A 56,590-nucleotide genomic window follows, 5' to 3' on the forward strand; every position below is an offset into this window, starting at 1 on the left:
TCGTTAACGCCGCACATATCGCGCTCGGTCTGAAACCGCTTTTCGTGGCGGTGCAGTTCGGTGAGGCGACGGCCTATCCGCATGGCGTGCCCTATGCGCAGACGCTTGATGACGGCGATATGGTGCTGGTCGATCTCGGCGGCATTCTCTATGGCTACCGTTCGGATATCACCCGCACCTATGTCTTCGGCCAGCCTACGGAACGGCAGCGTTTTCTCTGGACCGCCGAACGCGACGCACAGGCAGCGGCCTTTGCCGCAGCCCGGATCGGCGCTGCCTGCTCGGATGTGGACAAGGCCGCGCGCGACAGCCTGAAGGCGGCCGGTTTCGGGCCGGATTATCAGGTTCCGGGCCTGCCGCATCGCACCGGTCATGGCCTCGGGCTGGATATTCACGAAGAACCCTATATCGTTGCAGGAAATGCGACGAGGCTTGAGCCGGGAATGTGCTTTTCCATAGAGCCGATGCTGTGCGTCTATGGAGAATGCGGCGTTCGTCTGGAGGATATTGCTTATATGACGGAGGCGGGACCGCGCTGGTTCTGCCCGCCGGAAAAGAACCTCGACCGGCTGTTCCAGCCGGTCGCCAGGTAATTGGTCGGGAGGCAAAGGACCGAACGGCGGCACAGTCTCTGTGTCGCTGCTGACCAGAACAGGTAGGCCCCTTAGGGCCGCATAAACTCAGAAAAAGAGGGAAAGGACCACCAGATGAAAATGCTGACCCGCAGTTTGCTTATAGCCTCTGCGCTTGCGATGGCTTCCGCCGTGCCTGCCATGGCGAAGACCTTCGTTTATTGCTCCGAGGCATCTCCGGAAGGCTTCGATCCTTCGCCTTACACCGCTGGCGGCACCTTCGATGCCTCCGCGCATCCGGTCTACAACCGTCTGACCGAGTTCAAGAAGGGCACGACCGAAGTTGAGCCGGGCCTTGCCGAAAAATGGGAAGTTTCGAGCGATGGCCTCGAATACACGTTCCACCTGCGCAAGGGCGTGAAGTGGCATTCCAACGAGAAGTTCACCCCGAGCCGCGATTTCAACGCCGATGACGTGATCTTCAGCTACAACCGCCAGGGTGACGCGAAGAACCCGTGGAACCAGTATATCGCAGGCATCACCTACGAATATTACAACTCCATGGAAATGCCGTCGCTGATCAAGGAAATCGTCAAGGTCGACGATTATACCGTCAAGTTCGTGCTGACGCGCCCTGAAGCGCCGTTCCTCGCCAATATCGCCATGCCTTTCGCTTCGATCGTGTCGAAGGAATATGCCGATACGCTGGACAAGGCAGGCACCAAGGAAGACTTCAACAACCTGCCGATCGGCACCGGTCCGTTCAAGTTCGTCGCCTATCAGAAGGACGCGGTCATCCGCTACCAGAAGAACGCCGACTACTGGGGCGACGCGCCGAAGATCGACGATCTGATCTTCGCGATCACGCCGGACGCTGCCGTTCGCCTGCAGAAGCTGAAGGCGGGCGAATGCCACCTGATGCCTTACCCGGCACCGGCAGACCTTGCCACCATCCGCGCCGATTCCAACCTCAAGCTCGATGAACAGCCGGGCTTGAACGTTGCCTACTTCGCCTACAACACCACTGTTGCGCCTTTCGACAAGCCGGAAGTCCGCAAGGCGCTGAACATGGCGATGAACAAGCAGGCAATCATCGACGCCGTGTTCCAGGGTGCCGGCACTGTTGCCAAGAACCCGATCCCGCCGACGATGTGGTCCTACAACGACAGCATCAAGGACGATGCTTATGATCCGGAAGCTGCCAAGAAGGCTCTCGAAGCCGCTGGCGTCAAGGATCTGTCGATGAAGATCTGGGCGATGCCGGTTCAGCGTCCTTACATGCCGAATGCCCGCCGCACCGCCGAGCTGATCCAGTCGGATTTCGCGAAAGTTGGCGTCAAGGCCGAGATCGTCTCCTTCGAGTGGGGTGAATACCTCAAGAAGTCGACCGAAGTGAACCGCGACGGCGCCGTCATCCTCGGCTGGACCGGCGACAACGGTGACCCTGATAACTTCATGGGCGTTCTGCTTTCCTGCGCTTCCGCAGGCGAAGGCGGCACGAACCGTGCGCAATGGTGCAACAAGGAGTTCTCCGACCTGATTTCCAAGGCGAAGCAGGCCACGGACGTCGCCGAGCGCACCAAGCTTTATGAGCAGGCGCAGGTGATCTTCAAGGAACAGGCTCCGTGGGCGACGCTTGCGCATTCCACGCAGTTCGTTCCGATGTCCACCAAGGTTTCCGGCTTCACCATGAGCCCGCTTGGCGACTTCACCTTCGAATCCGTCGATATCGCGGAGTAATCCCAAACAACAGGACGCGCGGAAGAACCCTGTTCTTCCGCGCGTCTTTTCAGGAAAAAACCATGATTCGGTTCATTCTCGGCAAACTTCTCTATCTCGTTCCGACATTCCTCGGGATTACCATCGTCGCCTTCGCCTTCGTGCGCGTCCTGCCGGGCGATCCCGTGCTGTTGATGGCCGGCGAGCGTGGCATTTCGCCCGAACGGCATGCACAACTTGCCGAACAGCTCGGCTTCAGCCAGCCAATCTGGCAGCAATATCTCCATTTTCTCGGACGGCTCCTTCAGGGCGATCTCGGCAATTCCCTCGTCACCAAGAAGCCGGTCTTCACCGAGTTCCTCGCGCTCTTCCCAGCGACAGTCGAGCTTGGCCTTGTCGCCATCATCATCGCAACGCTGATCGGCGTGCCGGTCGGCGTCATCGCCGCTATCCGCCGTGGCTCGTGGTTCGACCAGATTTCCATGACGACGGCGCTGATCGGTTTTTCGATGCCGATCTTCTGGTGGGGCCTGCTGCTTATCATCATGTTCTCCGGCATCCTGCAATGGACGCCGGTTTCGGGCCGCATCTCGCTGATGTATTTCTTCCCCTCCGTCACCGGTTTCATGCTGATCGACAGCCTGATTTCGGGGCAGAAGGGCGCTTTCGTCTCGGCTTTGTCCCATCTCATCCTGCCCTCGGTGGTGCTTGCCACCATTCCGCTTGCGGTCATTGCGCGCCAGACGCGTTCGGCCATGCTGGAAGTCCTGGGTGAGGACTACGTGCGGACAGCGCGTGCGAAAGGCATGTCGCGGTCCCGCGTCGTCGGCGTTCACGCATTGCGCAACGCCATGATCCCGGTCATCACCACCATCGGCCTGCAGATCGGCGTGCTGATGGCGGGCGCAATCCTGACCGAAACCATCTTTTCCTGGCCGGGCATCGGCAAGTGGATGATCGATTCCATCTCGCGCCGCGACTATCCGGTCGTGCAGAGCGGCCTGCTTCTGATTGCGGGTCTGGTGATGGTCGTCAACCTGCTTGTCGATCTGACCTATGGCCTCATCAATCCGAGGATCCGTCACAAATGAGCGATGTGACCACAGCTCCCGTCGTCAGGCTTTCTGACGCCGCCATCCGCCGCCGGATGATCGCCGATTTCTGGTTCTATTTCCGCCAGAATCGCGGCGCCGTCATCGGCCTTGCCGTCTTCCTTCTTCTGGTTCTGATCGCGGTTTTCGCAGCCGTGATTGCGCCGCATGATCCGACCCAGCAATATAGAGATGCGTTGCTCGTCCCGCCGGTCTGGCAGGATGGAGGCCGCGCCGCATTCCTGCTCGGCACTGATGCTGTCGGCCGCGACATGCTGTCCCGGCTTATCTACGGCGCGCAATATTCGCTGTTCATCGGTGTCGTCGTCGTCTCCATCGCCCTTGTCGGCGGCATTGTCATCGGTCTCGTCGCCGGTTTCTTCGGCGGCTGGGTCGATACCGTCATCATGCGCGTGATGGACGTGATCCTGGCGTTTCCGTCGTTGCTTCTGGCACTGGTGCTGGTTGCGATCCTCGGGCCGGGGCTCACCAATGCCATGATCGCCATCGCCATCGTCTATCAGCCGCATTTCGCCCGTCTGACGCGCGCGGCTGTCATGAGCGAGCTCCGGCGCGAATATGTCACCGCCGCCCGTGTGGCGGGTGCCGGCAATTTCCGGCTGATGTTCAAGACCATCCTGCCGAACTGCCTTGCGCCGCTGATTGTGCAGGCGACGCTCTCCTTCTCGTCTGCGGTTCTCGATGCGGCGGCTCTCGGCTTCCTCGGCATGGGCGCGCAGCCGCCCGCCTCCGAATGGGGCACGATGCTGGCCGAAGCCCGCGAGTTCATTCTGCGCGCCTGGTGGGTCGTTACCCTTCCGGGCCTCACGATCCTCGTTTCGGTGCTTGCCATCAACCTGATGGGTGACGGGCTGCGCGATGCGCTCGATCCCAAACTGAAGCGGAGCTGAGCGATGAGCCTGCTGAAAATCAAGAACCTCACCGTCAAGTTCGCCACCGCTACCGGCGCTTTCACGGCTGTCAACGGCGTCGACGTTTCCGTGGACAAGCATGAAGTGCTGGCCATCGTCGGCGAGTCCGGTTCCGGCAAGTCGGTATCCATGCTCGCCGTGATGGGGCTTTTGCCCGATACGGCGACGATTACCGCCGACGAGATGATCTTCGACGGCATAAACCTGCTGGCCATGTCGCCGCAGGAGCGCCGCAAGCTGATCGGCCGTGAGATCACCATGATCTTCCAGGAACCGGTCGCCTCGCTCAACCCGTCGTTTACGGTCGGTTTCCAGATCGAGGAGGTGCTGCGCCTCAATCTCGGCATGGGACGGTCCGCTGCGCGTGCGCGTGCGCTGGAACTGTTCCGTTCCGTCGGTATTCCCGACCCGGAAACCAAGCTCAACGCCTATCCGCACCAGATGTCCGGCGGCCAGTGCCAGCGCGTTATGATCGCCATCGCGATCGCCTCCAAGCCGCGCCTGCTGATCGCCGACGAGCCGACCACCGCACTCGACGTGACGATCCAGAAGCAGATTCTCGATCTGCTGATGAAACTGCAGGAAGAATACGGCATGGCGCTGATCCTCATCACGCATGACATGGGTGTGGTGGCTGAAACCGCAGACCGTGTCGTGGTGCAATATAAGGGCCGCAAGATCGAGGAGGCGGATGTGCTGAGCCTGTTCGAGGCGCCGCAGCATCCCTACACCAAGGCATTGCTTTCGGCCCTGCCGGAAAATGCGATCGGCGACCGTCTGCCCACGGTTTCCGATTTCCTCGGCAAGGAGGGCGTTCAATGAGCATCGTTGTCGAAGGCAAGGGTATCACCCGCCATTATCACGTTCCGGGCGGCCTGTTTGGCGGCGCAAGGACGGTTCAGGCGCTGCAGGGCATCGATTTTGCGGTCGAACGTGGCAAGACGCTGGCCATCGTCGGCGAATCCGGTTCGGGCAAGTCGACACTTGCGCGCATCATCGCGCTGATCGACCCGGCATCCGGCGGTGAGTTGAAGATCGACGGTCAGCCCGTCGATATCGCCAAGCGCCGTCCCGGCCCTGACATGCGCTCCAAGGTGCAGATGGTGTTCCAGAACCCCTATGGCAGCCTCAATCCGCGCCAGAAGGTTGGCGATGTGCTGATGGAGCCGCTCGTCATCAACACCAGGATGCCGGCTTCCGAGCGTCGCGAGCGGGCCGAAGCCATGCTGGTGAAGGTCGGGCTGGGTCCGGAACACTTCAACCGTTATCCGCATATGTTTTCAGGCGGCCAACGGCAGCGCATCGCGATTGCGCGGGCGCTGATGCTCAACCCGGCACTGCTGGTGCTGGACGAGCCGGTCTCTGCGCTCGATCTTTCGGTGCAGGCGCAGGTGCTGAACCTGCTGGCGGATTTGCAGGAAGAGTTCCAGCTGACCTATGTGTTCGTCAGCCACGATCTTTCCGTGGTCCGTTATATCGCCGATGACGTGATGGTCATCTCGAAGGGCGTGGCCGTGGAGCAGGGGACGCGCGAGGAACTGTTTGCCGATCCGAAACACGCCTATACGCGCCAGCTTTTTGCCGCCACGCCGATAACGGACGTGGATGCCATCCGCGCCCGCGTGGAGCGCCGCAAGGCGGCACGACAGGCTGCGACGGCTTGAGAGTGGATTGACCCACAAATAAGTGAAACAGGCCGGATTTCCGGCCTGTTCTTTTTCAAGACTTCAAAAATCACTGACGCCGAGCGTTTGAACGGATCAGGCTCCTGCGTCTCTGAGCAGGCGAACCTGCCGCAGTGTATTCTGCCGGCTGCGCTCCAGATGCCGCCCCAGGGCATCGACAATCTGACCCTTGCTGCGGGCGGCGATAGCATCGGCAATATTCTGGTGTTCCTCAACAGAACGGGCGTAGTCACCGAGGATCGATACGAAAACCGTGTGGGTCTGGTCGAGAATGCGCTCATGCGTGCCGGAGATGACCGGAATGCGTGCGGCCGACACAAGGGTGGTGTGAAAGCTGCGATCGTGAAAAAGCGCCTTCGACAGCTCGTCCAGTGTGGGTCCTTTGGCAAATTCGCGGTGTTTCGCAAGGCTCTCCAGAAGCTGCGTATGCAGCGCCTCGTCCAGTTGCCCGGCGTCGAAAGCCACTTCCACAGCACCTTTTTCCAGCAGCATTCTGGCGGCGTAAAGTTCTTCCACGTCCTCCACGGTAAAATCGCGCACCACCATGCCGCGCCGGGAGGAATTGACCACCAACCCATCCGCCTCGAGTTTCACACAGGCTTCCTTGACCGGCGTCGGGCTGATGCCGAGATCGGCGGCAAGCTCGTTGGGCAGCAGGCGTTCGCCGCCGCGTAATCTGCCGCTGACGATGCGCGCCCGCAGTTCCCGATGCGCCTGTTCGGCGAGTGTGATTTTGACCAGCGTGTTCATGAGCCATCATCGCGCAACTCCGAAAGGCTGGCAATGTTTGAATATTAAAAATAAAAAATTTTTTATTTTACAAAGGCCGTTTTTCCGTTAGCTGTATCTGTCATCGGAAGCCGGGCTGCTGGAGGAGGGCGGTCGGGCAAGCCCTCTGAGTTTTCATCTCTTGCCGCCAATGGTCGAGGGGTGGTGGCGAGATACTGTCCGTTCATCGGCGGAGCATCGATCAGGCAGGGCCTTCCGTTTGTTCCTCCCGAAAAGCCGCTCAAGCGTCGAGGAATTGACCGATCATGAAGATAACCGCTATCGAACCTTTCATCCTGCATCTGCCGCTGACATCGGCGTCCATCTCCGATTCCACCCACAGCATCACCCATTGGGGCGTCGTCGGTGCAAAAATCACGACGGATGACGGCCTTGAAGGCTATGGTTTTACTGGCACCCACGCGCATTTGCCGTCCGACAGGCTTATCACATCCTGCATCAGCGATTGTTATGCGCCCTTGCTGGTGGGTGAGGATGCGTCCGAACATTCTAGGCTCTGGACGAAGCTTGCCCGTTACCCTTCACTGCAATGGGTCGGCCGGGCCGGCATTACGCATCTGGCGCTGGCGGCGATCGACGTGGCGCTCTGGGATCTGAAGGCGAAAAAGGCCGGCGTGCCGCTCTGGCATTACCTCGGCGGCGCACACACGGCAGGGGTGGAAGCCTACAATACCGATATAGGCTGGCTTTCCATCAATCTCGAAAATCTGCTGGCGGGTAGCGCCAAGGCAGTGGAAGAGGATGGCTTTACCCGCCTGAAGATCAAGGTCGGACACGATGATCCGAATATCGACATCGGGCGCCTTGCCGCCGTCCGCAAACGCGTCGGTTCTTCCGTCCGCATCGCCATTGACGGCAACGGTAAATGGGACCTGCCGACATGCCAGCGCTTCTGCGCATCAGCGAAGGATCTGGATATCTACTGGTTCGAGGAACCACTCTGGTATGACGATGTGACGAGCCATGCGCGGCTGGCGCGTAACACATCCATTCCCATTGCGCTCGGCGAGCAGCTTTATACGGTGGATGCCTTCCGGTCATTCATCGATGCGGGAGCGGTCGCCTATGTCCAGCCGGATGTCACCCGGCTCGGCGGCATAACCGAATATATCCAGGTCGCCGATCTCGCGCTTGCCCATCGCCTGCCGGTCGTGCCGCATGCGGGCGAAATGAGCCAGGTGCATGTGCATCTGAGCTACTGGCACCCGGCCTCGACCATTCTCGAATATATTCCGTGGATCAAGGATCATTTCGAAGAGCCGATCCACGTTCGCGACGGCGTTTACAAACGCCCGGAGCAGCCGGGCGCCAGCACTACGCCTCTGGCCGAAAGCATTGTCCGTTATGGCAAATCGGTGAAGTGAACAGAGGCGGCGCATGAGAATGCGCCGCCTTTTTATTTTATCGACCTAGCGCCAGCCGAGCGCGGGCGCCACCTGCTTGAGGATCGTCTCGATCACATGGGCGTTGTAGTCGACGCCCAGCTGGTTCGGCACGGTCAAAAGCAGCGTGTCGGCCTCGGCGATGGCTTCGTCGGCTTTCAGCTGTTCGATCAGCGCTTCAGGTTCGGCGGCATAGCTGCGCCCGAAGATCGCGCGCGTCTTGTCGTCGATATAGCCGATCTTGTCGTCCCCCTCGTTGCCGTAACCGAAATAGGACCGGTCGCGGTCGTTGACGAGGGCGAAGATGCTGCGGCTGACCGAAACGCGTGGTTCGCGTGCGTGTCCGGCCTCTTTCCAGGCGGCGCGGAAGGTGCGGATCTGTTCGGCCTGCTGGACGTGGAACGGTTCACCCGTTTCATCCGTCTTCAGGGTGGAGCTTTGCAGGTTCATGCCAAGCTTTGCCGCCCACACCGCCGTCGCATTGGAACTGGAACCCCACCAGATGCGCTCGCGCAGCCCTTCGGAGTGCGGCTCAAGGCGCAGCAGGCCGGGCGGGTTGGGGAACATCGGTCGCGGGTTCGGTTCGGCGAAACCTTCGCCCTTCAGAAGTTCAAGGAAGACCTCGGTATGTTGCCGCGCCATGTCCTCTTCGGTCTGACCCTCGGCAGGGCGGAAGCCGAAATAACGCCAGCCGTCGATCACCTGTTCCGGAGAGCCACGGCTGATGCCGAGTTGCAGACGCCCACCGGCGATGAGATCGGCTGAACTCGCATCCTCCACCATGTAGAACGGGTTTTCATAACGCATGTCGATGACGCCGGTGCCGATCTCGATGCTCTTCGTTCTGGCGCCGACGGCTGCCAGCAGCGGAAAGGGCGATGCCAGCTGGCGGGCGAAATGGTGCACACGGAAATAGGCGCCGTCGGCTCCGAGTTCTTCCGCAGCGACGGCAAGGTCGATCGATTGCAGCAGCGTGTCCGCAGCCGAGCGGGTCTGCGACTGGGGCGAGGGCGTCCAGTGGCCGAAGGATAAAAATCCGATCTTTTTCATGATGACCTTCCAAATGTTGGAGAATACCGGCTGTTTCAGCCCGCATCGTTGTTGTCAGTCATATAGGCAACGGCGCGGATTCTCCAATCCGCCACCCGTAGACACGGTGTCGCCGAAATGTGAACGACGGTCGTTTCAGCCGATCGTCTTGCGGTCGAGGATGAAGAGATTTTCGTGGGCGCGCGCTGTCGTCAGAATGAAATCCATCAGCGAGCGCACGCGCGGCACGTTGGCAAGGTCCTGATGGCTTGTCAGCCAGTATCCCCGCCGCAGTTCCACTTCCCCGGCAAGCACCATCTGCAAATCCGGAAAGCGCGCGGCGATGAAATTCGGCAATATGCAAAGGCCACGGCCGCTGAGGGTTGCGGTCAGCTGCGCAAAGATGCTCGATGACTGGAAGTTGGGCCTGAGGCCGGGCATCACGTCGCGCATATAATCGAGGCCCGGCGAGAAGATCAGGTCCTGCACGTAACCGATGAAAAAATGATCGGGCAAATCCTCGCGCCGGGTGATTTTCGGGTGGCTGGCGAGATAGGAGCGCGAGGCATAGATATGCAACGTGTAATCGATGATCTGTTCGTTGATGTAGGGACCGGCTTTCGGTGGATCGAGCGTGACCGCCACATCCGCCTCTTTCCTGGACAATGCCATGATCTGCTGGATCGTCACCATCTCCACCATGATGTGCGGATGGGTGATGGCGAAGTCTTTCAGCCTTTCCACGAAGAAAAAGTTGGAAAAACCTTCCGGGGCGCTGAGCCTTACCACGCCGCGCAGCAGGCTGCCGCTTTCGGAAATATCCGATTGCAGTCTTTCCGCTTCCGCCTCGATGCGCTCGACGGTATCGACCAGCCGCCGCCCGACCGTTGTCAGTTCGTAACCGCGCGGGTTTCGCTCGAACAGCTTGGTTTTAAGCGAGAATTCCAGCCGGTCGATGTGGCGGGAGACGGTGGCGTGGCTGGTGCGCAGGCTTCTGGCCGCCGACGAGAGTTGCCCGGTGCGGGCCACCGCCAGAAAATATTGCAGGTCGTCCCAGGTAAAAGGGGTGGCCAATTTTGTCTCCATTGCGAGTTCTGTTCAAAAATGAACAGTTCCTGTTCGCAATTTGATGATGCTCCGCTCTTGTGTCAACGGACGAATTCGAGAACTCTAGGCTGAGGATGCGCCGCTTTGAGGAGGGCGGTGTGACCGTTCGGGTGCAATGCTGAAAAAGTCCGCCACGCGGCTTCGTTCACCGTTGCACAGACCCATCTGAGGCTCGCAATCATCTCTGGGAGGAGAAGTCATGCGCAAGAGTATCGTTTTATCCACGGCCATGGCACTGGCCGCGGGCACCGCCGCCTATGCTGCCGATATTTCGGACGGCAAGGTCAAGATCGGCATTCTGAACGACCAGTCGGGCGTCTACGCCAATTTTGGCGGTAAATACTCTTATGAGGCCGCGAAGATGGCGGTCGAGGATTTTGGCGGCAAGGTGCTGGATGCACCGGTTGAGGTGGTGACCGCCGACCACCAGAACAAGGCGGATGTCGCCTCCAACATTGCCCGGCAATGGTACGATACAGAGCAGGTCGATTCGATCATGGAATTGACCTCGTCTTCTGTCGGACTTGCCGTGCAGGCACTCTCCAAGGACAAGAAGAAGATCACCATCAATACGGGTGCGGCAACAACCGAGCTGACTGGCAAACAATGCAGCCCCTATGGTTTCCACTGGGCCTACGACACCTATTCGCTGGCGGTCGGCACTGGCGGCGCGCTGGTGAAGCAGGGTGGCGACAGCTGGTTCTTCCTGACCGCCGATTACGCCTTCGGTTATTCGCTCGAAGAAAACACCGCCAATTTCGTCAAGGCCAATGGCGGCAAGGTGCTGGGCTCCGTGCGCCATCCGCTGGCGACGACGGATTATTCCTCCTTCCTGTTGCAGGCGCAGTCATCGGGCGCGAAGGTCATCGGCCTTGCCAATGCCGGTCTCGACACGTCCAACGCCATCAAGCAGGCGGCCGAATTCGGTATCGTGGCGGGCGGCCAGCGGCTTGCAGCCCTCCTCTTCACGCTTGCCGAAGTGCATGGTCTCGGACTTGAGGCGGCGCAGGGGCTGACGCTGACGGAAGGGTTCTATTGGGATCGCGACGATGAATCGCGCAAGTTCGGCGAACGTTTCAAGGAACGCACCGGCGCCATGCCGAACATGGTGCATACAGGCACCTACTCCGCCGTTCTGCATTATCTGAAGGCCATTGAAAAGGCCGGCACCGACGATGCCGATGCTGTTGCCAAGGCCATGAAGGAAATGCCCGTCAATGACGTCTTTGCAAAGGACGGACATGTGGCAGCCAACGGCCGCATGATCCACGACATGTATCTCATGGAAGTGAAGAAGCCGGATGAGAGCAAGCAGCCGTGGGACTACTACAAGGTGCTTGCCACCATCCCCGGCAAGGAAGCCTTCATGGACCCCGCAAAAAGCGGTTGCCCGCTCGTGACACAGTAAAAAGGGGAAAGCTTCATGATGATCGCTCCCGCCCCTGCCGGTCAGGCGGAACCACGCATCGTGCTTTCGGCGCGCGGTCTCTCCAAGACCTTCGGCGCATTCGCGGCTGTGAAGAACGTCGATCTCGACGTTCACCACGCTCGTGTGCATGCGCTTATTGGTCCGAACGGCGCCGGCAAAACTACGGTCTTCAACCTGTTGACCAAGTTTCTCCAGCCGACGGGCGGGGCGATCACCTTCATGGGAACGGATATAACAAAGACGCCGCCGGACAAGGTGGCGCGGCTTGGCCTCGTGCGGTCATTCCAGATATCGGCGGTGTTTCCGCATCTGACGGTGCTGGAGAACGTGCGGGTGGCGTTGCAAAGGCCCAACAACCTTTCAACGCAATTCTGGTTGCCCCTGTCGTCGCTCGACAGGCTCAATGCACGCGCCGAGGAGCTGATCGCAACGGTTGGCCTGACGCGGGAAAAATATGCACTTGCGGCCGATCTTTCCTATGGCCGCAAGCGTGTACTGGAAATCGCCACCACGCTTGCGCTCGATCCGAAGGTTCTGCTGCTTGACGAGCCGATGGCCGGCATGGGCGGCGAGGATGTGGCGCATGTCGCCGATCTCATCCGCGAGGTGGCCAAGACACGTGCAGTGCTGATGGTCGAACACAATCTGAAGGTCGTCGCCGATATCTGTCATCAGGTCACGGTATTGCAACGGGGCGAAATTCTGGCGGAAGGCGATTATGCCGCCGTTTCCGCCGATCCGCGTGTGCGCACGGCCTATATGGGCACGGAGGAGGCTTGATATGGCGGCAATGCTTGAAGTCTCCAACCTGAAATCCTGGTACGGCGAAAGCCAGGCGCTGCACGGTGTCGATCTGACGGTCGGCGAGGGCGAAACCATCACCATTCTCGGGCGCAATGGCGTGGGCAAAACCACGACGTTGCGCACCATCATGGGCATCATTCGTAACCGCAAGGGTGTGATCAAGCTGGGTGGCAAGGATATGATGCCGGTGCCGCTGCATCGCACGGCAAAACATGGCCTCGGTTTCGTGCCGGAGGAGCGCGGCATCTTCGCGACGCTGAGCGTCGAGGAGAACCTGAAGCTGCCGCCCGTGGTCGCGTCCGGTGGCATGACGCTCGATGAAATCTACGAGCTGTTTCCCAACCTTTACGAACGCCGGGCAAGCCCCGGCACGAAACTTTCCGGCGGCGAACAGCAGATGCTTGCCATGGCGCGCATCCTGCGCACCGGGGTCAAGGTTCTTCTGCTCGACGAACCGACAGAGGGGCTTGCGCCGGTTATCGTGCAGCGCATCGGCGAGGTGCTGAAGACCTTGAAGAGCCGTGGCATGACCGTGGTTCTGGTCGAGCAGAATTTCCGTTTCGCCAGCCGCATCGCGGACCGTTTCTACCTAATGGATCATGGCCAGATGGTCAGCAATTTTCCGGTGCGCGAGCTTTCCGACCGCATGGGCGAACTCAATAAAGTGCTGGGAGTTTAACGATGACGATGCTCTTCGGCGTTCCGGTTCAGGCTCTGCTCGGACAATTGCTGATCGGCCTTATCAACGGGTCGTTTTATGCGTTGCTGTCGCTCGGCCTTGCCGTCATTTTCGGCCTGCTGCGCGTCATCAATTTTGCCCATGGCGCGCAATATATGCTCGGCGCGTTCATCGCTTTTCTTGGCCTGCAATATTTCGGCATCAGCTTCTGGTTGGCGCTGGTGGTGACGCCGCTCGTCGTGGCGCTCTTGGGCGCGATCGTCGAGCGTCTCATGCTGTCGCGGCTTTACGATCTTGATCCGCTTTACGGGCTGCTCTTCACCTTCGGCCTGGCACTGGTGGTGGAGGGCACGTTCCGTTGGCTCTATGGCGCTGCCGGCCAGCCCTATTCGGTTCCGCGCGCGCTTGCCGGCGGCACCAATCTCGGCTTCATGTTCCTGCCGAATTACCGCGCCTTCGTCGTCGTCATTTCGCTCATCGCCTGCATCGCCACCTGGGCGTTGATCGAAAAGACGAGGCTCGGCTCCTATCTGCGCGCGGCGACGGAAAACCCGACGCTGGTGCAGGCTTTCGGCATCAACGTGCCGGTGCTTCTGACGCTGACCTACGCGCTGGGCGCTGGCCTTGCCGGCTTCACCGGCGTGCTTGCAGCGCCGATCTATCAGGTTTCACCGCTGATGGGCACCAACCTCATCATCGTCGTCTTCGCAGTTGTCGTGGTTGGCGGCATGGGATCGATCATGGGCGCCATCGTCACCGGTTACATGCTGGGCATAGCCGAAGGCCTGACCAAGGTCTTCTACCCGGAGGCGTCCAACATCGTCATCTTCGTCATCATGGCCTTTGTGCTGCTCATCCGCCCCGCCGGACTTTTCGGAAAGGACGCCTGATATGTCCAAAGCCACTCACAATCCGACGGCCGGTGCGATGCCGCATACCGAGGTTTCAACAACCGCCGCAACCATCAAGACCGTGCTCATATTGGCTGGTCTCGCCGTGTTGATCGCTGCGCCGATGTTCGTTTATCCGATCTTTCTGATGAAGCTCCTGTGCTTTGCGCTGTTTGCCTGCGCCTTCAATCTGCTGATCGGTTATACGGGGCTGCTTTCCTTCGGCCATGCGGCGTTTTTCGGCGGTGCGGCCTATTTCACCGCCTATTCTGTGAAGGAATGGGGCGTCACGCCCGAGATCGGCCTTATCATCGGCATGGCGGGTGCGGCCCTTCTTGGCCTCGTCATCGGCTTTTTCGCCATTCGTCGTCAGGGCATCTATTTCGCCATGATCACGCTGGCGCTCTCGCAGATGTTTTATTTCTTCTGCCTTCAGGCGCCTTTCACCCATGGCGAGGACGGCTTGCAGGGCGTGCCGCGCGGCCACCTCTTCGGCCTTCTCGATCTCAATGGGCCGCTGAACATCTATTACACGGTGCTGGCCTTTTTCGTGCTCGCGCTTCTCGTCATCTGGCGTTTCGTCAACTCGCCCTTCGGCATGATTTTGAAATCCATCCGTGAAAATGAGCAGCGTGCGATTTCTCTGGGCTACAGCGTGCAACGTTACAAGCTCGGCGCCTTCGTCATGTCGGCGGCGCTTGCCGGTCTTGCGGGCGGCCTGAAGGCGCTGGTGTTCCAGTTCGCGACCCTTACCGATGTGGCCTGGCAGATGTCGGGTGAGGTTATCCTGATGACCCTGCTCGGCGGCATCGGCACCATGATCGGCCCGATCTTCGGTGCGGGTCTTGTCGTCGCGCTGCAGAACTATCTCGCGACATCCGATTTCCCCGTCACTATCATCACTGGCCTCGTTTTCATGGCCTGTGTTCTGGTGTTCCGGCGCGGTTTGATCGGTGAATTTTACGCTTCGCGGCTGGGGCGAAAACTAGGGTTTCAGCACCGCAGCTAATTTTTTTTAAAACAGGCAAATGACTTCCTCCGCGTCCCGGTGACGCGGCAAGGGCGCCGTATGGAGAATAGAATGGGCGAATACGACTATATCGTCATCGGAGCGGGAAGTGCGGGATGCGTTCTCGCCAACCGCCTTTCGAAAGATCCGAACCACCGCGTGCTGCTGCTGGAGGCGGGCGGCAACGATAATTACCACTGGATCCATATTCCGGTCGGTTATCTCTATTGCATCAACAATCCGCGCACCGACTGGTGTTTCAAGACGGCGGAAGAGCCGGGGCTTAACGGTCGCGCGCTGATTTATCCGCGCGGCAAGGTTCTGGGCGGCTGCTCTTCCATCAATGGCATGATCTATATGCGCGGTCAGGCGCGAGACTACGATGTCTGGCGTCAGCTTGGCTGCGAGGGCTGGGGATGGAACGATATCCTGCCCTATTTCATGAAGTCGGAGGATTTTTATCGCGGCAGGAGTGACATGCATTCCACCGGCGGCGAATGGCGGGTGGAGAAGGCACGCGTGCGCTGGGATGTGCTGGATGCCTTCCAGAAGGCGGCGGGCGAAGCCGGCATTCCCGCAACCGAAGATTTCAACCAGGGCGACAACGAGGGTGCCGGTTATTTCGATGTAAACCAGCGGTCAGGCTGGCGCTGGAACACGGCCAAGGCCTTTCTGAGACCGGCGCGTGACCGAAAGAACCTGACGGTTTTGACCAAGGCCCATGTCAAGCGCCTCATCATCAACGAAGGCCGTGTCACGGGCGTCGAGTTCCACCACGACGGCGTTTTGAAAAAGGTGCTTGCGCGGCGCGAGACGGTGCTTTCTGCCGGTGCGGTCGGTTCGCCGCATGTTCTGGAGCTTTCCGGTATCGGCCGAGGCGACGTATTGCAGGCTGCCGGTATCGACACCGTGACGGAAGTTCAGGGCGTTGGCGAGAACCTGCAGGACCATCTGCAATTGCGCATGGTCTATAAGGTCTCCGGCGTTCTGACGCTGAATGAAAGGGCCTCAACCCTGTTCGGCAAGGCAAGGATCGGCCTTGAATATGCGCTGACCCGCTCCGGGCCGATGTCGATGGCGCCCAGCCAGCTTGGTGTCTTCACCCGTTCCTCGCCGGAAAAAGAAACCGCCGATCTGGAATATCATGTCCAGCCGGTTTCACTCGACAAGTTCGGTGATCCGGTTCACACTTTTCCCGCCATTACGGCAAGTGTGTGCAATCTGCGGCCGGAAAGCCGGGGTTCCGTGCATGTGAAAGGACCGGATTTCGCCATGCAGCCGGAAATCCGCCCGAACTATCTGTCTACTGAAGGCGATCGTCAGGTTGCCATAGATTCCATGCGGCTGACGCGTCGCATCGTCGCTCAGCCCGCCTTTGCCCGGTTCAAGCCGCAGGAATACCGGCCCGGTCCGTCTTTTGAAAATGATGGCGATCTGGCCCGTGCCGCGGGCGATATCGGCACGACCATATTCCATCCCGTCGGCACGCTTCGCATGGGATCGGATCCGGAAAGTGTCGTCGATACGCGGCTGAAATTCCGCAAGCTTGCCGGGCTGCGCGTTGCGGACGCATCCATCATGCCAAGGATCACGTCCGGGAACACCAATTCGCCGACGATCATGATTGCCGAAAAGGCCGCCGACATGATCCTTTCGGACAATCGTTGAGAGGAGCGCTCCCATGAAGACCGTCGCTTTTATCGGACTTGGACATATGGGCTTGCCAATGGCCGCCAATCTCGTCAAGGCGGGTTTTACCGTCAGGGGTTTCGACCTTTCCGAAGCCTGCCGTGTGGCGGCGCGTGAGGTCGGAATCCCCGTCGCGGCGGATGCGACCGAGGCCATGGAAGCGGCGGAGGTGATCATCACCATGTTGCCGAAGGGTGAGCACGTTGTTTCGGTCTATGGCGATCTGGTCCGGAAGGTCTCTGCCGGCACGCTTCTTGTCGATTGCTCGACGGTGGATATGGAAAGCGCCCTGAAAGCGCATGAACTTGCCGCTTCCGCCGGTTGCCCGTCTGTCGATGCCCCGGTTTCCGGCGGCACGAGTGGTGCTAGCGCCGGCACATTGACCTTCATGTGCGGCGGCGAGGATGAGGCTTTCTCGGTGGCAAGGCCGGTGCTGGAAGCGATGGGCAAGAAGATCGTGCATTGCGGCAGGGGCGGCAACGGGCAGGCGGCCAAGATCTGCAACAACATGATCCTGGGCGTTTCCATGATTGCGGTTTCCGAAGCCTTCGTGCTTGGCGAAAAGCTCGGCCTTTCGCATCAGGCGCTGTTCGATGTCGCCTCCACCTCCTCCGGCCAATGCTGGTCGCTCACCACCTATTGCCCGGTGCCGGGGCCGGTGCCGACATCGCCTGCGAACAATGATTACCAACCGGGTTTTGCCGCCGCCCTGATGTTGAAGGATCTGAAGCTTTCGCAAGCCGCCGCGAATGGTAACGGCATCTCCACCCCGCTCGGCGCAGCGGCGTCGGCGCTTTATGAGAACTTCGTCAATGAGGGCGGGGGCGTGCGCGATTTTTCCGCCATCGTCGAGATGCTGCGCGGAGGCGAAGCATGATGGAAGCCACGCCGTCGGATATTCTGTGGGTGCCACCAGAGGAACGGCTGGAGCGCTCATCGCTATTCGTTTTTGCCACAAGGACCGCGCCGCTGCACGGACTTGCCGCCGATGATTATCCCGGCCTGCTGCGCTGGTCCATCAACGAGCCGGGCGAATTTTACGATGCCTTGTGGGATGAACTTGGGATCATCGGCACGCGCGGCGAAACGGCGTTCAAACCTGGCGCGACGATCCGCGAGGCCGAATTTTATCCGGGCGCAAGGCTCAATTACGCCGAAAACCTGCTGCGCGATGCCGATGAGCGACTGGCCATCATCGCCCATCGGGACGACGGTACACGGCGCGAGATAAGCCGCAGGCAGCTCTATTCGGATGTCTCCCGTCTGGTGCAGGCGCTCGTCCAAGTGGGCGTGAAAGAAGGCGACCGCGTCGGCGCCATCGTCACCCATGATATCGAGGCGATCGTCAGCTATCTGGCGACGAGCGCCATCGGAGCCATCTGGTCGTCGTGCTCGCCGGATTTCGGCCCTGCTGGAGCCTCTGACCGCCTGTCGCAGATCGATCCGAAAATTCTCATCGCCGTGCCGGAATATGGTTATGCCGGCAAGCGCATCGATGTTGGTCCGACCATCCGCGCCGTTGCGGAAAGCGCGGCCCCTCAAAAGATCGTGTTGATCGGTGATGTTGTTCCCGTCAGCCTTTCCGATCTCGGCTGCGTGACCTTGGATGATTTCGTAGCACCTTATGAGCCGGGAGAAATCGCGTTCAACCGGTTGCCGGTCATCGCGCCGCTGGCGATCCTTTATTCCTCCGGCACGACCGGCAAACCGAAATGCATTACCCATTCCGGCGGCGGGCTACTGCTTCAGCACATGAAGGAACAGAAGCTGCAATGCGATATCAGGCAAGGCGAGCGTTTCTTCTACTTCACCACCTGCGGCTGGATGATGTGGAACTGGCAGGTATCCGGTCTGGCGCTCGGCGCAACGCTCGTGACCTATGACGGCAATCCCGGTTATCCAACGCCTGCGCGGCTGATCGACCTCATCGACGCCGAACAGATTGCGACCTTCGGAACCTCGGCCAAGTTCATCGACGCCTGCCTCAAAGCGGGGTTGAAGCCGCGCGAAAGCCACGGACTTTCGTCGCTGCGAACAATTCTTTCCACCGGCTCACCGCTCATCCCGCAATCCTTCGACTATATCTATCGCGACTGGAAGACCGACGTGCATCTTGCCTCCATTTCCGGCGGCACGGATATCTGCGCCTGCTTCCTCGGCGGCAATCCGCTGCAACCGGTTCATCGCGGCGAATTGCAGGGCGCGATGCTGGGTATGGATATCGATACGCTGGATGATGAAGGACGTTCCGTTCGTGGCGTTGCCGGCGAACTCGTCTGCCGCAACGCTCATCTGTCCATGCCGGTCAAATTCTGGGGCGATGACGACGGCTCGCGGTATCAGGCCGCCTATTTCGACCGCTTTCCGGGCATCTGGGCGCACGGTGATTTTGCCGAAATGCGTCCGTCCGGCGGATATGTCATTCATGGGCGCTCCGATACGACACTCAACCCCGGTGGGGTCCGCATCGGTACGGCGGAAATATACCGTCAGGTGGAAACCGTGCCGGAGGTTGAGGAAGCGATTGCCGTCGGGCAGGATATCGATGGCGACCAGCGGGTCATTCTCTTCGTGCGCCTGAAAGTTGGGGCGGACCTAACGGAGGAGCTGGAAAAAACCATTCGTAGCCGCATCCGTGTAGGCGCGACGCCACGGCACGTCCCGGCAAGGATCATCGCCGTCAGCGCCATTCCCCGCACCCGCTCGGGCAAGATTTCGGAAATCGCGGTTCGCGATACCATCCATGGCCGGCCGGTAAAAAACGCCGACGCGCTCGCCAATCCGGATGCGCTCGATCTTTTCCGCAACCTGCCGCAACTGAAGGATTAGGCCGATGGAGGATCAACCGAAAACCGTTCTGGTCACAGGTTCCACCAGCGGCATTGGGCTGGCGATTGCCAAACGTTTCGCCGAGGCGGGGTTTCTGGTCGCCGTTCATGGCATAGAGACGTCGGAGGAAGCGACGCAGGCTCTGGAGATGGTCGCGAAGGTGGCGCGACACAGGCCGGTCTATTTTCCCGCCAACCTTGCCAATTATGACGAGAGTGCGCATCTGCCGGAAACCGTCATTGCCGAGTTCGGTCAAATCGACGTGCTCGTCAACAATGCCGGCATCCAGAAGGTCGCGCCGATCGACGAGTTTGATTTCGCCGATTTTTCCCGTATCGTCGCGATTTCGCTCGACAGCGCTTTTCATACGATCCGTGCAGCCCTGCCGGGTATGAAGGAGCGCGGCTGGGGGCGCATCGTCAATATTGCTTCCGCACACGGATTGCGTGCTTCACCGTTCAAGGGACCGTATGTGGCGACCAAACATGCCGTAGTGGGCCTGACCAAAAGTGTGGCGCTGGAAGTGGCAGAGCTTGGCATTACCTGCAACGCCATCTGCCCCGGTTACGTCTGGACGCCGCTTGTGGCGGCCCAGGTCGCCGATCAGGCGCGGGTGCATGGCATGAGCGAGGAGGATGTGGTGAAGAAAGTGATGCTTGCGCCGCAGCCGACGCGGCGTTTCGTGCAACCGGAGGAAGTGGCGGAGATGGCGTTTTACCTCACCGGCGATATGGCTCGCTCTATCACCGGCACCACCATTTCCATCGACGGCGGCTGGACCGCGAAGTAATTTTGCGCTCGTCTCAAGGGAGCCGTCTCGACGAATTCAACGCCTTCATCCAGTGCAGTTAGGTGTCGTCCCTATGTTCGGAACAAAACTGGGACCCTGTGAATTAAATCAACAGGGTTACAGGGAGTAAAAGACATGGCCAGAGAAAATTCCAGCTATCTCCACGGTCGGGATGCTCCGAAGCGCGAAACGGCGACACGCGCGCGGCAAGGATCCAGAGGTCGCCCCGTTCTCGTCATTCTGATTGTCAGCGTGTTTCTGGCGTTGGTGGTTTGGGCGGTCGTCGAATATTCGGTTTTCGAGCCCGACGAAAATCTTCCGCAGAACCCGCAGACCCAGACGGCGCCGATACCACAGCAGCCGTCAGGGGCCGAAAGCTTCGACAACAACCCGGCGAATGGACGCCCCGTGCCGCCCGCGTCGACCGATAGAAATCCGTCTCCGCAGGATTCGACGGGCGCGCCGCAAAACCCGTGACCACCATGCCGTGAAATTTTTTGTGCTAAATGAATAGTTTGTATGGAACCATATCGCACCCAATTTCATTTCACGCAAAGTGACAGGAAACGGGGGTTTCATTCATGGCAGTCACCGTCACTGCGGTTATTCTCTCGCTGATCGGCCTTGCGCTGTTCGGTTTCGGCTCTCAGCTCGTCATGCTGGGCGGGAGCCTGTATTACGTCCTTTCCGGACTGGCCTTCCTGTTGACGGCCATTCTGCTGTTCAAGCGCAACCGCGCAGCACTTCACGTCTATGCTCTTTTCATCGTCGCGACGCTTGCCTGGGCCGTCTGGGAAGTCGGCTTCGACTGGTGGCAGCTAGGCCCGCGCGGTGGCATCATCATTCTCATCGGTTTGTGGCTTTTGGTCCCGTGGGTCAGAAAACCGCTCGGTTTTTCCAGCCCGACAGGCTTGAATTACGGCCCGAATGCCTGGCCGCTTGCGCTGTCGGTTCTCGCCTCCATCGTGGTGGCGGGATATTCCATGACGCAGGATCCGCATGACAAGCCGGGCTCACTGCCTCAGGAGACGGTATCCGCCGCCCCTGTTTATGGCGGCAACGTGCCGGATGGCGACTGGCATCAATATGGCCGCACGCCCTATGGCCAGCGTTATTCGCCGCTCACCCAGGTCAATGTCGACAACGTCTCGCAGTTGAAGGAAGCCTGGCGTTACCAGACCGGCGACGTGAAGCTGCCGGATGACGTGGGGGAAACCACCTATCAGGTAACGCCGCTCAAGATCGGCAATACGCTTTATATCTGCACGCCGCACAATTGGGCGATCGCCATCGATGCCGCAACCGGCAAGGAAAAGTGGAAATACGACCCGAATGTCGGTCTCAATCCGGACCGTCAGCACCAGACGTGCCGCGGCGTATCCTATTATGCCGAACCAAACGTCGCACAGGGCACGGTGTGCGCCGAGCGCGTTTATCTGCCGACTTCGGATGCGCGACTGATTGCGCTGGATGCGGCGACCGGTCAGGTCTGCACCTCCTTTGCCGATCAGGGTGTACTGCATCTCGAACAGGGCATGAAATACAATCCCGCCGGTTATTATTATTCGACCTCGCCACCCGTGATTGCGGGGGGCAAGATCATCATCGGCGGCGCGGTGAACGACAATTATTCCACGCAGGAACAGTCCGGCGTTATCCGCGCTTTCGATGTCAACACCGGTGCTCTCGTCTGGAACTGGGACTCCGGTAATCCGGCAAAGACCGAGCCGATTGCGGCAGGTGAAACCTACACCACCAACTCTCCGAACAGCTGGTCCGTGTTGAGTTATGACGAAGGGTTGGGTCTCGTCTACGTCCCGCTCGGCAATCAGGTACCGGACCAGCTCGGTATGGGTCGCAGCGAGAATGTGGAGAAATATTCCTCCTCCATCGTGGCGCTTGATATCAATACCGGCAGAGATCGCTGGGTGCGCCAGACGGTTCACCACGATCTGTGGGATATGGATGTGCCAGCCCAGCCGGTGCTGCTCGACATCACCAAGGACGGCCAGACCGTTCCCGCACTTGTCGGTCCCACCAAGCAGGGCGACATTTACGTTCTCGACCGGCGCACCGGCGAGCCGCTTCTGCCGATCACGGAGGAACCGGCGCCGGGCGGGGCGATCCCTGAAGACTTCACCTCGCCAACGCAGCCGACGACGGCGCTGTCGTTCAAGCCGGAGCCGCTGCAGGAAAAGGACATGTGGGGCGTCTCCATGTTCGATCAGCTCGCCTGCCGTATCCGCTTCCACCAACTGAACTACGAGGGTCGTTACACCCCACCGTCTCTGACCGGCTCGATCATCTATCCGGGCAATTTCGGCACATTCAACTGGGGCAGCGTCGCGGTCGATCCAGAACGCCAGGTGATGTTCGGCATGCCGACATATCTTGCCTTCACCTCGCAGCTTGTGCCGCGTGCCGACATTCCGCCCAAGGGTCAGGACGAGAAGGGTAGTGAGCAGGGTTTGAACCGCAATGACGGCGCGCCCTATGGCGTATTCATGGGTCCGTTCCTCGGTCCGCTGCAAATCCCTTGCCAGGCGCCGCCGTGGGGTTATGTGGCAGGCGCCGACCTGCGCACCGGCGATATCGCCTACAAGCACAAGAACGGCACCGTTCATGACATGACGCCGCTGCCGTTGCCCTTCAAGGTGGGTGTGCCGGGCATTGGCGGTCCGATGATCACCAAGGGTGGCGTTGCCTTCCTCGGTGCCGCCGTCGACAACTATCTGCGCGCCTACGACCTCACCACCGGCAAGCAGCTATGGGAAGCACGTCTGCCGGCCGGCGGCCAGGCGACGCCCATGACCTATGCGCTGGATGGCGGCAAGCAATATGTCGTCATGGTCGCGGGCGGTCATGGTTCCGTCGGAACCAAGCCGGGCGACTATGTCATCGCCTATACCCTGCCATAGATTTCGCAGGCTTCAGGCAAATAAAAAAACCGGAATGGTCGCCCATTCCGGTTTTTGCTTGCGTGGAATGCAGACAGGATCATGCCGCTTTTTTCTGAGCGGCGGCATTGACCGATGTCTTGGCGAGTGAGGTCAACGCGTCGTCTGTCTTGGATTCTTCCTTAAGCGTGGCATCCAGCAGGGAAACGACATTGCCGTGTCCGAGCTTTTCCGCCCAGGCCTTCAGGGTGCCATAACGGGCGATCTCGTAATGCTCGACCGCCTGGGCCGACGAGATGAGACCGGCATCGAGCGCTGCCGTGCCCTTGAAATCGTCCATGATCTCCTCGCCCTCGGCGATGATGCCCTGGATCGCTTCGCAGGTCTTGCCCTGCGCCCGCTTGCCGATGATCTCGAACACCTCCTGCAGGCGTTCCACATGGCCTTGCGTTTCTTCCTTGTGTTTTTCAAATGCCTGTTTCAGCTTCGGGTCCGTTGCTGCCCGGGCCATCTTGGGCAGTGCTTTCAGGATTTGCCTTTCGGCGTAATAAATATCCTTCAGCGTGTCGTAAAACAGGTCATCGAGTTTCTTCTCGGCCATTGTTCCTTCTCCCGTAGTGTGAAAATCTGGGACGTGCGCCCCATGCGCACGGGAGACAAACCCTTCGCCGTCCCTATGGTTCCGACTCCGTTGCGCGCAACGTTTATAATTGCCGCGCGGAACCAACATGCTCTCACCGAACTTACTATGGTGAAATTTCGGGAGGAGATGCGACCTTGCCTCAAAGCCTTGCAGAAGAATTTTCCATGAATATTTCCATTCCCTTCGAGGTGCTCCTTGTGCGGGTGTGCGGCGCGGTCATCCTGTGCGGCCTCATCGGTCTGGAGCGGGAATTTCACAAGAATACCGCCGGTTTGCGCACCAATATGCTGATCGGCCTTGCCGCAGTCACCTTCAGCGTCATCACCATTCACATGATGGAGACGATGGCGGAAGGTCATGAGGCAGCGCGGCTCGATCCCATCCGGCTGGTAGAGGCCGTGACGGCGGGCATCGCCTTTCTGGCGGCAGGTGTGGTCGTTTATACCAGAGGCGACGTCAAAGGTCTGACGACGGGCGCAAGCATGTGGCTGTCCGCCGCGATCGGCCTTTCCGCCGGTCTCGGCATGTGGCCGCTTGCCGTGCTTGCCGCTGGGGTCGGTATTGTCGTGCTGTGGGTGCTTCGCCGGGCGGAGGTCGCAGCCGGCATCAAGGAGGAATGACCGGCGTTAGCCAAACCGGAAGAGATCGGCGTCCGGGTCCTTGCCGCCATTGACGGCGGCGGCGATTATTTCGGCGGCGATCTGGCTGAAGGTGATGCCGTTGCCGCCGAAACCCATGACAGCATAAACGTTCCTCATGCCGGGAACCGCGCCGATCAGCGGCAGGCCGGTGACGGTTGTGCCGAAGGCTGCCGCCCAGCGGTATTCCGGCTCGCCGATATCGATACCAAGAAGCTTTTCGACCTTGCTGCGGATTGTCTCCGTTTTCGCGGCGAGCTTGCGCTTCGATTGGTAGGAGATGGGATTGTCTTCATCCTCGCCACCGGCAATCAGGCGGCCGTCACGGTCGGTACGCAGGTAAAGATAGGGATCGGAGGCCTCCCAGACGAGGTGGCTTTTCAACCAGTCAGGTGGATCGATGCCCTTCGCACTCGCCAGCGCCCAGGTGGAGATGATCTTGTGTTTCGGGCTTTCAAGCGATTTCAGGAACTCATATCCGGTGCAGAAAACGACATTTCGGGCGGAAAGAATCCTGCCCTGTGCGGTGGCGATGACCACCTCGTCGCCGAGGTTTCTGAGATCGGTTATCTCAAGATGCGACACGATTTCAGCGCCGGCACCCGACGTGTGGCGCAACAGGCCCGCCGTCAGCTGCGCGGGATTGGCGGAGGCCGAAATATCGCTGAGGATAGCTCCGGTCCGCTCGATGGCGTAGTCGTTCCTCAGCTCAGTGGGGCCAAGGAAGCGAGCGGCGATCCCTGCTTCTTCACGGGCTGCTGCTTCAGCCTTCAGCGCGCGTGAACCCATGTCGTCTCCGGCGACATAAAGCGCCTGTTTGCGTGCCATACCGCAGGAAATGCCGAGCGAGGAGACGATTTCCTCCAGACGCAGGACGGCGCGTGCGGAACGCTGCCACGCCCGGTCCGCAGCGTGCCTGCCGATCATCTTTCGAAGCTCGATCAGGGGTGTGTCGATCTCGTGCTGTATCATCGCGGTGCTGGCCACGCTGCTGCCCATCACCGGTTCGCTCCGGTCGACGACAAGCATGGATTGCCCCGGCCTGTGCAAGGCATGGGCCACCAGCGCGCCGCTGATGCCGGCGCCGACGACGATGGTGTCGTAACGGTCGGCATCAGGGGTCGTCCCGCTGCGGACGCCGATGCGCGGCGTATCGGCCCACAGGGGTTTTGACTGCCTGAGGTCGCGTTCCTTCGTCAGTTCCGATATCGGCATGAAATTGTCCTGAAAGGTCTCACGGCTCGGTATAGTCGGCGACGTTGGGTTTTTCCGGCTCCGTTACTTTTATTTAGCGGGATCGATGAGGGCGATGCCGAATTCGCGGCGATAGGTGCGCCGCAATTCTGCAGGTGTTTCGCGGATGACGACTTCGAGCGTCGGCCGCACCACGCCGTTCAGAAAATGGCCACCTTTCGTAGACCCGTCGGCAAAGCCGAGGACAACATGGAGGTGTGGATTTGGCGTGTGGTTCTCATCAAGGGTAATATCGCCGAGCAGACTTAGAACCTCACTTTGTTCCGTCACCGGTATTTCCTTGTATTCCCGCGTCTGGAGATCGAAGAAGGCGAGCGTCGCTGTCGCAAAGGCGCCGATTGCGGTTACCGAGGCGGCATTGATGTTTTCGGTCTTGGCAAAGCGACGGATCGCTTCGAACGCCTCTTCTTCCGGGTCGATGACGAGAATGAAGGTGCGTTCCGCGCCGCTTGCCAGCAATCTGCTTTTCATGGGGTCCTCCTGGAAAAGTGCCGCCGCGCGCCGGCGGCACAGGAATGGCGCGGCCTCAGGCGGCCCGGCGTTCGTGGCGGCCTTCCTCGACCTCTTCGACGATTTTACCGACGAAGGCGTCGAGATCGTCCGGGCTGCGGGAGGTGACGATGCCGTGGTCTGTCACGACCTTTTCGTCTTTCCAGTTGGCGCCGGCATTTTTGAGGTCGGTCTTGATCGACCAATAGGAGGTGGCGTCGCGACCGTGCAGAGCATCCGCTTCCACCAGAAGCCAGGGGGCGTGGCAAATAGCGGCTACGACCTTGCCGGATTTGACGAAATCACGGACCACGCGCATCGCATCCTCGTCGTGGCGCAGAACATCCGGATTGATCTGGCCGCCCGGAAGGACCAGCGCGTCGAAATCATCCGATCTGACGTCCTTGGCGGAGAGGTCGACGGCGATACTGTCGCCCCAGTCCTTTTTGTCCCAGCTTTTTATCGCGCCATCCTTGATGGAGGCGATCTTCACGTTCGCGCCCTTCGCCTTCAGCTGGTCGTATGGCACGCGCAATTCGGAACGCTCATAGCCGTCCGTTGCAAGAATGACGATTTTTGCGGCGTTGATGGCAGTCATATCTGTTTCCTTCCTGTTTAGCTGGGGTCAGTTTTCCTTGTCCGAGTTCATGGAGGGCAGAAAAAATTCCACATCCTTGCGACGATCCGCGTCGAGAGTTTCGATGTTCGTTCGCCAGAATGTTTCGGCTTCCGCCGGTTCATGCTCCCATTGGCGCACGAAGGTCTTGTTGTCGTCGATCATGACCTCGCGTGTGCCGCCGAGCCGCAGATATTCTTCTGCAAGTTTGCGCGTTTCGGTCTTTTCCATTTCGCGGCTCCTTATTCGTGGAAAGCGGAGACGGAGGGTGCCGGATGGGTAAGAAGCTCGGCTGCCATTTCGTTGGCCAACGGGAGAAAACGGAAAAATCCCGCTGTTCTTCAGCGCCATCGCGTCCGTTTGACACGGCGGCCCTCCTGCCGGAACAACGTGAGTTCTCCGGTATGGTTCCGCTTTTTTCGGACCGCGTCATTGCCGAGGCCCAAATGCATCGTGTGCGATTTTTGCCGGAACAAACGGGCGAGTCGCGCTGTTTTATCCCTGACGCAGGGGAGGCAGCATGGCAGCCAGACAGAGCGACGGCGAATACCACGGCAACAATGAAAACAAGGGTTTCTGGTCGATCGACTTCGGCAATTCGCCGGTTATCGGCACAGCCATCCATGACGGTCATTTCATTCGTCCGGCCGTTGTCTCGCGGATGGCTCTTTCACCCGAACAACGGCTGCGAGAAGAGGATCCTTTCACCGGCGAGATGATCGCCGGATTGACGAACCGCATCGTCGTTCATCATTCACGTTTTGAAGCCGATCTCAACCGCGCCGCCGATCAGGCGATCTATTTGAAGCCGGAACAATCCTGGGGGCTGGAGGTCTGGAAACAGGCACCGCCGAAGGAGGCCACCCGGCAATCGCTCGATTTTCATGCCGATTACTACGCGATGCTGGAAACCGTTCTCTCAACCATCGAGCGGCGACACGGGGCTTTTGTGGTGCTGGATGTGCATAGCTACAATCATCGCCGGCAAGGGGCTGCTGAGCCGCCGACGGTGCAGGCGGAAGCCCCCGACATCAATATCGGTACCTTTTCCATGGATCGCGGCCGCTGGAGCGATGTCGTCAGCGCGGTCGGCCGCCATTTGGCGTCGGCAACCATCGGCGGACGCCGTCTCGATGTCCGCGAGAATGTGGCATTTCAGGGCAAGGGGGAACAGACCCGCTTCATTCACGAGCGTTTTGCGGAAAACGGTTGCGCCATCGCGGTCGAGTTCAAGAAGTTCTTCATGGACGAGTGGACCGGAAAACCGGATGCCCGGGTAGTGTCGGATATTCGCGCCACGATCGCCGCACTTCAGCCGGTTCTCGAAGAATGCCTGAGGTCGCGACGATGAACCTTTCCTCTGTCCGCGCCACGCCCTCGCCGATTGCCGATCTGGTGGATGATGTCGTGTCCTGCCTTGAGGCCGGCAAGGCGGTCCGCCGCGATGTCGGAAAAAACGGCAGGCTGCATATCGACCGGCCGCTGCCTTTCCTCTGCCTGTATCTGACCGGCGGCACGAAGAACCTTGCCGCCCGCGATATCGTCTCGGCCCATGCCTCCTATCTCATCGCGTCGACCATCCAGGAGGCCGCGCCGCTGATCAAGGGGGTGGGTGCCGCCATGCGGCAACGTTTCGGCGCCTTCATGGTTCTCGATATCGGCGAACTGGAGCACGACATTCTGCTTGCCGACGATTCACCTTTTCTGCCGCATTACGAGGTTTCCGTCTCGGCAACGGGTGAGCCCGAAACGCAAAATGCCCGCCGTGTTTTCATCAAGGCGGTTTGCGATGCCGAAGTGCGGTTTCGTACGCCGCGTATCACCAGGCCTGAACCGGATGCCGATCCGATCCTCAGATTTCAAAATGCCGGGCTTGATTTTCCCTGCATCAGCGTGCGATTTGCGCCGATCTACCGCCAACCGGAATCCGGCGCGGACTATCCCGGCCTGCGCGAGACGATGATCGCCGATATTTTCGATGCGGGCCTGCAGGCCTTCTCGTCATACGCTTCCGGCAAGGACGCCCTTAAGGTCACCAGTCACCGGGCGCTCGGCCGCAAGGCCTTTGTCGATGCTGTCAGGCGTGCGGACCGTTCGATCGACGACATTGTTTCTTCTTTCGATTTTCTTCTGTCGGTTACGCCGATCAATGCCCGCCGGGCCTTCGTGGAGTTTCGCGATGGCAGCTTTCAATATGCGCCGCGCCTGCTTTACCGGCCGCTTGGCGTCGATGTCGAGGAGCAGAAACGCAAGCTCTATTCCGTGGTGTTCGATCACCTGGAAGACCCGGTGCTTTATCATCTCTACCGGGAAAAACAGCGGGAGATCGATCTGCAACTGACGATGCTCGCCAGCCTGCACCATCGCACCTTCACCGATTTTTCACGCGCCCTTTATGGCGCCGTCGAACCTGCTCTTTTGACGCTGGCGCTCAGTGTGCTCGCCGATTGCCCGCGCAGGCAGGGTGATGGCGAAATCGCCATGGTCGATTGTTATGCGGTTGCCAAAAAATCGCGCGAGATGGTCGATACCTATCTGAGGGAAGAACCTGGCTTCAAGGCCCGCGTCGAAATCAGGGACGACCTGCCGCCCGGCCTGATGGTGACGGGCGAAAAGCTTCTGATTTCCCGCCACACCGTCATGGAACAGCGCCGTGTCGAAGCGCTTCTATCCCATGAAATCGGCGTGCATCTTTTGACCTATTTCAACGGCTCGTTTCAGGGCCTCAGGCTCTTCCGTACCGGCCTTTCAGGTTATGAGGGCGTGCAGGAGGGGCTGGCGGTGCTGGCGGAACATCTCGCCGGCGGCATGACGCGCGAGCGCCTGCGCCTGATTGCCGGGCGCGTCGTTGGTTGTGCGGCGATGCTGGACGGGGCGACGTTCGTGGAGACGTTCCGCATCATGACGCGCGAGCACGGTTTCGACGCGGCCGGAGCTTTCAACATGGTGCTGCGCATCTATCGGGGCGGCGGTCTTTCGAAGGACGCGATTTATCTGCGCGGGCTGGCGGAGGTGTTGGAGCATCTGCGCCGGGGCGGCGCGCTCGACCCATTCTGGATGGGCAAGATCGCCGCCGCCCATTTTCCGGTCATGCAGGAGCTTGCCTTGCGCGGCCTTTTGCGCCCGCCCGGCGTACGGCCGGCTTTTCTGTTGCCCGCCAAGGCCAACGAGCGGCTGGAAAAAATACGGGCGGGATTATCCATTGCCGAACTGGCGACATTATAGGAGGGGCTCTATGCGCATCGCATTTTTCGTCAATTCGATCGAGACCGAGGGGCCGAATTTCGCAACCGGCCTGCTGGCCAGGGCGGCGCTCAATCGTGGCCATGAGGTGGTCTATCTGACGCCTGGCGATTTCACTTTGCGCTCGGACGACAGCCTGACCATACATGCGACCATGCTGCCGAAGACGAAAATCAAGAAAGGCGACACTCTCCACGCTATACTCCAGGACAAGACGCTGGAGCGGCGAACCATGGATGTGGAGGAAATCGATGCGCTGATGCTGCGCAACGATCCGTCCCTCGACCAGACGACGAGGCCGTGGGCGGTGCATGCCGGCATTTTGTTTGGGCGGCTTGCCGAACAGCGTGGCGTTGTGGTTCTGAACGACCCCGAAGGCTTAGCGCTGGCGCAGAACAAGCTCTATTTCCAAAGCTTTCCCGAAATCGTGCGCCCGACAACGATCATCTCGCGCAATGTCGATGAAATTCGCGCTTTTGCCGATGCACATCCCAAGGGCGTCATCGTCAAGCCGTTGCAGGGCTCAGGCGGCAAGAACGTCTTCAAGATCGGTTCGAGCAAGGAGGCCAATCTCAATCAGATTTTCGAGGCGGTCAGTCTCGAAGGCTATCTGATCGCGCAGGCCTATCTGCCGGCGGCCAAGGATGGCGACATCCGCTTTTTCATGATGAATGGCAGACCGCTGATGCGTGACGGCCAATATGCTGCACTTCGCCGCCGGCCGGCGACAGGCGATCTGCGCTCCAACATCCATGCCAATGGCACCGCCGAGGCCGTGAAGGTGACGGACGAAATCGTCGAGCTTGCCGAAATGATGCGGCCGAAGCTCGTGGAGGACGGCATGTTTCTGGTCGGGCTCGATATCGTCGGCGACAAGATACTGGAGGTGAACGTGTTTTCGCCGGGCGGCCTTTCCAATATTCGCGACTTCACCGATATCGATTTCAGCGAAACGATCATCGAGGCCGTGGAGACCAAGATCGCCACGCAGAGCGCCTCCGGCGGCGTGCTTTCCAATCGCCTGCTGGCGACGCTGTGACCTATTCTCGCAGCTCAGTCGACTGCATGTCACGATACCAGGCGACGAGGGCCTTGATGCCCTCTTCGACCGGGGTTTGCGGCACATAGCCGGTCAGGGCCCGGAGAAGGTCGGGGGAGGCGAAGGTGCGGGGAACGTCTCCCTGCTGCATCGGCAGCATGTTGCGGATCGCCTGCCTGCCGACCGCCTTTTCGACCGTCTCGACAAAGTGCATCAGCTCCACCGGCTGGCCGCCGCCAATATTGACGATACGGAAGGGTGCGTGGTGTGAAAGCGTATCGGTCACGCCTTCCTGCGTCACCCGGTTTTCCTCGGACGGGATGATCTGGCTCAGCCGGACGATACCTTCGACAAGATCGTCGATATAGGTGAAGTCACGGCTCATATTGCCCTGGCCGTAAATATCGATCGGTCTGCCGTTCGAGATGGCGTCGACGAATTTGATCGGCGCCATGTCCGGCCGTCCCCAGGGACCGTAAACCGTGAAGAAGCGGAAGGCCGTGGTCGGCAATTTATGGAGATGGGCATAACTGTGCGCCATCAGTTCCATCGATTTTTTGGTGGCCGCATAAAGCGTCATCGGCTCGTCGGCCCTGTCGCTTTCCGCGAAAGGTATTTTTTCGTTGGCGCCGTAGATGGAGGAGGTCGATGCCAGCATCAGGTGCTTGACCTGCAGGTTCTTGGCAAGCTCCAGCATGTTCCACGATCCGATGAGATTGGAATCGATATAGGCGCGGGGGTTCTCAAGGCTGTAACGGACGCCCGCCTGTGCCGCGAGGTGAATGATGATCTCCGGTTCGGCAGCCTCCGCCGCCCGCTTCAGGGCGTCTGCATCTTCCAGCATGCCGATCTCGGCCCTGAAGCCATTGGAGCGGGAAAGAATGGCGTGGCGTTTTTCCTTGAGGCTGACATCGTAATATTTCGTCATGCCGTCGAAACCGGTCACGAAGTGGCCGGCATCGAGCAGCCGCTTCGCGACGTAGAAACCGATGAAGCCCGCCGTGCCGGTAACCAGATAACGCATGATGACTATATCCCAAATCCGTTGGTGCGTTTGCGGATGAACCGAAGCGCGAAAACCGTTCTAATGAAACTTCGAAGGCGAAACCGTTACTGGCCTTTGTCGGAACCGCTCTCGTGTGGGCGGCCGATCCCCGCATAGATGAAGCCATGCCCGGTGACTTCATCTACACGGTAGATATTGCGCAGATCCACCAGCACAGGGTTTTTCATGATGGCCTTGAGGCGTGGCAGATCGAGCGCGCGGAACTGGTTCCATTCAGTCACGATCACCACGGCGTCGGCGTCCTCCGCCGCCTCGTAGGGGCCGCTGGCATAATCGACATCCTCCATGACATGACGGGCATTCGCCATGCCTTCCGGATCGTAGCCGACCACCTTCGCACCGCCATCCTGCAGGGTCTGGATGATGGCGATCGCCGGGCTGTCGCGCATGTCGTCGGTGTTGGGCTTGAAGGTCAGGCCAAGCACGGCGATCTTCTTGCCGCGCACATCGCCGCCCACCGCGTTGATGACCTTGCGGCCCATGGCACGCTTGCGGTTGTCGTTGATGGCGATGGTGGTTTCGATCAGCCGCACCGGGGCGTCATAGTCCTGCGCGGTCTTGGCGAGCGCCAGCGTATCCTTGGGAAAACAGGAGCCGCCATAACCGGGGCCGGCATGCAGGAATTTCGAGCCGATGCGGCCATCGAGGCCGATGCCGCGCGAAATGTCCTGAACATTGGCGCCGACCTTTTCGCACAGATCCGCCATTTCGTTGATGAAGGTGATCTTCATCGCCAGAAAGGCGTTGGCGGCATATTTTATGAGTTCCGAAGAGCGTCTCGTGGTGAAGAGCAACGGCGACTGGTTGAGATAGAGCGGACGGTAAACCTCTGTCATCACCGGCCGCGCGCGTTCGTCCGAAAGGCCGACGACGATGCGATCCGGGCGCTTGAAATCCTCGATTGCCGCGCCTTCGCGCAGGAATTCCGGATTGGAGACCACGGCGAAATCGGCCGAAGGGTTTTCCTCGCGGATGATGCGCTCCACCTCGTCGCCGGTGCCGACGGGAACGGTGGATTTGGTGACGATGACGGTGAAACCGTCAAGCGCATGGGCTATTTCTTTCGCCGCCGCATAAACATAACCGAGGTCCGCGTGGCCATCGCCGCGCCGCGAGGGTGTGCCGACCGCAATGAAGACGACATCTGCACTGGCAACCGCAGAGGAAAGTTCGGTGGTGAAGTTCAACCGGCCGGCTCTGGCGTTACTGGCGACGATAGCGTCCAGGCCCGGTTCGAAGATCGGAATATGGCCGCTTTTCAGCGCTTCGATCTTTTCCGGCATCTTGTCGACGCAGATCACGTCATGGCCGAAATCGGCAAAACACGCACCGGAAACAAGGCCGACATAACCGGCACCGATCATCACTATCCGCATTCTTTTTTTCCCTTCGGTCCGTGAGGCGATGTTCGCGCGGCAATGCTCAGGCGAAATCAGCGGGTGCAATCACACCACAATGTTTAGCCGCCTTCACGCTTGCCGCCAAGCGTCACGATCAACACGGGCTAACCTCTTTCCATGACGGTGATGTGATGGCGGTGGCGGGACAAATTTGCCGCACCTTGCGGGCATTTGCATCGATGGGGTCGGATCGTCCACTTTTGCCGTTTTTGCGACTTGCACTCATAGGTAGCCGGGTCTAGCCATAGGGGTGAGGATCAAATCTGCCAGACTGTCTGTCCCTTAAGGGGCGTCCGGGTTGCTTTACGCGGCCGGGGTGCGCTTTGCGTTGCGGTCGATGTTCGGGGAAGTTCAATGCAAAAGGGTTTTCTGCTCGGTCTGTTCGCTTATGCGACCTTTTCCCTGGGCGATGCCACGATCAAGTCGCTCGGATCACAGATCAGTGTTTTCGAGATCGGCTTCTTCAGCATATTGTTTTCCGGCATCTTCATCTTCTTCAGTAAACCGCGCGAGGAAAGGTGGCGGGAGTTCTGGCGCATGAGCCGCCCCTTCGCGGTGCATGGGCGGGCGATTTCCGGCCTGTTTGCTGGGATTCTCGGCATCTACGCCTTCACCACCATTCCACTCGCCGAAGCCTATGCGTTGATCTTTCTGTCGCCGCTGTTCGTGACCGTGCTGTCTGCCGTTGTTTTGAAGGAAGATATCGGGCCATGGCGCTGGGCTGCTGTTCTGGCCGGCATCGTCGGCGTTCTCCTTGTCGTGCGGCCGGGCTTCAAGTCGCTGGAACTTGGACATTTCGCCGCCATCGGCGTCGCCTTTCTGGCGGCGATGACCATCGTGTTGCTCCGTTCGCTCGCTGGCAAGGAAAAGCGCACGTCGATCATGGGCGTGTTGCTGGTCTACGGTCTCACGTTCAACGGCATTGCCTCCATCCCCGATTTCGTCATGCCCAATCCGCATCAGTTCGCCGCCTTCGCCTTCATCGGGCTTTGCACGGCAACGGGACAGATAACCTTGCTGGTCGCAACCCGGATTGCACCGGCTAGCCAGATCGCGCCGTCGCATTATTCGCAAATCCTCTGGGCCGTAGCGATCGGCATGACCTTCTTCCACGAATATCCGGACGCGGTGGCGGTGCTTGGGCTGGGGGTCATCGCCGCATCGGGAATTCTGACGATGATCCGCGAAAAGGTGAGGCTCGGCGCGGTGCGCTGGAACCCGTTTTTCCGCAATCGTCTGTGACGTCGGATTATACCGGTTTGCCGACCTGATCGAGAAGCCATGTCTGAAAGGCGCGGGCAAGCACATTGTCCTGCCGTCCCTCCGGCAAGGCGACGTAATAGCTCTTGTCGGTTTGCAGGGGGATATCGAACACGATTTCGAGGCGGCCGGAGATAAGTTCCGCTTCGATCAGATATTTCGGCAAAAGGGTAAAACCGATGCCGCTTGCAGCGGCTTCGATGATCATCGAGAACTGGTCGAACCGGCTGCCCTTATAGGCGTTTTCCGCCGTCACCCCATTCATCTCCAGCCATTCCGTCCACAGTTTCGGCCGTGTCGTCACATGCAGCAAAGGTTGCCCGGCAAGATCGGTGGGCCGCTCCATACGGGCGCGCTGAAGCAGCGCGGGGCTGGCGACCGGCACGATCACCTCGTTGCATAAAAAGGTGCAGGTGCCATGCGCCCAGACCGGCTGGCCATAGTGAATGGCAAGGTCGAAACCTTCCTCGTCGAAATCGAAGGGGTGCGAGCGCGAGCCGATCGTGATCGCTATCTCCGGATTGGCGTCGATGAACCGGTGCAGGCGCGGCATCAGCCAGCGGCTGCCGAAAGTCGGCAGGGTGGCGACGGAGAGCGATGCGTGCGATGTTCCGGCCGAGACCGCACGCACCATCAACTGTTCGGACTGTTGCAGCAGGCGCCGCACATCCGGCAGGAATTTGCGGCCCGCTTCCGATAAAACCACACGCCTGCGGATGCGCTCGAAAAGCTGCATTCCGGTCTGCGCCTCGAGGTCGCCGATCTGCCGGCTGACCGCGCTTTGCGTGAGGTTGAGTTCTTCCGCCGCACGGGTAAAATTGCCATGCCGTGCCGCGCATTCAAACGCTTGCAGGGTGACGATGTCGGGAACCAGTCTTCTGCGCGGATCCATTCCATTCTCGCATCAACTTACCCGCTTTCCTCATTGGAAAAGGGCTATTGTGCCCATATATGATTACGGGAAAGAATGGAATGGTGTTTTGCCGACTTTGGTGGAGACCTGTTTCACATAATGATAAATTCGGGGAAAGAACAGCGACGGGAGTTGAAAGCGCCGTATCATAAATGGCCTTTCCTCCCCTTTGAGCCAAAAAGGACAATTGGACATGGATGCGACCACGAAGCTTGACGTGAAACAGGAAGCTGCGGCCCTGCTCGACAGAATGGGCGTCGCCCGCGATCTCTATACCGGCGGCGATATGGCGTCGTTCAGCCCGGTGACGGGTGAACAGGTCGCCAGCCTCAAGACCATTTCGGTCGAGGGTGTTGCAGCCGTGATCGACAAGGCTGATGCGGCCTTCAAGGTTTGGCGCAACGTGCCTGCTCCGCGTCGTGGCGAACTGATCCGGCTTTTGGGTGAAGAACTGCGCGCCTTCAAGGCCGATCTCGGTCGTCTCGTCTCGCTAGAAGCGGGCAAGGTCCCGTCCGAAGGTCTTGGCGAAGTGCAGGAGATGATCGATATCTGCGATTTCGCCGTCGGTCTCTCCCGCCAGCTTTATGGTCTTACCATTGCAACGGAACGCCCCGGCCACCGCATGATGGAAACCTGGCATCCGCTCGGCGTCGTCGGCGTCATCTCCGCCTTCAACTTCCCCGTCGCCGTCTGGTCGTGGAACGCGGCGCTCGCGCTCGTCTGCGGCAATTCGGTGGTCTGGAAGCCTTCGGAAAAAACTCCGCTCACGGCACTTGCCGTGCAGGGCATCTTCGAGCGTGCCGTCGCCCGTTTTGGCGATGCGCCGGAAGGACTGTCGCAGCTTCTGATCGGCGACCGCGCCGTCGGTGAAGCATTGGTGGACAATCCCAAGGTTCCCCTGGTTTCCGCCACCGGCTCCACCCGCATGGGCCGCGATGTCGGCCCGCGTCTGGCGAAACGCTTCGCCCGCGCCATTCTGGAACTTGGCGGCAACAATGCCGGTATCGTCTGCCCCTCTGCCGATCTCGACATGGCGCTGCGCGCCATCGCCTTCGGCGCCATGGGCACGGCTGGCCAGCGTTGCACCACACTTCGCCGTCTCTTCGTGCACGATAGCGTCTATGACCAACTCGTGCCGCGTCTGAAAAAGGCCTACGCCTCCGTTTCCGTCGGCAATCCGCTGGAAACATCGGCGCTTGTCGGGCCGCTGGTAGACAAGGCGGCTTTCGACGGCATGCAGAAGGCGCTCGAAGCGGCCAAGGCGCATGACGGCGTGGTGAATGGCGGCGGGCGCGTGGATACGGGTGCGCCGGATGCCTATTATGTTAAACCCGCGCTTGTCGAAATGCCAAAGCAGGCCGGACCGGTGCTGGAAGAGACCTTCGCGCCGATCCTCTATGTTATGAAGTACAGCGATTTTGATGAGGCGATCGAGGCGCACAATGCCGTCGCTGCCGGTCTGTCGTCATCGGTCTTCACCCGCGACATGCAGGAATCGGAACACTTCCTGTCGTCGGAAGGCTCGGATTGCGGCATCGCAAACGTCAATATCGGAACCTCGGGCGCGGAAATCGGCGGCGCCTTCGGCGGCGAAAAGGAAACCGGCGGTGGCCGCGAATCCGGTTCGGATGCGTGGAAGGCCTATATGCGCCGCGCCACCAACACGATCAACTACTCGAAGGCTCTGCCTTTGGCGCAGGGCGTGTCCTTCGATATCGAATAAATCGCTCGCAAGTTTCATTTGAGCGACATCGATCCATCATGCCGGTGCGGCCCGATCCGCACCGGCATTCCCTTGTTAAAAAGGGGCCGGCGAGGGGCGCCTGCGATGATTTGCGGGAAAGAGGTCTCTTCGCGGAATTTTATTCCTGCAAGATCGCTCATATTGAATTATCCTCTCTCTATCGTTTTCATCGAAAACCCTAGCATTGCTCCATATCGCAAACCGGCACAGCGCCGGTGATAAGGAGATAAAATGCCCGCCATCACCCGTCGCGCCCTTTCCGCCAGCATTCTTGTTGCCGCCGCATTATCCGTCCTGCCATTGCAGGCTCAGGCGGCGGAAGAGCTGAAGATCGGTTATCAGAAAACCGGCCTGCCGGTGATTGCGAGGCAACAGGGCGTCATCGAAAAGGCGCTTGAGGCCAAGGGCGTGAAGGTTTCGTGGGTCGAATTCACCGCAGGCCCGCCGCTGGTGGAGGCCTTGAATGTCGGCTCCATCAATGTCGGCTGGACGGGCGACGCGCCGCCGATCTTCGGTCAGTCGGCCGGTTCGGCCATTGTTTATGTCGCGGCCCTTCCTTCGAACGGCAAGGGCGAGGCGATCTTCGCCAAGCCTGAGAGCGGCATCAAATCGGTTGCCGATCTGAAGGGGAAGAAGGTCGGCGTCGGCAAGGGCACCAGCGCCCACAATCTGCTGGTGGCGGCAATCGAGAAAAACGGTCTGAAATTCAGCGATATCGACGTTGTGTATCTTAGCCCCGCCGATGCCGCCGCAGCCTTTGCGAGTGACAAGATTGACGCCTGGGCCGTTTGGGATCCTTTCTACGCGATTGCCGAGACCCGCTACAAGCCCGTCACGCTCGCCCGCACCAGCGAGGTCCTTAATGTGAGCACCTATTTCCTTGCCAATCGCGACTACGCCAAATCCCATGGCGACACCATCAACATCACGATCGATGCGTTGGGTGAGGCGGCCAAATGGTCCGCCGGCAACCGCGACAAGGTCGCTGCAGCACTGCATGAGGTGACGGGTGTGCCGCTGGAAGCGCAGACGCTGGCCGCCAACCGTTCGGAATTCGGCATTTCGAAGATCGATGACAAGATCATTGCCAGCCAGCAGGAAACCGCTGACCGCTTTTATCGCCTCGGCCTGATCCCGAAACAGATCAGCATCAAGGATGCTGTCTGGTCGGGCGCCACCAACTGATCCCCGGATACGGAGGCTTCGCCATGAGTATCAGAAGGCGTATCGAGGCAGGAAGCATCACGGGCTGGCTGCTTCCTGCCATCATTCTGGCGGGTTGGGAGGCAGCTTCCCGCATCGGGCTCATTTCGGGAAATGTGCTTCCGGCCCCCTCCGCCGTCGCGGAAGCCTTCTGGCGGCTTTTGCTTTCGGGCGAACTGATCGCCAATATCGGCGTCAGTTCCGCCCGCGCTTTGGCTGGTTTCGCCGTTGGCGGCGCGATCGGCTTTATCTTCGGGTTGGCCAACGGGCTGTCGCGGTTTTCCCGCAGCTTCACCGACACCACGCTGCAGATGATCCGCAACATTCCGCATCTGGCGCTCATCCCGCTCGTCATCCTGTGGTTCGGCATCGATGAGGAGGCAAAGCTTTTCCTCGTCGCGCTAGGGGTATTTTTCCCGATCTACATCAACACGCTGCTCGGCATTCAGGGGGTCGATCCGCAACTGGTGGAGATGGGCCGCACGTATGGCATGTCGCCCTTCACGCTGTTCCGGCGGGTGATCCTGCCGGGTGCGCTGCCGTCCATTTTCACCGGCCTCCGTTATGCGCTCGGCATCATGTGGTTGACGCTTATCGTGGCGGAAACCATCTCCTCCTCTTCCGGCCTCGGCTATATGGCCATGCAGGCGCGCGAGTTTCTGCTGATCGATGTCGTCGTTCTGTCGATCCTCATCTATGCGCTTCTCGGCAAGCTGGCGGACAGTTTCGCCCGCTTCCTCGAAAGCATCTTCCTGCAGTGGCATCCAGCCTTCAAGAAAGTCTGAGGTAACCCATGTCGACCAGTAATGTTACGACACTGAGACGCCCCGATGCCCCGCCATCCTCCCCTTCAGGGGCGGAAGCCAAGCTTGAGCAGCGCGGGAAGCAGAATGACGGTAAAGTCGCCTTCAGCTTCCGCGATGTGGTGAAGACCTTTGGCGACAAGCCGGTGCTGCGCGGGATCGATCTCGATGTGCGGGAAGGCGAGTTTCTGGCTGTCATCGGCAAGAGCGGCTGTGGCAAGAGTACGCTCCTGCGTATTCTGGCCGGTCTCGATGCGCCCACAAGCGGCACCGTTTCGAAAGACGCATCGAGCCGCACCCGCATGATGTTTCAGGAGCCGCGCCTTCTGCCATGGGAGCGCATCGCAAACAATGTGTCCGTGGGCCTGACCGGCATTGCCAAAGGGGAAGCGGCGCAAGAACAGGCGCTTGCCATTCTCGAAGAGGTAGGGCTGAAGGACCGGGCGGGCGAATGGCCCTATGTCCTGTCCGGCGGCCAGAAGCAGCGCGTGGCGCTGGCGCGGGCATTGGTGGCCCATCCCCAAATCCTGGCGCTGGACGAACCGCTCGGCGCGCTCGATGCACTCACCCGCATCGAAATGCAGCTTCTGCTCGAGCGCATCTGGCGCAAGCAGAAATTCACCGCCGTCCTCGTTACGCATGATGTCTCGGAAGCCGTGGCGCTTGCCGACCGCATCGTCGTCATCGATGAAGGACGCATCGCGCTCGATCTGGATGTGAAGTTACCGCGTCCGCGCCGCCACGGCACCGCCGAATTCGCGCGACTGGAAGAACAGGTCCTGAACCAGCTCTTCGGGCGTGGCGAGATTAGCGGATAAGGGCTGGCCGGCAGGGCCAAGACCCTGCCGGATTATATTTATCAGCCGATGCTCATCAGGCTGGCATTGCCGCCGGCAGCCGTCGTGTTGACACTGACGGAGACCTCTTCCACCAGCCAGTCTAGATTATAGGGCTGGCTTTCACGGCCAAGCGCTTCCGTGGTGGCGGCCTGAACCAGAACCAGAGGGCCGGGTAGGGCGGCGATCTTTTTGTTGATCGTAACGACACGCTCCGCATCGCCCTCGATCAGCGCGCCGGCGAAGGGTGCGGATTTTTCCCAGTTGTCAGACCAAGTGATGCGCGAAGTGACGGTTGCCGGCAATCCGTAGATCGATTTTTCCAGTCCAGATGCATTGTCGATGACGACCGAGTTGCCGGTGGCAAGTGCTGCCGCAAGCTGGCGATAAAGCCCCTGCTCCGTGGCCGGGATCAGCAGAATTTTGCCGCGCGGATGCAGCGCATAGACGTTGCGTTCGCCGACCGGGCCTGCCAGTTCGGTTTCGAAACCGAGGCCGGAAAGCGCTGCGGCCTGTCGTGCTGCTTCAGCCGCGACGCTCTCGCCATTTTCATCCAGCCAGCGGGCGAGATCGACGGCCGCCTGATCCTGCTGACTGGCGACACGGTCGATCTTCGGCGCGATTTGTGTGACGCGGCCGAGATAGAGCGGACCGCCTGCCTTGGGACCGGTGCCGGAAAGGCCGCGTCCGCCGAAGGGCTGAACGCCGACAACGGCGCCGATGATGTTGCGGTTCACATAAAGATTGCCGGCCGCAACGCGGGAGAGGACGTGCTGGATCGTATCGTCAAGACGTGTATGCAGGCCGAAGGTCAGACCGTAGCCAGTGGCGTTGATCTCGTCGATCAGCCGGTCGAGATTGTCGCGCTTGAAGCGGATGACGTGCAGGACGGGCCCGAAGACCTCTTTCTTCAGATCGGCAAGCGATTTCATCTCGATGATCGTCGGTGGCACAAAGGTGCCCTTGCCGGTTTCGCCCGCAAGCGAAATCTGCTCGATCCGATGACCGAGCGCGCGCATGCTGTCGACGTGTTTTTCGATGATGCCTTTGGCTTCGGCGGTGATGACCGGGCCGACATCGACGGAGAGACGGTCGGTGCGGCCGATCCGCAATTCATGCAGCGCGCCTTTCAGCATCGTCAGCGTGCGATCCGCCACATCTTCCTGCAGGCAAAGAATGCGCAGCGCCGAGCAACGCTGACCGGCGCTGTCAAACGCAGACGCGATAACGTCTGCGACGACCTGTTCGGCAAGGGCGGAGGAATCGACGATCATGGCGTTCTGTCCGCCGGTCTCAGCAATCAAGGGAACCGGCTGGCCGTTGGCCAGAACCCGGCCGGCAAGCTGGCCCTGAATGAGCCGCGCTACTTCCGTGGAGCCGGTGAACATCACGCCCGCCGTAAGGGCGGAGCCGACGAGGGCGGCACCGGTTTTGCCATCGCCCGGAAGAAGCTGCACGGCGTCCTGCGGAATACCAGCCTCATGCAGCAGGCGCACGCCTTCAGCGGCGATCAGCGGCGTTTCTTCGGCGGGTTTTGCCAGCACCGGATTGCCGGCAACCAGTGCTGCCGTTACCTGACCGATGAAGATGGCGAGCGGGAAGTTCCATGGGCTGATACAGACGACAGGGCCGAGGGGTGTCTGGCCGTCTTTGAAGGTCTTGCGGGCTTCCGCTGCGTAATAACGCAGGAAATCGATCGCTTCGCGCACCTCGGCAATGGCGTTCGGCATGGATTTTCCCGCCTCGCGCATGATAAGGCCGAGCAGGGTCGGCATCTCAGCCTGCATCTGGTCGGCAGCGCGTTCCAGGCAGGCGGCGCGCTCCTCTACCGGTTTGGAAGACCAGTTGGAGGCAGAGGCCCGCTGCATCGCCGCTTCAACATCGGCCTCTGTCGGTTCGCTCACGTAGCCGACAATGTCACTATGATCGCCGGGATTGAGAACCGGGCGTGTCTTGCCCCCCGCCTCTGGTGCTGCGGCCTTCCACTCTGTCGCTGCACTCGCCATCAGGATGGTGTCCAGTGCGGCAAGTGTCGTTTCGCTGGAAAGATCGAGACCAGCGGAGTTCGCCCGTTCGGGGCCGAAGAGACCAGCGGGTGCAGCAATGCGGTCGTGCCGGGCGCCGGGAACGGCATAGGCCTTGACCGCTTCGACCGGATCTTCCAGCAAGGAAGCCACCGGTACGGCGGGATCGGCGATGCGGTTGACGAAGGAAGAGTTCGCGCCGTTTTCCAGCAGGCGGCGAACGAGATAGGCAAGCAGCGTTTCGTGGGTGCCAACAGGCGCATAAAAGCGGCAGGGGCGGTCGAGCTTCTTTTTGCCGACGACTTCGCTGTAAAGCGGTTCGCCCATGCCGTGCAGGCACTGGAACTCGTAGTCGCCGAGTTTGAAGCTAGGGCCGGCGAGGTGGTAGATCGTCGCCATGGACTGCGCATTGTGGGTCGCAAATTGCGGAAACACGACGTCACGCGCGGCGAGCAACTTGTTGGCGCAGGCGATATAGGAGACGTCGGTATGCACCTTGCGGGTGAAGACCGGAAAGTCTTCCAGCCCGTCTACCTGCGCGCGCTTGATTTCCGCATCCCAATAGGCGCCCTTGACCAGACGCACCATGATGCGGCGACCCGCGCGCCGGGCGAGATCGATGATGTAATCGAGAACGAAGGGGCAGCGGCGGCCATAGGCCTGCACGACGAAACCGAGGCCGTCCCAGCCGGCGAGATCCTTGTCGAGCGCCAGCTCCTCCAGAAGATCGAGCGACAGCTCCAGCCGGTCGGCTTCCTCGGCGTCGATATTGAGGCCGATATCGTATTTCTTGCTGAGCAGCATCAAAGATTTGACGCGCGGCACAAGTTCCGCCATCACCCGCTCGGCCTGGGCGCGGGCATAACGCGGATGCAGCGCCGAAAGCTTGATGGAGATGCCCGGGCGGCCATAGACGCCGCGCCCTGCGGAGGCCTTGCCGATGGAGTGGATGGCGTTTTCGTAATCCTTGTAATAGCGCTCCGCATCCTTTGCCGTCGTCGCCGCTTCGCCGAGCATATCGTAGGAATATTGAAAGCCCAGCTCCTCCAGCGGTTTCGAACGCTTGAGCGCTTCGCCGATCGTCTCGCCGGTGACGAATTGCTCGCCCATCATGCGCATGGCCATGTCGACGCCGCGACGGATGACGGGTTCGCCTGCGCGGGCGATCAGCTTGCTCAGCGCCGCCGAAAGACCGCTGTCATTGACTGTCGAGGTGAGCTTGCCGGTAATGACGAGGCCCCAGGTGGCGGCATTGACGAACAGCGAGCGCCCGCCGCCGATATGGGATCTCCAGTCGCCGCGTGCGATCTTGTCGCGGATCAGCGCATCGCGGGTCGCAGTATCGGGAATGCGCAACAGCGCTTCGGCAAGGCACATCAGAGCCACGCCCTCGTGACTGGAGAGCGAATATTCCTGCACCAGCCCTTCGACGCCTGTGCCCTTGGTTTTGGCGCGCAACGCCTCGATCAGCTTGGTCGCCGTGGTGCGAATGGCGCTCGCCTGCTCGGGAGTGACGGTCGCCGCCTCGATCAGGGGCGCCAGGCATTCTTCCTCGGGGCGGCGGTAGGCGGCGGTGATTGCCTTCCGCAACGGGCTCTGTTCGCGCACGGGCGGTGCAAAATTCTGGAAAATGCCGTTCATGGCCTGCTGCGGGTTTACATCGGCTTTGCTTGCACCATCGGCCATTCTGAAAATCCTGAAAAAGCTGTTGAAGACAGACTGTCAGCGGCAGCGTGTCCTCCGCTCGCCGCTTGTCATTCTGCTGCGTACAATATCATTGCCGTAAAAATTGCTATGGTCCTATTTTGAGGATAGAACAGGCCATATGAACTTTTATTATTCGGATTAGGCGTGAAATCACATGGCTAATAGTCATAGAACAGACGATCTGGACCACTTCGATCTCAAGATCCTCGAGGCATTGAGTGAAGATGGACGCATGTCGGTCCTGCAACTTTCAAAAAGGGTCGGCCTCTCCAAGACGCCGTGCCAGACGCGGCTGAAGCGGCTGGTGGATGAAGGCTATATTCTCGGGTTCCGTGCGGTGCTCAATCCGCAGAAACTTGGCGTCGACCATATAGCCTTCGCCGAAGTGAAGCTTTCCGATACGCGCGAAAAGGCGCTGGAGGAGTTCAACGCGGCGGTGCGCAAGATCAAGGAAGTGGAGGAGTGCCACATGATCGCCGGCGCCTTCGATTATCTCCTGAAGGTGCGCACCAGCGATATCCGCAAATACCGAAGGGTCCTCGGCGAAAAAATCTCCAGCCTGCCATCGGTTTCCAACACGTCGACATTCGTGGTGATGCAGTCGGTCAAGGAGACCGGAATCTGACGAAGCCGGGATAAGAAAAACGGGCAGGCAGGAGCCTGCCCGTTTATCGCTTTGCGAATTCCGCTGTTTCAGCGCGCCGTGGCTGCGGCGGTCATCTGCGCGTCCGGACCAAACTCATTTTCGTTCTCGATGCCGAGAAGCTCCTGCAGGCGCAGCCTTGCGCGGCTGACGCGGCTCTTGATCGTGCCGACCGGGCAACCGCAAATCTCGGCTGCTTCTTCGTAGGCGAAGCCGGAGGCGCCGATCAGCAGGATTGCTTCGCGCTGGTCGTCGGGCAGTTTCGCCAGTGCTGCACGAAAATCCTGGAGATCGACCGATCCATGTTGCTCGGGCGGTACCGACAGGCGCGAGGTGTAAACCCCGTCCGTATCCTGCACCTCGCGGCCGGATTTGCGAATCTGGCTGTAGAACTCGTTGCGCAGGATCGTCACCAGCCAGGCGCGCATATTGGTGCCGGGCTGGAAACTGTCCTGTTTCGCCCAGGCCTTCATGATCGTGTCCTGCACAAGGTCGTCAGCGCGGTCCCTCGAGCGGATGAGCGAGATCGCGAATGCCCGCAGGTTTGGCAGCGCCGCCAGCATTTCCCGTTTGAAATTGTATTCTGTCTGCTCTGGCTCTTTCGCCATCATTCCTCCGAAGCCTTGGTGTTGGCTTTGTTTTCGGCTTCATCGAGTTTCTCGAGAAGATCGAGGAATTTGTCAGGGATGCCCTCTTCCTGAACGGCATCGTAAAGCTCCCTGAGCTTGCGGGAAATCACCGCCCGCCCTGAGTGCGGGACCTGAGGTGCGGCCGGATTGTCCGGGGAGTCTTGGTCCGATTGAAATATGTTCATAACGTCCGGTATTCCTTTTGTGTCGTGGCAAAGAATGCGCGGTAAAAAAAATAGTTCCGGCAATCCGGAACTATTTTTGCGATGCGCACGTTGCTATCGTGGGTTTGCGTTGCAGGCCGCATGAAAGGGGAGAATTCCATGTCAGTTTCTACACGCATCGCACCGCACCTGCCATATCTGCGCAGGTTCGCGCGTGCCGTTTGCGGCTCACAATCCACGGGCGATGCCTATGTTGCGGCAACACTCGAAGCTCTGATCGCCGATGTCAGCATCTTCCCGCAGGCGAGCAGCGATCGGGTTTCGCTCTATCAATTGTTCGTATCGATTTTTAGTTCCGTCACGATCAATATAAAGACCGATGAGAATCTTTCGGGTTGGGAGAAGCGTGCTTCCGCCAACCTCTCCGCGGTGCCGGCGCTCGCGCGTCAGGCATTTCTGCTGACGACGGTCGAGGAGTTCTCGCCTTCGGAGGCAGCAGAGGTTCTGAAGGTGTCTGAAGATCAGGTTAGCAGGCTGATCGACGAAGCCGCCTCGGAAATCGCGCGGCAGGTGGCAACCGATATCATGATCATCGAGGACGAGCCTCTGATCGCCATGGATATCGAGCAGATGGTCACCGATCTCGGTCACCGCGTCACGGGCATCGCCCGCACGCACACGGAAGCGATCGATCTGTTCCACCGCACACAGCCGAAGATGATCCTGGCCGACATCCAGCTGGCCGACGGCAGCTCCGGGCTCGATGCCATGAAAGATATCCTTCAGATGACGTCTCTGCCGGTGATTTTCATTACGGCCTTCCCTGAACGCCTTTTGACCGGCGAGCGGCCCGAGCCGACATTCCTTGTTACGAAACCGTTCAATCCGGACATGGTGAAAGCGCTTATCAGTCAGGCCCTGTTTTTCAATGAAAGCTCTCGCGTCGCGGCGTGAAATTTGCCGAAACCGTAGGCGGTCCGGGAACAAGTCCGGTACCCGGACGTTCGCGGTTACGGTCGTGGGGTTCTCCCGCGACTTTCTGCAAGGAGACGAATTTGCATCGGCTGGCATGGCATAACGCGGAGAGGAACGAGAGCGAGCTTCACGATTCGCTCGTCCTCGCCTTGCTCGATTCCGGCGAGACAGTCATGCTGCAGGACTGGAACCGTGACTATATATTCGTGGCCAACCTGCCGGATGTCTGGCGTCTGCCGGCGGATTCGCACCCGACCGATGAAAATCTGTTCGGCAACGATCTCTCCGGGCGGCTTGCCGAACTCAAAAAAGACATGAAGACGGCAGGCAGCCGGGGCATGCTGGAAGTCAACGCCGGCAATGACCGGGTCTTCCAGTTTCAGATCCATTCCACCTTCAACCAGTGGAACCAGACGGTGATGAAAACCACCATCCGGGAGGTGACGGCTGAAAGACGGCGCGAGCAGCTTTTGCGCTCCTTGCTGCGCGAAGTCAGTCATCGTTCCAAGAACCTCCTGGCGATCATCCAGAGCCTTGCCGGCCAGACGGCCCGTTTCAGCCTCACCAAGGATGATTTTCTGCGGAAATTCCGAGGTCGGTTGCACGCTCTTGCGCAAAGTCAGGATCTCATCACCGATTCCGACTGGAGGGGCGCACGCATATTCGAGCTTCTTCGCCAGCAATTCGATCTCTATCTGCCGGAATATCCGAACCTCATCCACATGGAAGGCGAAAACCTGCTGCTCAATCCGAACGGGGCGCTTTATATCGGGTTGGCGTTCCACGAACTGGTCGTCAACACGGTCAGCCACAGCGGCAATCTCGCCTATCATCCGCCCATATCGCTGCAATGTCGCCAGGAGGATGATTTTTACATCGTCGAATGGATGGAGCCGATGACGCCCTCGAAAGAGCCGGCGGAGGCGCGGCGCGGCAGTTTCGGAAGCGTCGTGCTGGAAAAGGTGGTTCCATCCGCATTGGGGGGAAGCGCCGAATATCAGCTTACGCCGGAGCGGATCGTCTACCGGCTGAAGTTTCCCTCCGGCGACAGTGTGGATTCTTGAATAAGGGCTCTTTGTTTGGCTTAGCCCAAGGACAGACCTGCCTTCCATTGGGCGAAGAACGCCATAAAAAAGCACGGCCCATCAAAGAGCCGTGCTATTTATATAACAGGTTTTCAGGGGTGAAACCTGTTTGTTTTCAGCCAAGCTTCAGGCGGGGACGGGGGAATTGCTTGGCCTTCAGTAAAAATGCATTGACCCGCATTCGGTTCCACCAAAACGCATTTTTTTAACGGGAGCGGGATTACCGGTCATTTTCGCCGGTTTTACGCTTGTCCTCCACGCGGGGAACGGTCAAGCCATTCTCCTTCAATGCGTGCCTGTCTGCTCCGACCGCTTGGGTGTAAAATAGCGCATCGGCGCTTCCAGCGACCATTCGAACCCGGTTTCGCGATATTCCGTTATCACCTGTCCGCCAAATGCGCCTTCCGCGTGCCTTTTGATGACTGTGGTGCCGAAGCCCTTGCGGCTTGGTTCCATCGCGGGCGGGCCGCCGGTCTCGGTCCAGACGAGATAGAGCATCTGGCGTCCATCTTTTTCGAGCGGCTTCCAGCTCAGGGCGATTTTTCCGACGGGAACCGACAGCGCGCCATATTTGATGGAATTCGTCGTCAGCTCATGCACCACCAGTCCGAAATTCTGCGCGGCTTCCGGGGAAAGCATGAAATCGTCTCCGGCCAGCACGCAACGTTCCGACACGGTGCCGAAAACCTCGAGGTGGGTCTCGATCAGCTTGCGGATCGGCAGGCCTTGCCATTGAACCTCCGCCAAGGCCCGGATCGACATTCCAAGACCGCGCAGGCGGTGGTCCACCTCCTTCTGGAACTCCGGGATGCTCTTGTTTTCCCGCCCCAATTGCCGGATCATCGCCTGAACCAGCGTCAGAATGTTCTTGGAGCGGTGAACCAGTTCGTGCAGCAGCAGCTGCAACCGTTCTTCCGACTGACTTCGGTCGAAGGACGCGTTGGAGAGCGCTATGGCCACCTGATTGGCCTCCTTGATCTTGGTGTCGACGGGCGCCACGATCTCACCTTCACCAATGCGCTCGGCCATATGGGTGAGGTCGCGAATGGAGCTGCGCAATTGCCGGCCGACCAGATAGGCGCCGCCGATGGCGATCAGCACCAGCATCAGGCTGCCGATCATCATTTGCCGCCAGGTATCGACCAACGCCGCCTGGCTCGCCGCCAGCGGTCCCCACATCACCGTCCTCCATTGCCATCCCGGCAATTGGGCATAGGCATAGAGGTTACCCTCGCCATCGAAAAAATTGCCGCTGAAGGCCTGCATTTCCGAAAGTATGGCCGGGGTGGCAAACGGTTTGCCCGCCTCAGCCTCATCCTGCGCGCTGGAAACGACAACTCGATTTGTCCCATCGATGATGGCCACCGTCCAGTTGCGCGGCAGGTTTTCCGTGGGAATGAGCCGGCTCAGGCTGCTGGCGTTCTGCGTCAGGATCAGAGCATCTCCGGCCGAACCCAGTTCGGGGTTGAGCGGCAGGGTGACGTTGAACACCCATTCCTTGCTGGTGGCGCCGAAAAATATATTCGAGACGGTGATGCGGCGGGATTCGACCGCCTTGGCCAGATCGGCCTCGTCAGGCACCTTGGTGAGAGGCTGGCCATAGGGCACGCGGGTATTGAGATGCTGCTCGCCGTCCCTGGTGGCGAGAATGGCGTACAGCCCCTCCCGTTTCAGGCTTTCGGCGACGCGGTTCTGGAATGCCGCGAGATTGCCGCTTTCCAGTTCCGGAAATTGCGACAGCAGATTGAGGGACGTCGTGATTTCCTGCAGGCGTCGATCGACGTTGCGGCTGACGAGCCGAACATCCTCGACAGTTTCCCGCCGCAGATCGTCGCGTTTTTCCGCTTCCAGGCGCAGCATCAGATAGCCGACAAAAAGGATTAGCGGCAAGGTGATGACGGTCGCCATTACCACGAGATAGGTGCCGATAGAGGCCGTCGGGAAAAAATTCGCGCTGCGCCGACGCAAAGCCGAAAACATGTCTTTCAGTTTGTTGCCGGGTCCAGGCATATAAAAACTCCGGCAGATGGCATTGGCTGGCACAGCACGGATAATACCGCGCCGCCCCTCTTTAGCAATGCCTGATTTTTACCTTCGGTTGTCGTAACACGCCGCAATCTCGTCCGCATGCCCGAAAAAATCGGAACTATTTCAACGGTCAGTCCGTTTGTCAGACGAACCGGCTGAAGAGCGGAAACGAAATTCTTCGTCGCCCGGCCAGGTGAGAAACGATGAAAGGAAGGTACGAAATGGCAAAGAAACTTACGATACTCGTCACCGCCGCCCTGATGGGCGCGACGGCTTTCGCGCCGCTTGCCATCGCCCAGGGCACAACCCAGCCTGCGCCGGCAAATCCGGGTGCGCAGACGGAGCCTGCAACGCCTCCGGCCACCCCTATGACGCCTGCAGCTCCTTCGACCAATGACAGCGCGGCCGCAACGACTGGCGGCGCTTATCTGACCGAGCAGGGTGAAACGCAGGTCAGCGCCAACGACTATATCGGCAAGTCGGTCTATACCGCAGCCGATGAGAGCATCGGTAACGTCACCAACCTCATCATGGAACAAGATGGTGGTCTGGTCGCAGCCGTGATTGGCGTCGGCGGTTTCCTCGGCATCGGTGCCAAGGATGTCGCCGTTCCGATGGACAAGGTGACGATGACCCGCAACGCGCAGGACGGAACCATCCGCCTGACGACGACGGAAACGGCGGAAACGCTGAAGGCAGCTCCGGAATTCAAGACGCTGGAACAGAAGACCAGCGAAAGGAATGCGGCAATGCCGCCTGCTCCGGACAATACCACCACGTCCGCCACCAAGCCCTGATCCCCTTAACCGGGAGAGAGAAGCGGGGCTGACTTTGTCGCCCCCGCGAGAGACACCGGCCTTTGGCCGGTGTCTTTTTTTGCGGCGCTCGCTCAGTCCCCGGCGTTGCGCGACGAATGCCAGGCCCAGGCGGATTTTATGATGTCCGACAGAGAATAACGCGGCTCCCAGCCGAGAACTTCCCGTGCCTTGTCATTATTGGCGACAAGGGTGGTGGAATCGCCATCGCGGCGTCCGGCATATTCGACGGGGAAGGGGCGGCCTGATACTTCCGAAATCGCTGCCAGCAATTCCTTCACAGTGGTGCCGGTGCCGGTGCCGAGGTTGAGTTCAACGGTTTCACCTCCCGCCAGCAGATAATCCACCGCCCGCACGTGGGCGTCGGCAAGATCGAGAATGTGGATGTAATCGCGCACGCAGGTGCCGTCGCGGGTGTCGTAATCCGTACCGAATACCTTGAAGCCCTGACGCCGCCCGAGTGCCGCCTCGATGGCGAGCGGGATGGCGTGGGTTTCCGGCTTGTGCCATTCGCCGATCCGGCCTTCGAAATCCGCGCCCGCAGCGTTGAAATAACGCAGCATCACCGAGCGCAGCCCTTTATAGGTGCTGTAGTCCTTCAGCGCCTGCTCGACCACCCATTTGGTGCGGCCATAGGGGTTGATCGGCGCCTGACGATGCGTCTCGTCGATCGGCACCTGTTCCGGCAGTCCATAGGTGGCGCAGGTGGAGGAAAAAACGAATGCCGTAACCCCGGCATCGATGGCGGCGGACAGAAGGTTGAGCGAGCCGATGACATTGTTGTCGTAAAAGGCGACGGGCTGCTTTACCGATTCGCCAACCTCGATCAGCGCTGCGAAGTGCAGCACCGCTTCCGGCTGATGTTTGGCGAAAACTTCGTCCAGCCGCGCTCTGTCGCGGATATCGCCCTGTTCGAAGGGCCCCCAGCGGACGAATTCCTCATGCCCATTGGACAAATTGTCGAACACGACCGGTTCATATCCTCGCTCCGACAGGAGAAGGCAGGTGTGCGAACCGATATAGCCGGCACCGCCGACAACAAGGACTTTCTTCTTCATCAATCGCCTTTCAGAAAAACATGGGACGTGCGGAGACTGTATGTCACTTTGTTCAAATAAGGGCGGCGTGGCACTTGGCGCCATCAACCAGTCTACCCATCGCGGGTAACATAAAAAAAACTGCGCATCCATGGTCTGGATGCGCAGCCGCTATGAGAGTTTGACGGAGAGCCTGAAACACGCCCCAAGGCGGGCTTACTTCTTTTTCCTGGTATTCGCTCTGGTGGCCAGAAAGCCGGCAGCCACGGCGACGGCGAGCGTTGCATAGGGGCGCGCCTGGAGTGCCAGCGTCAGCAGCGATTGCAGGGCCAGAGGTGCGGCGGTCAAGGGGGCCGCCGTCAAATATGCAACGGGCCGCCTTGCGGCATAGGCTTTCGGACGTTTGACGATCGCGAGCGCCACCAGCATGATGACGCCGAGCAGAAACGCCGTGCCAGCGACGACGAGTGCTGCCGGACCGGCGCCGACATGCCGGGCGAGATAGATGGACCCCGCCACCACGGCGGCGACAAACGCGATCAGGAAGAACACCCCGGTTAACACCCAAAGGATGATAGTGGCGCGCAGGCGTCGCGTCACGACGCGTCCTTCGCGCTGGGTGTCTCCCAGATAGACCAGCAATGCCTCAAGCATGATGCGGCCTTATCGACGCGTGAGGAGAGCGAGCACGAAGCCGACACCAACGGCGATGCCGAGGGATTGCAGCGGGTTCTTCTGGACGTGATCCGTCAGATTGTCGTTCAGCGACGAGATTTCGCTGCGAACACTATCGGCCATCTCACCGGAAGCGGTGAGCGCATCATCAGCCACACGGGCGGCCTGCGCCTTTAGTTCATGCGACGCGCCGACGCCCAGCGCCTTGACGCTCTTGGCAAGATTTGCCAGATCTTCGCGAAGCTGGGCGAGCTGCGCTGCCACATCGGCCGCATCGCCGTTTTCGAGGGATTGCTGGATCTTGTCGTTGACGTTGCGCACGCTTGCCATAAGTGAAGTCCTTCCTGAACATCGTTGATGGAAATGGCGGGAGGTCAAACTGACTGCCGCCACGGGTGATGCCGCCGCTCACGAAACCTCGTTGCCGGGGCCGAAACACCCGTCTGTCCGCCATTCAAACGCACCGAGGCGTGCTTGGTTCCCCAGCTTTGCTCGTTTTCTCATGCGGATTTCGGGGAGGGGCAATTTTCCAGGAATTCAGTGCCTGACATTTGTTTTCCTGTAACAAGCATCATATAAGGCCCATCATTCAGATGAACCTTGACTTCAATCAACATGTGAAACGCCATGCTTCAGACGCCCTATTACCTCATCGACAAGACAAAACTTCTCCACAACATGGAGAAGATTGCCTATGTACGGGAAAAATCCGGCGCCAAGGCGCTTCTGGCGCTGAAATGCTTCGCCACGTGGTCGGTGTTCGATTTCATGTCGCAATATATGGACGGCACCACCTCGTCGTCGCTTTATGAAGTGCGTCTGGGGCGTGAGAAATTCGGTGGCGAAACCCACGCCTATTCAGTCGCCTATGCCGACTACGAAATCGACGAGGTGATTTCGAACGCGGACAAGATCATCTTCAATTCCATCGGCCAGCTGGAGCGTTTCTCGGAGAAGGCATCGGGCATCACCCGTGGTCTGCGCCTCAATCCGCAGGTCAGTTCCTCGAGCTTCGATCTTGCCGATCCTGCGCGCCCGTTCAGCCGGCTTGGCGAATGGGATGTTGCCAAGGTCGATAAGGTCATGGACCGTATTTCCGGTTTCATGATCCACAACAATTGCGAAAACAGCGACTTTTTGCTGTTCGACCGCATGTTGACGCAGATCGAGGAAAAATTCGGATCGCTTCTGTCGCGTGCGGAATGGGTCAGCCTCGGCGGCGGCATTCATTTTACCGGCGACAATTATCCGCTCGACCAGTTCTGCGACCGCCTCAGAGCCTTTTCGGAAAAATATGGCGTGCAGGTCTATCTGGAGCCGGGCGAAGCCTCGATCACCAAGAGCACGACGCTTGAGGTGACGGTTCTCGATACGCTTTTCAACGGCAAGAACCTCGCCATCGTCGACAGTTCCATCGAAGCGCACATGCTAGACCTGTTGATCTATCGGGAAACCGCCAAGATGTCCCCGAACGAGGGCGAACATCCCTACATGGTCTGCGGCAAATCCTGCCTTGCGGGCGATATTTTCGGCGATTTCCGGTTCGACAAGGAACTAAAGGTCGGCGACCGCATCTCCTTTGAAGACGCGGCTGGCTACACCATGGTCAAGAAAAACTGGTTCAACGGCGTGAGGATGCCGGCGATCGCCATCAAGGAACTGGACGGCACCGTCCGTGCCGTTCGCGAATTCGACTTTGCCGATTTCGAGCAAAGCCTGTCATAATATCTGGTTTACCCTGAAACGAAGCTCATCCCCGCGGGGAAAAGGAGGCATCACCTGAAATGAAGAAGAACGTTCTGATCATCGGCGCCGGTGGCGTAGCACAGGTCGTGGCGCATAAATGCGCCCAGAACAGCGATGTATTGGGAGACATTCATATTGCGTCACGGACTTTGGAAAAGTGCCGCAAGATTGTCGAGTCCGTACGCGAAAAGAAGAGCCTCAAGACAGATGTGAAACTTGAGGCCCATGCGCTTGACGCTATGGATATCGAGGCGACGAAAGCCTTGATTACGAAAACCGGCGTGGAAATCGTCATCAATGTCGGTTCGGCTTTCGTCAACATGTCCGTTCTTCGTGCCTGCATGGACACAGGTGTTGCCTATATGGATACAGCGATCCACGAGGACCCGACCAAGATTTGCGAGGCGCCGCCGTGGTACGGAAACTATGAGTGGAAGCGCGCTGCCGAATGCAAGGAAAAGGGTGTGACAGCACTGCTCGGCGTCGGTTTCGACCCCGGCGTGGTCAATGCCTATGCCCGTCTTGCCAAGGATGAATATTTCGACAAGGTCACTTCGGTCGATATCGTCGACATCAATGCCGGCAGCCACGGTCGCTGGTTTTCGACCAACTTCGATCCGGAAATCAATTTCCGCGAATTCACCGGCGTCGTCTACTCCTGGCAGAAGGGCGAGTGGCAGACGAACCAGATGTTCGAAGTCGGCCAGGAATTCGATCTGCCTGTCGTCGGCAAGCAGAAGGCCTATATGACTGGCCATGACGAAGTGCATTCGCTGTCCAAAAACATGGACGGTGCCGATGTGCGCTTCTGGATGGGCTTCGGCGATCACTATATCAACGTCTTCACCGTGCTGAAGAACCTCGGTCTTCTTTCCGAAAAGCCGGTCAAGACTGCCGAAGGTCTGGAAGTCGTGCCGCTGAAGGTGGTCAAGGCCGTATTGCCGGATCCGTCTTCGCTCGCACCCGACTATGTCGGCAAGACCTGCATCGGCGATGTCGTCAAGGGCATCAAGGATGGCAAGGAACGCGAAGTCTTCATCTACAACGTGGCCGACCATAAGGAAGCTTATGAAGAAGTTGGTTCGCAGGGCATCTCCTACACTGCCGGCGTTCCCCCAGTCGCTGCGGCCATGCTGATCGCTACCGGCGAATGGGACGTGAAGCAGATGGCCAATGTGGAAGAACTGCCGCCGCAGCCTTTCCTGAACCTCCTGAACAGGATCGGCCTTCCGAGCCGCATCAAGGACGAAAACGGCGACCGCGCCCTGACGTTCTGATCAATCAAGACAATAAAAAACCCCGCGAAAGCGGGGTTTTTTATTTGTGATAAATCTGTCTTTCACTCGACATGATCCCTTGCGGGACAGACCCCGGCATGACGAAGGGGAAAATGTTCGCCCTTCGTCATCAATCCCGTGGTGTCTTCAGCCCTTTGTCGGCTTCGGTCCGCGCTTTTCGAAAGGCCGGTCTTTTTTGCCTTCGAACTTGGGCTTGTCGCCGAAGGTCTTTTTCTTTTTCCAGGGCTTGTCATCGGCCTTGCGGTCGCCGCTCGCGCCGCCGGCATTTTCCGGTTTGCTGAACTTCCGCTGGGCCGTGGCCGGGCGGGTGTCTTCACGGGCACTGCCGGTCATTTCCGGCTTGCCTTCCAGCGCCTTCAGACGAATGCCCTTTTCGAGCATCATGTCCTTGCCGATAGCAGACGTGAAACGGTCGACGGCATCGGCCGCCAGTTCCACAAAGGTCTCCGTCTGCTGCATGCGGATGGCGCCGATGTCCTGCCGGGTGATCTTGCCGAAACGGCAGAGCATGGGGATGAGCCAGCGCGGCTCGGCGCTCTGCTTGCGGCCCACCGAAAGCGAAAACCACGCGCTGTCGGAAAAGTCGGAACGTTCGCGGCGGGGTGCATCGTTTTCAGGGGTTTCGAAGCTGTCGCGGCGCGGTTTGCGGGTATTGTCCAGCGCGACTTCGGTGATGTCCTCCGGAGCGGAACGCCCGGCGTGGTAAAGACGCACGAAGGCGGCGGCGACTTTTTCCGCGCCATGCTGTTCAAGCAGCTGCTCGACGAAATCGCGCTCGTCGTTGGCCACGGCCTCGGTGAGCGAAGGATCGGCCAGAAGTCGGGCGCCGTCGCGTTCAACGATCTCTTCGACCGAAGGCGGGCGAACCCATGCCGCGCTGACCTTGGCGCCTTCCAGAAGGCGTTCGGCCTTGCGGCGCTGGTTGACAGGCACCACGACGGCGCTGACACCCTTCTGCCCGGCGCGGCCGGTACGGCCCGAACGGTGGAGAAGTGTTTCCGAATTGGTCGGCAGGTCGGCGTGGATAACGAGTTCCAGGCCCGGCAGGTCGATGCCGCGCGCGGCAACGTCGGTCGCCACGCAAACCCGGGCGCGGCCGTCACGCATGGCCTGCAGCGCGTGCGTTCGTTCGTTCTGCGTGAGTTCGCCGGACAAGGCCACGACGGAAAATCCGCGATTGTTCAGGCGTGCTGTCAGATGGTTTACCGCCGCACGTGTGGAGCAGAAAACGATGGCGTTGCGGGCTTCGTAAAAACGCAGCGCGTTGATGATGGCGTTTTCACGGTCGCCGCCCG

The 56,590-nt window shown here is 59.6% G+C and carries 53 protein-coding genes (2 of these 53 cut by a window edge); 33 read left to right on the forward strand and 20 right to left on the reverse strand.

Annotation, left to right across the window (positions count from 1 at the left end; genetic code table 11):
• The 6 genes from RS75_RS01300 to RS75_RS01325 all read left to right on the forward strand — a co-directional run.
• A protein-coding gene (locus RS75_RS01300) for a M24 family metallopeptidase (protein WP_045016574.1) crosses the window boundary here: on the forward strand, window positions 1-593 show its 3' end. It extends 595 nt beyond the left edge of the window; the window shows 593 of its 1,188 coding nt (coding positions 596-1,188); the start codon falls outside the window, past its left edge; the stop codon is at window positions 591-593.
• Between the two features lie 114 nt (window positions 594-707).
• Window positions 708-2,312 carry an ABC transporter substrate-binding protein gene (locus RS75_RS01305; RefSeq protein ID WP_045016575.1) on the forward strand — a complete coding sequence of 535 codons (1,605 nt, stop codon included), beginning with the start codon at window positions 708-710 and terminating at the stop codon, window positions 2,310-2,312.
• Window positions 2,313-2,374: 62 nt separating this feature from the next.
• A complete protein-coding gene (locus RS75_RS01310; protein ID WP_045016576.1) occupies window positions 2,375-3,382 on the forward strand; it encodes an ABC transporter permease subunit in 1,008 nt (335 codons plus the stop codon).
• Window positions 3,379-4,293, forward strand: a complete 915-nt coding sequence (locus RS75_RS01315; protein WP_045016577.1) for an ABC transporter permease subunit — start codon at window positions 3,379-3,381, stop codon at window positions 4,291-4,293. Before RS75_RS01310 ends, RS75_RS01315 begins: the two co-directional genes overlap by 4 nt.
• Window positions 4,294-4,296: 3 nt before the next feature.
• Window positions 4,297-5,136 carry an ABC transporter ATP-binding protein gene (locus RS75_RS01320; RefSeq protein WP_052679642.1) on the forward strand — a complete coding sequence of 280 codons (840 nt, stop codon included), beginning with the start codon at window positions 4,297-4,299 and terminating at the stop codon, window positions 5,134-5,136.
• Window positions 5,133-5,978, forward strand: a complete 846-nt coding sequence (locus tag RS75_RS01325; RefSeq protein ID WP_045016578.1) for an ATP-binding cassette domain-containing protein — start codon at window positions 5,133-5,135, stop codon at window positions 5,976-5,978. The genes RS75_RS01320 and RS75_RS01325 overlap by 4 nt, the downstream gene beginning before the upstream one ends.
• 96 nt (window positions 5,979-6,074) lie before the next feature.
• On the opposite strand, the gene RS75_RS01330 is transcribed toward RS75_RS01325, so the two are convergent.
• Window positions 6,075-6,749, reverse strand: coding sequence for a GntR family transcriptional regulator (locus tag RS75_RS01330; protein WP_045016579.1), 675 nt, complete (start codon window positions 6,747-6,749; stop codon window positions 6,075-6,077).
• 284 nt (window positions 6,750-7,033) lie between these two features.
• Between RS75_RS01330 and RS75_RS01335 the strand changes: the two genes are divergently transcribed.
• Window positions 7,034-8,152, forward strand: a complete 1,119-nt coding sequence (locus RS75_RS01335) for a mandelate racemase/muconate lactonizing enzyme family protein (RefSeq protein ID WP_045016580.1) — start codon at window positions 7,034-7,036, stop codon at window positions 8,150-8,152.
• 45 nt (window positions 8,153-8,197) lie between these two features.
• On the opposite strand, the gene RS75_RS01340 is transcribed toward RS75_RS01335, so the two are convergent.
• Window positions 8,198-9,220 (reverse strand): LLM class flavin-dependent oxidoreductase, encoded by a 1,023-nt coding sequence (locus RS75_RS01340; RefSeq protein WP_045016581.1) that lies wholly within the window; start codon window positions 9,218-9,220, stop codon window positions 8,198-8,200.
• 135 nt (window positions 9,221-9,355) lie between these two features.
• Window positions 9,356-10,273: a LysR family transcriptional regulator gene (locus RS75_RS01345; RefSeq protein ID WP_084686337.1), complete on the reverse strand. Its 918-nt coding sequence runs from the start codon at window positions 10,271-10,273 to the stop codon at window positions 9,356-9,358.
• A gap of 232 nt (window positions 10,274-10,505) precedes the next feature.
• Between RS75_RS01345 and RS75_RS01350 the strand changes: the two genes are divergently transcribed.
• The 11 genes from RS75_RS01350 to RS75_RS01400 all read left to right on the forward strand — a co-directional run bounded on the left by RS75_RS01350 (window position 10,506) and on the right by RS75_RS01400 (window position 23,343).
• The gene (locus tag RS75_RS01350; protein ID WP_045016583.1) at window positions 10,506-11,714 is read left to right on the forward strand and encodes an ABC transporter substrate-binding protein; all 1,209 of its coding nucleotides are present in this window, start codon (window positions 10,506-10,508) and stop codon (window positions 11,712-11,714) included.
• Window positions 11,715-11,729: 15 nt separating this feature from the next.
• Entirely contained in the window at window positions 11,730-12,515 is a 786-nt protein-coding gene (locus tag RS75_RS01355; RefSeq protein WP_045016584.1) for an ABC transporter ATP-binding protein, read from the forward strand.
• A gap of 1 nt (window position 12,516) precedes the next feature.
• Window positions 12,517-13,218, forward strand: a complete 702-nt coding sequence (locus tag RS75_RS01360; protein ID WP_045016585.1) for an ABC transporter ATP-binding protein — start codon at window positions 12,517-12,519, stop codon at window positions 13,216-13,218.
• 2 nt (window positions 13,219-13,220) lie between these two features.
• Entirely contained in the window at window positions 13,221-14,108 is an 888-nt protein-coding gene (locus RS75_RS01365; protein ID WP_045016586.1) for a branched-chain amino acid ABC transporter permease, read from the forward strand.
• Window position 14,109: 1 nt separating this feature from the next.
• The gene (locus RS75_RS01370; RefSeq protein ID WP_045016587.1) at window positions 14,110-15,117 is read left to right on the forward strand and encodes a branched-chain amino acid ABC transporter permease; all 1,008 of its coding nucleotides are present in this window, start codon (window positions 14,110-14,112) and stop codon (window positions 15,115-15,117) included.
• A gap of 72 nt (window positions 15,118-15,189) precedes the next feature.
• On the forward strand, window positions 15,190-16,785 hold the full coding sequence (locus tag RS75_RS01375) for a GMC family oxidoreductase (protein ID WP_045016588.1): 1,596 nt from the start codon (window positions 15,190-15,192) through the stop codon (window positions 16,783-16,785).
• A 13-nt stretch (window positions 16,786-16,798) separates the two neighbouring features.
• A complete protein-coding gene (mmsB, locus tag RS75_RS01380; protein ID WP_045016589.1) occupies window positions 16,799-17,683 on the forward strand; it encodes a 3-hydroxyisobutyrate dehydrogenase in 885 nt (294 codons plus the stop codon).
• Complete coding sequence (locus tag RS75_RS01385) at window positions 17,680-19,635, forward strand: acetoacetate--CoA ligase (RefSeq protein ID WP_045016590.1); 1,956 nt, start codon at window positions 17,680-17,682, stop codon at window positions 19,633-19,635. Before mmsB ends, RS75_RS01385 begins: the two co-directional genes overlap by 4 nt.
• Window positions 19,636-19,639: 4 nt before the next feature.
• Window positions 19,640-20,425 (forward strand): 3-hydroxybutyrate dehydrogenase, encoded by a 786-nt coding sequence (locus RS75_RS01390; RefSeq protein ID WP_045016591.1) that lies wholly within the window; start codon window positions 19,640-19,642, stop codon window positions 20,423-20,425.
• Window positions 20,426-20,560: 135 nt separating this feature from the next.
• Window positions 20,561-20,902, forward strand: a complete 342-nt coding sequence (locus RS75_RS01395; RefSeq protein WP_045016592.1) for a flagellar basal body-associated FliL family protein — start codon at window positions 20,561-20,563, stop codon at window positions 20,900-20,902.
• Between the two features lie 104 nt (window positions 20,903-21,006).
• Window positions 21,007-23,343, forward strand: a complete 2,337-nt coding sequence (locus RS75_RS01400; protein ID WP_045016593.1) for a glucose/quinate/shikimate family membrane-bound PQQ-dependent dehydrogenase — start codon at window positions 21,007-21,009, stop codon at window positions 23,341-23,343.
• Window positions 23,344-23,422: 79 nt separating this feature from the next.
• On the opposite strand, the gene RS75_RS01405 is transcribed toward RS75_RS01400, so the two are convergent.
• A complete protein-coding gene (locus RS75_RS01405) occupies window positions 23,423-23,923 on the reverse strand; it encodes a YciE/YciF ferroxidase family protein (RefSeq protein ID WP_045016596.1) in 501 nt (166 codons plus the stop codon).
• A gap of 176 nt (window positions 23,924-24,099) precedes the next feature.
• On the opposite strand from RS75_RS01405, the gene RS75_RS01410 reads away from it, so the two are divergent.
• Window positions 24,100-24,585: an MgtC/SapB family protein gene (locus tag RS75_RS01410; RefSeq protein WP_045016597.1), complete on the forward strand. Its 486-nt coding sequence runs from the start codon at window positions 24,100-24,102 to the stop codon at window positions 24,583-24,585.
• Window positions 24,586-24,591: 6 nt separating this feature from the next.
• Here the strand turns inward: RS75_RS01410 and RS75_RS01415 are convergent, their stop codons facing one another.
• The 4 genes from RS75_RS01415 to RS75_RS01430 all read right to left on the reverse strand — a co-directional run bounded on the left by RS75_RS01415 (window position 24,592) and on the right by RS75_RS01430 (window position 27,193).
• The gene (locus RS75_RS01415) at window positions 24,592-25,818 is read right to left on the reverse strand and encodes an NAD(P)/FAD-dependent oxidoreductase (protein WP_045016599.1); all 1,227 of its coding nucleotides are present in this window, start codon (window positions 25,816-25,818) and stop codon (window positions 24,592-24,594) included.
• Window positions 25,819-25,887: 69 nt separating this feature from the next.
• On the reverse strand, window positions 25,888-26,328 hold the full coding sequence (locus RS75_RS01420; RefSeq protein ID WP_045016600.1) for a PPC domain-containing DNA-binding protein: 441 nt from the start codon (window positions 26,326-26,328) through the stop codon (window positions 25,888-25,890).
• 55 nt (window positions 26,329-26,383) lie between these two features.
• Complete coding sequence (locus tag RS75_RS01425; protein ID WP_045016602.1) at window positions 26,384-26,944, reverse strand: type 1 glutamine amidotransferase domain-containing protein; 561 nt, start codon at window positions 26,942-26,944, stop codon at window positions 26,384-26,386.
• Window positions 26,945-26,971: 27 nt separating this feature from the next.
• Window positions 26,972-27,193: a hypothetical protein gene (locus tag RS75_RS01430; protein ID WP_045016604.1), complete on the reverse strand. Its 222-nt coding sequence runs from the start codon at window positions 27,191-27,193 to the stop codon at window positions 26,972-26,974.
• Window positions 27,194-27,482: 289 nt separating this feature from the next.
• On the opposite strand from RS75_RS01430, the gene RS75_RS01435 reads away from it, so the two are divergent.
• The 3 genes from RS75_RS01435 to RS75_RS01445 are packed head-to-tail and all read left to right on the forward strand — an operon-like array spanning window position 27,483 to window position 31,244.
• Complete coding sequence (locus RS75_RS01435; RefSeq protein WP_045016605.1) at window positions 27,483-28,313, forward strand: N-formylglutamate amidohydrolase; 831 nt, start codon at window positions 27,483-27,485, stop codon at window positions 28,311-28,313.
• Complete coding sequence (locus RS75_RS01440; protein WP_045016697.1) at window positions 28,310-30,187, forward strand: flavohemoglobin expression-modulating QEGLA motif protein; 1,878 nt, start codon at window positions 28,310-28,312, stop codon at window positions 30,185-30,187. The genes RS75_RS01435 and RS75_RS01440 overlap by 4 nt, the downstream gene beginning before the upstream one ends.
• 10 nt (window positions 30,188-30,197) lie before the next feature.
• Window positions 30,198-31,244 (forward strand): glutathione synthase, encoded by a 1,047-nt coding sequence (locus RS75_RS01445; RefSeq protein ID WP_045016607.1) that lies wholly within the window; start codon window positions 30,198-30,200, stop codon window positions 31,242-31,244.
• Window position 31,245: 1 nt separating this feature from the next.
• On the opposite strand, the gene RS75_RS01450 is transcribed toward RS75_RS01445, so the two are convergent.
• Together RS75_RS01450 and RS75_RS01455 are read right to left on the reverse strand one after the other, a co-directional pair.
• Window positions 31,246-32,268: an NAD-dependent epimerase gene (locus RS75_RS01450; protein WP_045016608.1), complete on the reverse strand. Its 1,023-nt coding sequence runs from the start codon at window positions 32,266-32,268 to the stop codon at window positions 31,246-31,248.
• An 86-nt stretch (window positions 32,269-32,354) separates the two neighbouring features.
• The gene (locus RS75_RS01455) at window positions 32,355-33,686 is read right to left on the reverse strand and encodes a UDP-glucose dehydrogenase family protein (protein ID WP_045016610.1); all 1,332 of its coding nucleotides are present in this window, start codon (window positions 33,684-33,686) and stop codon (window positions 32,355-32,357) included.
• A 378-nt stretch (window positions 33,687-34,064) separates the two neighbouring features.
• Here RS75_RS01455 and RS75_RS01460 point away from each other — a divergent pair, with 378 nt between their 5' ends.
• The gene (locus RS75_RS01460) at window positions 34,065-34,952 is read left to right on the forward strand and encodes a DMT family transporter (RefSeq protein ID WP_045016612.1); all 888 of its coding nucleotides are present in this window, start codon (window positions 34,065-34,067) and stop codon (window positions 34,950-34,952) included.
• A 7-nt stretch (window positions 34,953-34,959) separates the two neighbouring features.
• On the opposite strand, the gene RS75_RS01465 is transcribed toward RS75_RS01460, so the two are convergent.
• On the reverse strand, window positions 34,960-35,862 hold the full coding sequence (locus RS75_RS01465) for a LysR substrate-binding domain-containing protein (protein WP_045016614.1): 903 nt from the start codon (window positions 35,860-35,862) through the stop codon (window positions 34,960-34,962).
• Between the two features lie 214 nt (window positions 35,863-36,076).
• On the opposite strand from RS75_RS01465, the gene amaB reads away from it, so the two are divergent.
• Window positions 36,077-37,606, forward strand: coding sequence for an L-piperidine-6-carboxylate dehydrogenase (amaB, locus tag RS75_RS01470; RefSeq protein WP_045016615.1), 1,530 nt, complete (start codon window positions 36,077-36,079; stop codon window positions 37,604-37,606).
• 14 nt (window positions 37,607-37,620) lie between these two features.
• Here amaB and RS75_RS26575 read toward each other — a convergent pair whose 3' ends face one another.
• Window positions 37,621-37,767: a hypothetical protein gene (locus RS75_RS26575; RefSeq protein ID WP_160297171.1), complete on the reverse strand. Its 147-nt coding sequence runs from the start codon at window positions 37,765-37,767 to the stop codon at window positions 37,621-37,623.
• 91 nt (window positions 37,768-37,858) lie between these two features.
• On the opposite strand from RS75_RS26575, the gene RS75_RS01475 reads away from it, so the two are divergent.
• From RS75_RS01475 to RS75_RS01485, 3 genes are read left to right on the forward strand one after another with little or no spacing between them, the layout of a single operon-like run.
• Entirely contained in the window at window positions 37,859-38,812 is a 954-nt protein-coding gene (locus RS75_RS01475; RefSeq protein WP_045016617.1) for an aliphatic sulfonate ABC transporter substrate-binding protein, read from the forward strand.
• Between the two features lie 23 nt (window positions 38,813-38,835).
• Complete coding sequence (locus RS75_RS01480; protein ID WP_045016619.1) at window positions 38,836-39,615, forward strand: ABC transporter permease subunit; 780 nt, start codon at window positions 38,836-38,838, stop codon at window positions 39,613-39,615.
• A gap of 8 nt (window positions 39,616-39,623) precedes the next feature.
• Window positions 39,624-40,451, forward strand: a complete 828-nt coding sequence (locus RS75_RS01485; protein ID WP_045016622.1) for an ABC transporter ATP-binding protein — start codon at window positions 39,624-39,626, stop codon at window positions 40,449-40,451.
• 41 nt (window positions 40,452-40,492) lie between these two features.
• Here the strand turns inward: RS75_RS01485 and putA are convergent, their stop codons facing one another.
• Window positions 40,493-44,179 carry a trifunctional transcriptional regulator/proline dehydrogenase/L-glutamate gamma-semialdehyde dehydrogenase gene (gene putA, locus RS75_RS01490; RefSeq protein WP_045016623.1) on the reverse strand — a complete coding sequence of 1,229 codons (3,687 nt, stop codon included), beginning with the start codon at window positions 44,177-44,179 and terminating at the stop codon, window positions 40,493-40,495.
• Between the two features lie 175 nt (window positions 44,180-44,354).
• On the opposite strand from putA, the gene RS75_RS01495 reads away from it, so the two are divergent.
• On the forward strand, window positions 44,355-44,825 hold the full coding sequence (locus RS75_RS01495) for an Lrp/AsnC ligand binding domain-containing protein (RefSeq protein WP_045016624.1): 471 nt from the start codon (window positions 44,355-44,357) through the stop codon (window positions 44,823-44,825).
• A 68-nt stretch (window positions 44,826-44,893) separates the two neighbouring features.
• Here the strand turns inward: RS75_RS01495 and RS75_RS01500 are convergent, their stop codons facing one another.
• Both RS75_RS01500 and RS75_RS01505 read right to left on the reverse strand, forming a co-directional pair.
• Window positions 44,894-45,451, reverse strand: a complete 558-nt coding sequence (locus tag RS75_RS01500) for a sigma-70 family RNA polymerase sigma factor (RefSeq protein WP_045016625.1) — start codon at window positions 45,449-45,451, stop codon at window positions 44,894-44,896.
• Entirely contained in the window at window positions 45,451-45,657 is a 207-nt protein-coding gene (locus RS75_RS01505) for a NepR family anti-sigma factor (protein ID WP_045016626.1), read from the reverse strand. Before RS75_RS01505 ends, RS75_RS01500 begins: the two co-directional genes overlap by 1 nt.
• Window positions 45,658-45,795: 138 nt before the next feature.
• Between RS75_RS01505 and RS75_RS01510 the strand changes: the two genes are divergently transcribed.
• On the forward strand, window positions 45,796-46,590 hold the full coding sequence (locus RS75_RS01510; protein WP_045016627.1) for a response regulator: 795 nt from the start codon (window positions 45,796-45,798) through the stop codon (window positions 46,588-46,590).
• Between the two features lie 101 nt (window positions 46,591-46,691).
• Window positions 46,692-47,675 carry a sensor histidine kinase gene (locus RS75_RS01515; protein ID WP_045016628.1) on the forward strand — a complete coding sequence of 328 codons (984 nt, stop codon included), beginning with the start codon at window positions 46,692-46,694 and terminating at the stop codon, window positions 47,673-47,675.
• Window positions 47,676-47,981: 306 nt separating this feature from the next.
• Here RS75_RS01515 and RS75_RS01520 read toward each other — a convergent pair whose 3' ends face one another.
• Window positions 47,982-49,706: a sensor histidine kinase gene (locus RS75_RS01520; protein ID WP_045016629.1), complete on the reverse strand. Its 1,725-nt coding sequence runs from the start codon at window positions 49,704-49,706 to the stop codon at window positions 47,982-47,984.
• A 239-nt stretch (window positions 49,707-49,945) separates the two neighbouring features.
• Between RS75_RS01520 and RS75_RS01525 the strand changes: the two genes are divergently transcribed.
• On the forward strand, window positions 49,946-50,521 hold the full coding sequence (locus RS75_RS01525) for a PRC-barrel domain-containing protein (protein WP_045016630.1): 576 nt from the start codon (window positions 49,946-49,948) through the stop codon (window positions 50,519-50,521).
• A 92-nt stretch (window positions 50,522-50,613) separates the two neighbouring features.
• On the opposite strand, the gene galE is transcribed toward RS75_RS01525, so the two are convergent.
• The 3 genes from galE to RS75_RS01540 form a co-directional block, all read right to left on the reverse strand.
• The gene (galE, locus tag RS75_RS01530; protein ID WP_045016631.1) at window positions 50,614-51,597 is read right to left on the reverse strand and encodes a UDP-glucose 4-epimerase GalE; all 984 of its coding nucleotides are present in this window, start codon (window positions 51,595-51,597) and stop codon (window positions 50,614-50,616) included.
• A 195-nt stretch (window positions 51,598-51,792) separates the two neighbouring features.
• Complete coding sequence (locus RS75_RS01535) at window positions 51,793-52,230, reverse strand: hypothetical protein (protein WP_045016633.1); 438 nt, start codon at window positions 52,228-52,230, stop codon at window positions 51,793-51,795.
• A 9-nt stretch (window positions 52,231-52,239) separates the two neighbouring features.
• A complete protein-coding gene (locus RS75_RS01540; RefSeq protein ID WP_045016635.1) occupies window positions 52,240-52,581 on the reverse strand; it encodes a DUF883 family protein in 342 nt (113 codons plus the stop codon).
• Between the two features lie 297 nt (window positions 52,582-52,878).
• On the opposite strand from RS75_RS01540, the gene nspC reads away from it, so the two are divergent.
• Both nspC and RS75_RS01550 read left to right on the forward strand, forming a co-directional pair.
• Window positions 52,879-53,976: a carboxynorspermidine decarboxylase gene (nspC, locus tag RS75_RS01545; RefSeq protein WP_045016636.1), complete on the forward strand. Its 1,098-nt coding sequence runs from the start codon at window positions 52,879-52,881 to the stop codon at window positions 53,974-53,976.
• A gap of 59 nt (window positions 53,977-54,035) precedes the next feature.
• Window positions 54,036-55,274, forward strand: a complete 1,239-nt coding sequence (locus RS75_RS01550) for a saccharopine dehydrogenase family protein (protein ID WP_045016639.1) — start codon at window positions 54,036-54,038, stop codon at window positions 55,272-55,274.
• A gap of 147 nt (window positions 55,275-55,421) precedes the next feature.
• Here RS75_RS01550 and RS75_RS01555 read toward each other — a convergent pair whose 3' ends face one another.
• Window positions 55,422-56,590 carry the 3' portion of a DEAD/DEAH box helicase gene (locus RS75_RS01555; protein ID WP_045016641.1) on the reverse strand. It continues 679 nt past the right edge of the window, so only the last 1,169 of its 1,848 coding nucleotides appear in the window; its start codon lies off the right edge, out of view; the stop codon is at window positions 55,422-55,424.

It is taken from the genome of Rhizobium nepotum 39/7 (genome assembly GCF_000949865.1).
Lineage (GTDB): Bacteria > Pseudomonadota > Alphaproteobacteria > Rhizobiales > Rhizobiaceae > Agrobacterium > Agrobacterium nepotum.

Coding starts and splice junctions, on each gene's coding strand:
- RS75_RS01305 (WP_045016575.1), top strand. CDS start 708: ATGAAAATGCTGACCCGCAGTTTGCTTATAGCCTCTGCGCTTGCGATG.
- RS75_RS01310 (WP_045016576.1), top strand. CDS start 2,375: ATGATTCGGTTCATTCTCGGCAAACTTCTCTATCTCGTTCCGACATTC.
- RS75_RS01315 (WP_045016577.1), top strand. CDS start 3,379: ATGAGCGATGTGACCACAGCTCCCGTCGTCAGGCTTTCTGACGCCGCC.
- RS75_RS01320 (WP_052679642.1), top strand. CDS start 4,297: ATGAGCCTGCTGAAAATCAAGAACCTCACCGTCAAGTTCGCCACCGCT.
- RS75_RS01325 (WP_045016578.1), top strand. CDS start 5,133: ATGAGCATCGTTGTCGAAGGCAAGGGTATCACCCGCCATTATCACGTT.
- RS75_RS01330 (WP_045016579.1), bottom strand. CDS start 6,749: ATGAACACGCTGGTCAAAATCACACTCGCCGAACAGGCGCATCGGGAA.
- RS75_RS01335 (WP_045016580.1), top strand. CDS start 7,034: ATGAAGATAACCGCTATCGAACCTTTCATCCTGCATCTGCCGCTGACA.
- RS75_RS01340 (WP_045016581.1), bottom strand. CDS start 9,220: ATGAAAAAGATCGGATTTTTATCCTTCGGCCACTGGACGCCCTCGCCC.
- RS75_RS01350 (WP_045016583.1), top strand. CDS start 10,506: ATGCGCAAGAGTATCGTTTTATCCACGGCCATGGCACTGGCCGCGGGC.
- RS75_RS01355 (WP_045016584.1), top strand. CDS start 11,730: ATGATGATCGCTCCCGCCCCTGCCGGTCAGGCGGAACCACGCATCGTG.
- RS75_RS01360 (WP_045016585.1), top strand. CDS start 12,517: ATGGCGGCAATGCTTGAAGTCTCCAACCTGAAATCCTGGTACGGCGAA.
- RS75_RS01365 (WP_045016586.1), top strand. CDS start 13,221: ATGACGATGCTCTTCGGCGTTCCGGTTCAGGCTCTGCTCGGACAATTG.
- RS75_RS01370 (WP_045016587.1), top strand. CDS start 14,110: ATGTCCAAAGCCACTCACAATCCGACGGCCGGTGCGATGCCGCATACC.
- RS75_RS01375 (WP_045016588.1), top strand. CDS start 15,190: ATGGGCGAATACGACTATATCGTCATCGGAGCGGGAAGTGCGGGATGC.
- mmsB (WP_045016589.1), top strand. CDS start 16,799: ATGAAGACCGTCGCTTTTATCGGACTTGGACATATGGGCTTGCCAATG.
- RS75_RS01385 (WP_045016590.1), top strand. CDS start 17,680: ATGATGGAAGCCACGCCGTCGGATATTCTGTGGGTGCCACCAGAGGAA.
- RS75_RS01390 (WP_045016591.1), top strand. CDS start 19,640: ATGGAGGATCAACCGAAAACCGTTCTGGTCACAGGTTCCACCAGCGGC.
- RS75_RS01395 (WP_045016592.1), top strand. CDS start 20,561: ATGGCCAGAGAAAATTCCAGCTATCTCCACGGTCGGGATGCTCCGAAG.
- RS75_RS01400 (WP_045016593.1), top strand. CDS start 21,007: ATGGCAGTCACCGTCACTGCGGTTATTCTCTCGCTGATCGGCCTTGCG.
- RS75_RS01405 (WP_045016596.1), bottom strand. CDS start 23,923: ATGGCCGAGAAGAAACTCGATGACCTGTTTTACGACACGCTGAAGGAT.
- RS75_RS01415 (WP_045016599.1), bottom strand. CDS start 25,818: ATGCCGATATCGGAACTGACGAAGGAACGCGACCTCAGGCAGTCAAAA.
- RS75_RS01420 (WP_045016600.1), bottom strand. CDS start 26,328: ATGAAAAGCAGATTGCTGGCAAGCGGCGCGGAACGCACCTTCATTCTC.
- RS75_RS01425 (WP_045016602.1), bottom strand. CDS start 26,944: ATGACTGCCATCAACGCCGCAAAAATCGTCATTCTTGCAACGGACGGC.
- RS75_RS01430 (WP_045016604.1), bottom strand. CDS start 27,193: ATGGAAAAGACCGAAACGCGCAAACTTGCAGAAGAATATCTGCGGCTC.
- RS75_RS01435 (WP_045016605.1), top strand. CDS start 27,483: ATGGCAGCCAGACAGAGCGACGGCGAATACCACGGCAACAATGAAAAC.
- RS75_RS01440 (WP_045016697.1), top strand. CDS start 28,310: ATGAACCTTTCCTCTGTCCGCGCCACGCCCTCGCCGATTGCCGATCTG.
- RS75_RS01445 (WP_045016607.1), top strand. CDS start 30,198: ATGCGCATCGCATTTTTCGTCAATTCGATCGAGACCGAGGGGCCGAAT.
- RS75_RS01450 (WP_045016608.1), bottom strand. CDS start 32,268: ATGCGTTATCTGGTTACCGGCACGGCGGGCTTCATCGGTTTCTACGTC.
- RS75_RS01455 (WP_045016610.1), bottom strand. CDS start 33,686: ATGCGGATAGTGATGATCGGTGCCGGTTATGTCGGCCTTGTTTCCGGT.
- RS75_RS01460 (WP_045016612.1), top strand. CDS start 34,065: ATGCAAAAGGGTTTTCTGCTCGGTCTGTTCGCTTATGCGACCTTTTCC.
- RS75_RS01465 (WP_045016614.1), bottom strand. CDS start 35,862: ATGGATCCGCGCAGAAGACTGGTTCCCGACATCGTCACCCTGCAAGCG.
- amaB (WP_045016615.1), top strand. CDS start 36,077: ATGGATGCGACCACGAAGCTTGACGTGAAACAGGAAGCTGCGGCCCTG.
- RS75_RS26575 (WP_160297171.1), bottom strand. CDS start 37,767: ATGAGCGATCTTGCAGGAATAAAATTCCGCGAAGAGACCTCTTTCCCG.
- RS75_RS01475 (WP_045016617.1), top strand. CDS start 37,859: ATGCCCGCCATCACCCGTCGCGCCCTTTCCGCCAGCATTCTTGTTGCC.
- RS75_RS01480 (WP_045016619.1), top strand. CDS start 38,836: ATGAGTATCAGAAGGCGTATCGAGGCAGGAAGCATCACGGGCTGGCTG.
- RS75_RS01485 (WP_045016622.1), top strand. CDS start 39,624: ATGTCGACCAGTAATGTTACGACACTGAGACGCCCCGATGCCCCGCCA.
- putA (WP_045016623.1), bottom strand. CDS start 44,179: ATGGCCGATGGTGCAAGCAAAGCCGATGTAAACCCGCAGCAGGCCATG.
- RS75_RS01495 (WP_045016624.1), top strand. CDS start 44,355: ATGGCTAATAGTCATAGAACAGACGATCTGGACCACTTCGATCTCAAG.
- RS75_RS01500 (WP_045016625.1), bottom strand. CDS start 45,451: ATGGCGAAAGAGCCAGAGCAGACAGAATACAATTTCAAACGGGAAATG.
- RS75_RS01505 (WP_045016626.1), bottom strand. CDS start 45,657: ATGAACATATTTCAATCGGACCAAGACTCCCCGGACAATCCGGCCGCA.
- RS75_RS01510 (WP_045016627.1), top strand. CDS start 45,796: ATGTCAGTTTCTACACGCATCGCACCGCACCTGCCATATCTGCGCAGG.
- RS75_RS01520 (WP_045016629.1), bottom strand. CDS start 49,706: ATGCCTGGACCCGGCAACAAACTGAAAGACATGTTTTCGGCTTTGCGT.
- RS75_RS01525 (WP_045016630.1), top strand. CDS start 49,946: ATGGCAAAGAAACTTACGATACTCGTCACCGCCGCCCTGATGGGCGCG.
- galE (WP_045016631.1), bottom strand. CDS start 51,597: ATGAAGAAGAAAGTCCTTGTTGTCGGCGGTGCCGGCTATATCGGTTCG.
- RS75_RS01535 (WP_045016633.1), bottom strand. CDS start 52,230: ATGCTTGAGGCATTGCTGGTCTATCTGGGAGACACCCAGCGCGAAGGA.
- RS75_RS01540 (WP_045016635.1), bottom strand. CDS start 52,581: ATGGCAAGCGTGCGCAACGTCAACGACAAGATCCAGCAATCCCTCGAA.
- nspC (WP_045016636.1), top strand. CDS start 52,879: ATGCTTCAGACGCCCTATTACCTCATCGACAAGACAAAACTTCTCCAC.
- RS75_RS01550 (WP_045016639.1), top strand. CDS start 54,036: ATGAAGAAGAACGTTCTGATCATCGGCGCCGGTGGCGTAGCACAGGTC.